The 55604-nt window shown below is 66.8% G+C and carries 55 protein-coding genes (2 of these 55 cut by a window edge); 23 read left to right on the top strand and 32 right to left on the bottom strand.

Features of this window, described 5'->3' with window-relative positions; genetic code table 11:
- Together AC1RT8_RS18395 and AC1RT8_RS18390 are read left to right on the top strand one after the other, a co-directional pair.
- On the top strand, window positions 1-256 hold the 3' portion of the coding sequence (locus tag AC1RT8_RS18395) for a ubiquinol-cytochrome C chaperone family protein (RefSeq protein ID WP_493077246.1). 251 nt of this gene lie to the left of the window's left edge; the window shows 256 of its 507 coding nt (coding positions 252-507); its start codon lies beyond the left edge, outside the window; the stop codon is at window positions 254-256.
- On the top strand, window positions 253-786 hold the full coding sequence (locus AC1RT8_RS18390; protein WP_493077244.1) for a YceD family protein: 534 nt from the start codon (window positions 253-255) through the stop codon (window positions 784-786). The genes AC1RT8_RS18395 and AC1RT8_RS18390 overlap by 4 nt, the downstream gene beginning before the upstream one ends.
- 133 nt (window positions 787-919) lie before the next feature.
- On the opposite strand, the gene AC1RT8_RS18385 is transcribed toward AC1RT8_RS18390, so the two are convergent.
- From AC1RT8_RS18385 to AC1RT8_RS18365, 5 genes are all read right to left on the bottom strand, one after another.
- Window positions 920-1462 carry a SixA phosphatase family protein gene (locus tag AC1RT8_RS18385; protein WP_493077243.1) on the bottom strand — a complete coding sequence of 181 codons (543 nt, stop codon included), beginning with the start codon at window positions 1460-1462 and terminating at the stop codon, window positions 920-922.
- Window positions 1463-1479: 17 nt separating this feature from the next.
- Entirely contained in the window at window positions 1480-4182 is a 2703-nt protein-coding gene (locus AC1RT8_RS18380; RefSeq protein ID WP_493077241.1) for an ATP-dependent DNA helicase, read from the bottom strand.
- Between the two features lie 47 nt (window positions 4183-4229).
- Complete coding sequence (locus tag AC1RT8_RS18375) at window positions 4230-4700, bottom strand: GNAT family N-acetyltransferase (protein WP_493077240.1); 471 nt, start codon at window positions 4698-4700, stop codon at window positions 4230-4232.
- Window positions 4697-4984, bottom strand: a complete 288-nt coding sequence (locus AC1RT8_RS18370; protein WP_493077239.1) for a type II toxin-antitoxin system TacA family antitoxin — start codon at window positions 4982-4984, stop codon at window positions 4697-4699. Before AC1RT8_RS18370 ends, AC1RT8_RS18375 begins: the two co-directional genes overlap by 4 nt.
- Window positions 4985-5052: 68 nt before the next feature.
- Complete coding sequence (locus tag AC1RT8_RS18365; protein ID WP_493077238.1) at window positions 5053-5598, bottom strand: Uma2 family endonuclease; 546 nt, start codon at window positions 5596-5598, stop codon at window positions 5053-5055.
- Window positions 5599-5607: 9 nt separating this feature from the next.
- On the opposite strand from AC1RT8_RS18365, the gene AC1RT8_RS18360 reads away from it, so the two are divergent.
- From AC1RT8_RS18360 to AC1RT8_RS18345, 4 genes are all read left to right on the top strand, one after another.
- On the top strand, window positions 5608-7191 hold the full coding sequence (locus AC1RT8_RS18360; protein ID WP_493077237.1) for a lysine--tRNA ligase: 1584 nt from the start codon (window positions 5608-5610) through the stop codon (window positions 7189-7191).
- 10 nt (window positions 7192-7201) lie between these two features.
- On the top strand, window positions 7202-7684 hold the full coding sequence (locus AC1RT8_RS18355; protein WP_493077236.1) for a GNAT family N-acetyltransferase: 483 nt from the start codon (window positions 7202-7204) through the stop codon (window positions 7682-7684).
- Window positions 7685-7787: 103 nt separating this feature from the next.
- Window positions 7788-8993, top strand: coding sequence for a Na+/H+ antiporter NhaA (nhaA, locus tag AC1RT8_RS18350; RefSeq protein ID WP_493077235.1), 1206 nt, complete (start codon window positions 7788-7790; stop codon window positions 8991-8993).
- A 318-nt stretch (window positions 8994-9311) separates the two neighbouring features.
- Window positions 9312-10319, top strand: a complete 1008-nt coding sequence (locus tag AC1RT8_RS18345) for a histone deacetylase family protein (protein ID WP_493077233.1) — start codon at window positions 9312-9314, stop codon at window positions 10317-10319.
- A gap of 2 nt (window positions 10320-10321) precedes the next feature.
- Here AC1RT8_RS18345 and AC1RT8_RS18340 read toward each other — a convergent pair whose 3' ends face one another.
- From AC1RT8_RS18340 to AC1RT8_RS18315, 6 genes are all read right to left on the bottom strand, one after another.
- Complete coding sequence (locus AC1RT8_RS18340; protein ID WP_493077231.1) at window positions 10322-10771, bottom strand: response regulator; 450 nt, start codon at window positions 10769-10771, stop codon at window positions 10322-10324.
- Entirely contained in the window at window positions 10772-12295 is a 1524-nt protein-coding gene (locus AC1RT8_RS18335) for a sensor histidine kinase (protein WP_493077230.1), read from the bottom strand.
- 83 nt (window positions 12296-12378) lie between these two features.
- Entirely contained in the window at window positions 12379-13137 is a 759-nt protein-coding gene (locus tag AC1RT8_RS18330) for a 3'-5' exonuclease (protein WP_493077228.1), read from the bottom strand.
- A gap of 79 nt (window positions 13138-13216) precedes the next feature.
- Complete coding sequence (gene pgmG, locus AC1RT8_RS18325) at window positions 13217-14599, bottom strand: phosphoglucomutase/phosphomannomutase PgmG (RefSeq protein WP_493077304.1); 1383 nt, start codon at window positions 14597-14599, stop codon at window positions 13217-13219.
- 67 nt (window positions 14600-14666) lie between these two features.
- A complete protein-coding gene (locus AC1RT8_RS18320; RefSeq protein ID WP_493077227.1) occupies window positions 14667-14921 on the bottom strand; it encodes a DnaJ domain-containing protein in 255 nt (84 codons plus the stop codon).
- Window positions 14921-15715, bottom strand: a complete 795-nt coding sequence (locus AC1RT8_RS18315) for a division plane positioning ATPase MipZ (RefSeq protein WP_493077225.1) — start codon at window positions 15713-15715, stop codon at window positions 14921-14923. The genes AC1RT8_RS18320 and AC1RT8_RS18315 overlap by 1 nt, the downstream gene beginning before the upstream one ends.
- 101 nt (window positions 15716-15816) lie before the next feature.
- On the opposite strand from AC1RT8_RS18315, the gene panC reads away from it, so the two are divergent.
- From panC to AC1RT8_RS18300, 3 genes are all read left to right on the top strand, one after another.
- The gene (gene panC / locus AC1RT8_RS18310; RefSeq protein WP_493077224.1) at window positions 15817-16650 is read left to right on the top strand and encodes a pantoate--beta-alanine ligase; all 834 of its coding nucleotides are present in this window, start codon (window positions 15817-15819) and stop codon (window positions 16648-16650) included.
- Between the two features lie 88 nt (window positions 16651-16738).
- Window positions 16739-17035, top strand: a complete 297-nt coding sequence (locus AC1RT8_RS18305) for a hypothetical protein (RefSeq protein ID WP_493077222.1) — start codon at window positions 16739-16741, stop codon at window positions 17033-17035.
- Window positions 17036-17105: 70 nt separating this feature from the next.
- Window positions 17106-17510: an MAPEG family protein gene (locus AC1RT8_RS18300; protein WP_493077220.1), complete on the top strand. Its 405-nt coding sequence runs from the start codon at window positions 17106-17108 to the stop codon at window positions 17508-17510.
- Window positions 17511-17551: 41 nt separating this feature from the next.
- Here the strand turns inward: AC1RT8_RS18300 and topA are convergent, their stop codons facing one another.
- From topA to plsY, 3 genes are all read right to left on the bottom strand, one after another.
- The gene (gene topA / locus AC1RT8_RS18295) at window positions 17552-20119 is read right to left on the bottom strand and encodes a type I DNA topoisomerase (protein ID WP_493077218.1); all 2568 of its coding nucleotides are present in this window, start codon (window positions 20117-20119) and stop codon (window positions 17552-17554) included.
- A 140-nt stretch (window positions 20120-20259) separates the two neighbouring features.
- Window positions 20260-21360, bottom strand: coding sequence for a DNA-processing protein DprA (gene dprA, locus AC1RT8_RS18290; protein WP_493077217.1), 1101 nt, complete (start codon window positions 21358-21360; stop codon window positions 20260-20262).
- Window positions 21353-21937 (bottom strand): glycerol-3-phosphate 1-O-acyltransferase PlsY, encoded by a 585-nt coding sequence (plsY, locus tag AC1RT8_RS18285; protein ID WP_493077302.1) that lies wholly within the window; start codon window positions 21935-21937, stop codon window positions 21353-21355. Before plsY ends, dprA begins: the two co-directional genes overlap by 8 nt.
- Window positions 21938-22095: 158 nt before the next feature.
- Between plsY and murI the strand changes: the two genes are divergently transcribed.
- Complete coding sequence (gene murI / locus AC1RT8_RS18280) at window positions 22096-22890, top strand: glutamate racemase (protein ID WP_493077215.1); 795 nt, start codon at window positions 22096-22098, stop codon at window positions 22888-22890.
- A 389-nt stretch (window positions 22891-23279) separates the two neighbouring features.
- Entirely contained in the window at window positions 23280-24524 is a 1245-nt protein-coding gene (hemA, locus tag AC1RT8_RS18275; protein ID WP_493077213.1) for a 5-aminolevulinate synthase, read from the top strand.
- 298 nt (window positions 24525-24822) lie between these two features.
- Here the strand turns inward: hemA and AC1RT8_RS18270 are convergent, their stop codons facing one another.
- Window positions 24823-26835 (bottom strand): peptide MFS transporter, encoded by a 2013-nt coding sequence (locus AC1RT8_RS18270; RefSeq protein WP_493077212.1) that lies wholly within the window; start codon window positions 26833-26835, stop codon window positions 24823-24825.
- A 115-nt stretch (window positions 26836-26950) separates the two neighbouring features.
- Here AC1RT8_RS18270 and AC1RT8_RS18265 point away from each other — a divergent pair, with 115 nt between their 5' ends.
- Both AC1RT8_RS18265 and AC1RT8_RS18260 read left to right on the top strand, forming a co-directional pair.
- A complete protein-coding gene (locus AC1RT8_RS18265) occupies window positions 26951-27526 on the top strand; it encodes a nitroreductase family protein (protein WP_493077301.1) in 576 nt (191 codons plus the stop codon).
- A 37-nt stretch (window positions 27527-27563) separates the two neighbouring features.
- Entirely contained in the window at window positions 27564-27920 is a 357-nt protein-coding gene (locus AC1RT8_RS18260; protein ID WP_493077210.1) for a GntR family transcriptional regulator, read from the top strand.
- Window positions 27921-28249: 329 nt separating this feature from the next.
- Here the strand turns inward: AC1RT8_RS18260 and dinD are convergent, their stop codons facing one another.
- The 3 genes from dinD to AC1RT8_RS18245 all read right to left on the bottom strand — a co-directional run bounded on the left by dinD (window position 28250) and on the right by AC1RT8_RS18245 (window position 32312).
- A complete protein-coding gene (dinD, locus tag AC1RT8_RS18255; RefSeq protein WP_493077208.1) occupies window positions 28250-29575 on the bottom strand; it encodes a DNA damage-inducible protein D in 1326 nt (441 codons plus the stop codon).
- Entirely contained in the window at window positions 29572-30501 is a 930-nt protein-coding gene (locus tag AC1RT8_RS18250; protein ID WP_493077206.1) for an IS1595 family transposase, read from the bottom strand. Before AC1RT8_RS18250 ends, dinD begins: the two co-directional genes overlap by 4 nt.
- A gap of 74 nt (window positions 30502-30575) precedes the next feature.
- Complete coding sequence (locus AC1RT8_RS18245) at window positions 30576-32312, bottom strand: acyl-CoA dehydrogenase family protein (RefSeq protein ID WP_493077204.1); 1737 nt, start codon at window positions 32310-32312, stop codon at window positions 30576-30578.
- 43 nt (window positions 32313-32355) lie between these two features.
- Here AC1RT8_RS18245 and AC1RT8_RS18240 point away from each other — a divergent pair, with 43 nt between their 5' ends.
- Complete coding sequence (locus AC1RT8_RS18240; RefSeq protein WP_493077202.1) at window positions 32356-33411, top strand: L-threonylcarbamoyladenylate synthase; 1056 nt, start codon at window positions 32356-32358, stop codon at window positions 33409-33411.
- 65 nt (window positions 33412-33476) lie between these two features.
- Entirely contained in the window at window positions 33477-34211 is a 735-nt protein-coding gene (gene aqpZ, locus AC1RT8_RS18235) for an aquaporin Z (RefSeq protein WP_493077201.1), read from the top strand.
- A 46-nt stretch (window positions 34212-34257) separates the two neighbouring features.
- Here aqpZ and AC1RT8_RS18230 read toward each other — a convergent pair whose 3' ends face one another.
- From AC1RT8_RS18230 to AC1RT8_RS18210, 5 genes are all read right to left on the bottom strand, one after another.
- Window positions 34258-36411, bottom strand: a complete 2154-nt coding sequence (locus tag AC1RT8_RS18230; protein WP_493077199.1) for a TonB-dependent receptor — start codon at window positions 36409-36411, stop codon at window positions 34258-34260.
- A gap of 112 nt (window positions 36412-36523) precedes the next feature.
- Entirely contained in the window at window positions 36524-37240 is a 717-nt protein-coding gene (locus AC1RT8_RS18225) for a phosphatase PAP2 family protein (RefSeq protein WP_493077198.1), read from the bottom strand.
- Between the two features lie 7 nt (window positions 37241-37247).
- Complete coding sequence (locus AC1RT8_RS18220) at window positions 37248-37835, bottom strand: TetR/AcrR family transcriptional regulator (protein WP_493077196.1); 588 nt, start codon at window positions 37833-37835, stop codon at window positions 37248-37250.
- Window positions 37835-39484: a sulfatase-like hydrolase/transferase gene (locus tag AC1RT8_RS18215; protein ID WP_493077194.1), complete on the bottom strand. Its 1650-nt coding sequence runs from the start codon at window positions 39482-39484 to the stop codon at window positions 37835-37837. The genes AC1RT8_RS18220 and AC1RT8_RS18215 overlap by 1 nt, the downstream gene beginning before the upstream one ends.
- Before the next feature lie 11 nt (window positions 39485-39495).
- Window positions 39496-39876, bottom strand: a complete 381-nt coding sequence (locus AC1RT8_RS18210; protein ID WP_493077193.1) for a DUF4345 family protein — start codon at window positions 39874-39876, stop codon at window positions 39496-39498.
- A 115-nt stretch (window positions 39877-39991) separates the two neighbouring features.
- On the opposite strand from AC1RT8_RS18210, the gene AC1RT8_RS18205 reads away from it, so the two are divergent.
- Complete coding sequence (locus AC1RT8_RS18205; RefSeq protein WP_493077191.1) at window positions 39992-41086, top strand: MBL fold metallo-hydrolase; 1095 nt, start codon at window positions 39992-39994, stop codon at window positions 41084-41086.
- A complete protein-coding gene (locus AC1RT8_RS18200; protein ID WP_493077190.1) occupies window positions 41083-42843 on the top strand; it encodes an arylsulfatase in 1761 nt (586 codons plus the stop codon). The genes AC1RT8_RS18205 and AC1RT8_RS18200 overlap by 4 nt, the downstream gene beginning before the upstream one ends.
- A gap of 27 nt (window positions 42844-42870) precedes the next feature.
- Here AC1RT8_RS18200 and AC1RT8_RS18195 read toward each other — a convergent pair whose 3' ends face one another.
- The 7 genes from AC1RT8_RS18195 to AC1RT8_RS18165 form a co-directional block, all read right to left on the bottom strand.
- Window positions 42871-43521 carry a 2-hydroxychromene-2-carboxylate isomerase gene (locus AC1RT8_RS18195; RefSeq protein WP_493077188.1) on the bottom strand — a complete coding sequence of 217 codons (651 nt, stop codon included), beginning with the start codon at window positions 43519-43521 and terminating at the stop codon, window positions 42871-42873.
- A complete protein-coding gene (locus tag AC1RT8_RS18190) occupies window positions 43518-43931 on the bottom strand; it encodes a DUF1330 domain-containing protein (RefSeq protein WP_493077186.1) in 414 nt (137 codons plus the stop codon). Before AC1RT8_RS18190 ends, AC1RT8_RS18195 begins: the two co-directional genes overlap by 4 nt.
- A complete protein-coding gene (locus AC1RT8_RS18185) occupies window positions 43928-44848 on the bottom strand; it encodes a haloalkane dehalogenase (protein WP_493077185.1) in 921 nt (306 codons plus the stop codon). Before AC1RT8_RS18185 ends, AC1RT8_RS18190 begins: the two co-directional genes overlap by 4 nt.
- A 56-nt stretch (window positions 44849-44904) precedes the next feature.
- Window positions 44905-45705 (bottom strand): formylglycine-generating enzyme family protein, encoded by an 801-nt coding sequence (locus AC1RT8_RS18180; RefSeq protein ID WP_493077184.1) that lies wholly within the window; start codon window positions 45703-45705, stop codon window positions 44905-44907.
- A 233-nt stretch (window positions 45706-45938) separates the two neighbouring features.
- Window positions 45939-47189: an adenosylmethionine--8-amino-7-oxononanoate transaminase gene (locus AC1RT8_RS18175; RefSeq protein WP_493077182.1), complete on the bottom strand. Its 1251-nt coding sequence runs from the start codon at window positions 47187-47189 to the stop codon at window positions 45939-45941.
- Window positions 47186-47809 carry a dethiobiotin synthase gene (gene bioD, locus AC1RT8_RS18170; protein ID WP_493077180.1) on the bottom strand — a complete coding sequence of 208 codons (624 nt, stop codon included), beginning with the start codon at window positions 47807-47809 and terminating at the stop codon, window positions 47186-47188. Before bioD ends, AC1RT8_RS18175 begins: the two co-directional genes overlap by 4 nt.
- The gene (locus tag AC1RT8_RS18165) at window positions 47806-48930 is read right to left on the bottom strand and encodes an 8-amino-7-oxononanoate synthase (protein ID WP_493077178.1); all 1125 of its coding nucleotides are present in this window, start codon (window positions 48928-48930) and stop codon (window positions 47806-47808) included. The genes bioD and AC1RT8_RS18165 overlap by 4 nt, the downstream gene beginning before the upstream one ends.
- A gap of 85 nt (window positions 48931-49015) precedes the next feature.
- On the opposite strand from AC1RT8_RS18165, the gene AC1RT8_RS18160 reads away from it, so the two are divergent.
- On the top strand, window positions 49016-49696 hold the full coding sequence (locus AC1RT8_RS18160; protein ID WP_493077177.1) for an HAD-IA family hydrolase: 681 nt from the start codon (window positions 49016-49018) through the stop codon (window positions 49694-49696).
- Between the two features lie 707 nt (window positions 49697-50403).
- On the opposite strand, the gene AC1RT8_RS18155 is transcribed toward AC1RT8_RS18160, so the two are convergent.
- Window positions 50404-51090, bottom strand: a complete 687-nt coding sequence (locus tag AC1RT8_RS18155) for an anti-sigma factor family protein (protein ID WP_493077175.1) — start codon at window positions 51088-51090, stop codon at window positions 50404-50406.
- Complete coding sequence (locus AC1RT8_RS18150) at window positions 51087-51596, bottom strand: RNA polymerase sigma factor (protein ID WP_493077174.1); 510 nt, start codon at window positions 51594-51596, stop codon at window positions 51087-51089. Before AC1RT8_RS18150 ends, AC1RT8_RS18155 begins: the two co-directional genes overlap by 4 nt.
- Before the next feature lie 54 nt (window positions 51597-51650).
- Here AC1RT8_RS18150 and AC1RT8_RS18145 point away from each other — a divergent pair, with 54 nt between their 5' ends.
- From AC1RT8_RS18145 to AC1RT8_RS18125, 5 genes are all read left to right on the top strand, one after another.
- Window positions 51651-52859, top strand: coding sequence for a S8 family serine peptidase (locus tag AC1RT8_RS18145; RefSeq protein ID WP_493077172.1), 1209 nt, complete (start codon window positions 51651-51653; stop codon window positions 52857-52859).
- Window positions 52860-52934: 75 nt separating this feature from the next.
- Window positions 52935-53768 (top strand): PRC-barrel domain-containing protein, encoded by an 834-nt coding sequence (locus AC1RT8_RS18140; RefSeq protein ID WP_493077170.1) that lies wholly within the window; start codon window positions 52935-52937, stop codon window positions 53766-53768.
- A gap of 91 nt (window positions 53769-53859) precedes the next feature.
- Window positions 53860-54153: a plasmid stabilization protein gene (locus AC1RT8_RS18135; protein ID WP_493077169.1), complete on the top strand. Its 294-nt coding sequence runs from the start codon at window positions 53860-53862 to the stop codon at window positions 54151-54153.
- Window positions 54154-54200: 47 nt separating this feature from the next.
- Window positions 54201-54905: a hypothetical protein gene (locus AC1RT8_RS18130; protein WP_493077167.1), complete on the top strand. Its 705-nt coding sequence runs from the start codon at window positions 54201-54203 to the stop codon at window positions 54903-54905.
- Between the two features lie 100 nt (window positions 54906-55005).
- On the top strand, window positions 55006-55604 hold the 5' end (the start) of the coding sequence (locus tag AC1RT8_RS18125) for a glycoside hydrolase family 130 protein (RefSeq protein ID WP_493077166.1). 697 nt of this gene lie beyond the right edge of the window; 599 of the gene's 1296 nt are visible here — the first part of the coding sequence; it begins with the start codon at window positions 55006-55008; its stop codon lies beyond the right edge, outside the window.

Raw genomic sequence — 55604 nt, 5'->3', positions numbered from 1 at the left:
GCGCGAGATCGGCATCGGCGACATCGTCGTCGGCAAGCATATCGGCAAGATGATGAGTATGCTCGGCGGCCGGCTCGGCGCCTATCGTGACGCGGCGACTCAGGCCGATCTGGACGCGGCGCTGGTCCGCAACCTCTATCGGGGCACGGTGCCCGAGGCGGCGGCGCTCGCCCATGCGCGCGAATCGCTGCTTGCCCTGCGTGAATCGCTTGCGGCAACGCCGACCGGCGCCCTGCTCGCCGGCGATCTCCCATGACCGCACCCGAATTCTCCCGGCCGGAGCGAATCGATATGATCGGCGAGGGCGAACGCGAGATCACCGTCTCCGCCACCGCTGAGGAGCGGGCGGCCCTCGCGACGCGCTTCGGGCTGAAGTCGATCGAGCGGCTGGACGGGACCTTCCGCCTGCGCCGCGATGCCGCCGGCGTCATCGCGCGCGGGAAAGTGGTGGCAAAGCTGGTTCAGGCCTGTGTCGTCACCGACGATCCGCTTCCCGTCTCGGTCGACGAGCCTTTCGCGCTGCGCTTCGTCGCTGGCGACAAGCCGGAAGGCGACGAGGTCGAACTTAGCGAGGACGCGCTCGACACGATGAGCTTCGATGGTGCCGCGATCGATCTCGGCGAGGCGGCGGCTGAGACCATGGCGCTCGCGCTCGACCCCTTCCCGCGCGGCCCCAATGCGGCAGCGGTGCTGAAAGAGGCGGGCGTGATCAGCGAGGAAGAGGCAAAGCCGCTGGGTGTGCTCGCCGGACTGGCCGATCTGAAGGCAAGGCTGGAGAAGCGGTAGCGCCCCAATCGTTCCGTCACCCCGGACTTGTTTCGGGGTCCACGGCGCCGCAAACCAAAGTGCCGATGGATGTGCGGCACGGTGGATGCCGGAACAAGTCCGGCACGACGGAGATGGCGGCCCTGTTCTCGGCTCAATCCCGGTCCGGCCCGAGCGCCGGATCCAGGTCCCGCGGCCGCACGAACAGCGCCAGCGACGCACCGCCCGCCGCGACATCCCGCCACGATTCGACCTCGAAGCATAATTGCGCCGTGCTCGCGGTCGGGAACTTCACCTCGACATCGTCGCGCAGCGGCTGCTCGTCCGAATCGGGCACCAGCAGCAGCACCAGATCCTCGAGCCCGGGATTATGCCCGATCAGCAGCGCCGTATCGGCGCCCTCGGGCAGCTCATGGATCACATCGAGCAGGGTCGTCGCCGAGGCGAGATAGATGCGCCGGTCCCAGGCCGGCGCCAGCGCCGCGCCATATCCGGTCGCGACCTGCTCGATCGTCTCCATCACGCGCACCGCGGGCGAGGCGACGACCTGGTCGAAGCGCAGGCCCAGGGTTCGCCAGTTGCGCCCGACCAGCTGGGCGGCACGCTTGCCCTTGCCGTTGAGCGGCCGATCGAAATCGCGCAGCACCGGATCGTCCCAGCCCGATTTGGCATGGCGAAGGAGCGTCAGCGTCTTCATCCCGGCAAGCGTCTCCGTCAGGCTTCCTCGCGGGCCTCATGCCCCACATGGCTGACAGAAGGAAGACGGCCCGCGCGCACCACCGCTTCGTCCAGGGTCACGCGAGACACCGTCACGCCCGGCGGAAAGGCGGTCAGCAACCGCGACGGCATCGCCGCGGAGAGCAGGACGAAGATGCCGTGATCGTCGGCGCGCCGGATCAGCCGGCCGAACGCCTGGGCCAGCCGCGCGCGCACGATCCGGTCGTCATAGGCGCTGCCGCCGCCCGCCAGCCGCCGCGCGGCGTGCAGCACGGTCGGCTTGGGCCAGGGCACGCCCTCCATCACCACCAGCCGTAGCGACCGGCCAGGCACATCGACGCCGTCGCGCAGCGCATCGGTGCCGAGCAACGAGGCCGAGGCATCGTCGCGGAAGATATCGACCAGCGTGCCGGTGTCGATCGGGTCGACATGCTGGGCGTAGAGCGGCAGCCCGTCGCGGGCGAGCCGGTCGGCGATCCGCGCATGCACTCCGCGCAGCCGCCGGATCGCGGTAAACAGCCCCAGCATGCCGCCGCCGGATGCGACACCCAGCCGCGCATAGGCATTGGCCAGCGCCCCCATGTCGCCGCGCTTCACGTCAGTGACGATCAGCACTTCGGCCTGCGACGCATAATCGAACGGGCTGATCGCCTCGAACCGGCTCGCCCCGCGGATCAGATGCTGCGCGCCCGTCCGCGCCTCGGCCACGTCCCAGTCGCCGCCGCCGCGCAACGTCGCCGAGGTGACCAAGGCGCCATGCGCCTGTTTCAGCACCGTCTCGGCAAAGGGCTTGCTCGGGTCGAGCCAGTGGCGGTGCAGCCCGATGTCATATTCGCGCCCTTCGATCCGGTCGACCGCCAGCCAGTCGACATAATCGGGCGTCGCCGGTCCGCCGATCCGCGCGAGCAGCGACAGCCAGGCCGCGACCGTCTCGGCGCGCCAGCCGATCGACGCGATCGCGCCCTCGATCCGTGCTCGGGCCGGCCCGTCCATCCAGTCGGGCGCCTCGGCCAGCACCGCTTCGAGCCGCCGGCCCAGGGTGACGAGCGGCCGCACCAGCGCGTCCAGCGCATGCGCGGCGGGCGCTGCCGCCTCGATCAGGGCGGCGTCGGGCTCGGCAAGCTCTGTCTCCAGGCCGTAACCGGCATCGCCCTGCGCTTCGGCGCGGGCATAAGCGAGGCCACGCACCGCCGCGAGCAGGGTCTCGATCGGCCCGAACGGCGCGCCTTCGCTCAGCCGCTGCAGCCAGCCGTCCGCGGCGAGCGCACCCGCCGCCTTGATCGCCTCGGCAATGGCGATCCCGCCGCCCTCGTCATAGCTCGCCACGTCGGACAGCCGCGCCGCGAGCCCGCGCCGCCGCCCGCGCCCGCCGGATTCGGGGCCGAGGATCCAGCGCCTGAGCTCGATCGTCTCCTGTCCGGTCAGCGCGGTCGAGAACATCGAATCCGCCGCATCGAAGATATGGTGGCCTTCGTCGAACACATAACGGGTCGGTCGCGTCGCCAGCTCGCGGCCGCGCGCGGCATTGACCATCACCAGCGCATGGTTGGCGATCACGATATCGGCCTCGGCGCTCGCCCGGGCGGCGCGCTCGATGAAGCATTTCCGGTAATGCGGACAGCCGGCATAAACGCATTCGCCGCGCCGGTCGGTCAGCGCGGTCGATCCGTTGCGTCGGAACAAGGTGGGCAGCCAGCCGGGCAAATCGCCCCCGACCATATCGCCATCGGCGCTGTACGCTGCCCAGCGCGCCACGAGCTGCGCCAGGATCGCGGCACGCCCGGCGAATCCGCCCTGCAGCGCATCCTCCAGGTTGAGCAGGCAGAGATAATTTTCCCGCCCCTTGCGCGTCACCACCTTGGCCTTGCGGATCTCGGCATCGGGGAACAGGCGCGCGCTCTCATGCCCCAATTGCCGCTGAAGCGCCTTGGTGAAGGTCGACACCCACACTGCACCGCCGGCCTTTTCGGACCAGAGCGAAGCAGGGGCGAGATAACCGAGCGTCTTGCCGATGCCGGTGCCCGCCTCGGCCAGCACCATGTTCGGCGCATCGCGCACCATGCGCGGGCCGAATGCCTCCATCGCCGCCTGGGCAAAGGCACGCTGGCCCGGGCGCTGCTCGGCGCCGTTGCCGGTCAGGTGCGCCAGCCGTGCCTGGGTCTCCTCGGGGTCGAGCGAGATGGTGCGCGGCGCCGGGCGTGGCGCGACCTCGGACCATTCGGGCAGCTTCGAAAACAGCCAGCGCTCGGCGGTGGCGGGTTTGGCCAGCCGGTCGGCGACGACCGGCGCCCAGGTCCAGCGCAGCCGGAACAGAGATTGCGCCGCGGTCCAGGCACCTTCGCGCTCCGGCCAGTCGCCCTTGGGCATATCGAGCAGCTTTTCCGCGGCGCGGCGCAGGAAGGCGGCAACCTCGGCATCGGTCGCGGGCGCTTCGAGCCCGGTTTCCCGCGCGAGCCCGCGCGGCGTCGGCACCATGAAGCGCGCCGGGCAGAGGAAGGCGAACAGCTCGAGCACGTCGAGCCCCGACAGGTCGGCGTAACCCAGCCGCTGCCCGATCAGCGGCGCATTGAGCACGATCACCGGCGTATCGGCCGCGATCCGGATCGCCTCCCCCCGCCCGATCGGCCGCGTGCCCTCGGCATCGGCGATCCAGATGCCGCTATGGCTGGCATGCAGCGCGGGATGGGGGAGTGGGGACACGCTTCGACTGTGGCCGGATGAGAACGAAAGGGCAACTTAATCCGGCGCTATAGCGGCCGGATCAACATCCGCTGGTTGCTTTCCAGGCTTTCGAATCCGAGATGCCGATAGAAGCGCGTCGCAGAATCGTCCTTGGCTTCGACAACCATTGCGAACGCCATCACCTCGGCGCGCCGGGCACGCAACAGGGCATCGGCGACCAAGGCAGCGCCAAGGCGTTTGCCCTGATGCGTCAGCGCGACAGCGAGCCTGCCGAGCAGCACTGCCGGGATCGAGGGGTAGCGCGGCAAGCGTTTGGCCCTCTCGGCGGGGATGAGATCGAGCACCAGCGACGTCGCCGCGATCGTGTAGAAACCAGCGATCGTCCCGTCCTCATCGACTGCGACGAAGCAGGAGGCGACACGGCGGCGCATATCCTGCGATGCTCTCTCGCGCAGATAGCGGTCCAGTTCGTCCGAACCGCTGGCGAACGCTGAACGGTCCTGCTTGCCCAGCAGGTCGATCCGGTATTGCGTCATCCCTCCTGCCGGATCAACGCGGCATGCGCTTCCATCGCCCGATCGAGCGCTGGGGACGGCACCGCCGGAGCGGCGAGAATCGTGGCCACGCGTTCCTGATCGGCCAGCGACAGGCGAATGAGCTGCGTTTCCGCAATCGTTCGCTCGGCCGCGTTGCGCGCGGCATCGACGACGAAATCACTGATGCTCCGCCCTTCGATCTCGGCGGCGCGCTTCACGGCGGCCAAGATATCAGGCGCTATGCGCGCCTCGATGCGCGCGGTTCGATTTGCCGATTGTGACATGGCGGTATCTCTCTTTCGCAAGGAATGTACGGCGTAACGCCGGACAATTCAAGCGTCCCATCAGGAAGCTAGAGGATTCCGCTCGTCTCTATTGAAAGGTCGGGCAGCGTTACGCTCCGCAACAGTTGGCCCACCGCGACTGACCGGCTGTTCCGGAAGCCGCTTTCCGCAGGTCGCCAGAGCTGATGAATCTGCGCCACCGGCAGATCGACGACCCAATATTCCGGGATGCCATGTGCGGCATAGACCATCGCCTTGGTGCCGAGATCATAGCTGATCGTGCTGTCGGACACCTCGATCAGCAGCGCGACCGACTCGAGCGGAACATAGCCATCGCCTTGCGGGGCGCTGGTGAGCACGACGTCGGGCTCGGGCGCGCCATAGGGCGGCAGCGCCACCGTCGTCTCGCTCTGTGCCGAATAGGGCGAGCCCAGCGCCTCCAGCGCGCGGCGCAGGCGATAGGTCAGCTCGTTCTTCGCGAAGGAATGGCGCCGGTACTGCGCGTTCGTCTCGACGATCACCCCCTCGATCAACTCGGTCTTCGCAAGATGGGAAAAGGTGCCGGCGCGCAGCAGCAGCTCATAGCATTTGCGGCAGCGGCCCCAAATCGGCAAAGAGCCCGCATGACTGCACCCGAACTCCGCCCCGCCGACCTCAGGTCTGCCGCCCTCGAGTCCAAAGCCTGGCCCTATGAAGAGGCGCGCAAGCTGCTCAAGCGCTATCCGGACGGCAAACAGGGTGCGCCGATCCTGTTCGAGACCGGATACGGCCCCTCGGGCCTGCCGCATATCGGCACCTTCAACGAAGTGCTGCGCACCACCATGGTGCGCAACGCCTTCCATGCGCTCAGTGACACGCCGACCCGCCTCGTGGCCTTTTCGGACGATATGGACGGCTTGCGGAAAGTGCCGGACAATGTCCCGAACAAGGCGATGCTGACCGAATATCTCGGCAAACCGCTGACCAGGGTGCCCGATCCGTTCGAGAAGTTCGAAAGCTTCGCGCATCACAATAATGCGATGCTGCGCGATTTCCTCGACCGCTACGGCTTCGACTATGAATTCCTGTCCTCGACCGTGGAATATGCCTCGGGCCGGTTCGATCCGACCCTGAAGCTGATCCTGCAGCGCTACCAGGCGATCATGGACGTGATGATCCCGACGCTCCGCGCCGAGCGCGCCGCGACCTATTCGCCGATCCTGCCGATCAGCCCGAAATCGGGGATCGTGCTCCAGGTGCCGGTCGAGGTGGTCGATGCCGAGGCCGGCATCATCGCCTTTGTCGATGAGGGCGACCGGATCGAGCAGTCCGCGCTCGGCGGCATGGCCAAGCTGCAATGGAAGGTCGACTGGGCGATGCGCTGGACCGCGCTTCAGGTCGATTACGAGATGTCGGGCAAGGACCTGATCGACAGCGTCACCCAAGCGTCGAAGATCACGCGCGTGCTCGGCGCCCGCCCGCCCGAGGGGCTCACCTATGAGATGTTCCTCGACGAAAAGGGCGAGAAGATCTCCAAGTCCAAGGGCAACGGCCTCAGCCTCGACGACTGGCTGACCTACGGCCCCGAGGAAAGCCTCGCCTTTTACATCTACCGCGAGCCGCGCAAGGCCAAGTCGCTGCACATGGGCGTCATCCCGCGCGCGGTGGACGAATATTGGCAGTTCCGCGGCAATTATGCCGCACAGGAACTGAAGGAGAAGCTCGGCAACCCGGTCCATCATATCCATGACGGCAAGATGCCGACCGGCGAATTGCCGGTGACCTTCGGGCTGTTGCTCAACCTGGTCGGGGTGATGGGCGATGCGACCAAGGAGCAGGTCTGGAGCTATCTTTCCAACTACGTGCCCGATGCCACGCCCGAGGCCTATCCCGAGCTCGACCGGCTGATCGGCCATGCGCTTGCCTATGGCCGCGATTTCGTCGCCCCGACGCTTCAGCGCCGCGCGCCCGAGGGCGTGGAAGTGGCGGCGCTGGAGCAGCTCGACGCCGATCTCGCCGCGCTGCCGCCCGAAGCAAGTGCGGAGGAGATCCAGAATCTGGTCTATGAGATCGGCAAGACCGGCGGTTTCGAGAATCTGCGCGACTGGTTCAAGGCGCTGTACGAGACCTTGCTGGGGTCTTCGCAGGGCCCGCGCATGGGCAGCTTCATCGCGCTCTACGGCATCGAGAACAGCCGAAAACTGATCGCCGAGGCGCTGGCGCGGTAACGGAGGACTCATGCTGATCCGGCCGGCCCAAGCCGAGGACGCTGCGGCGATCTGGTCGATCATCGGCCCGGTCATCCGCGCCGGCGAAACCTATGCGCTGGACCGTGCGATGCCCGAGGCCGCCGCGCTTGCCTATTGGCTTGGTGCCGACAGGGAGACGTTCGTCGCCGAAGAGGCTGGCCGGATCCTCGGCACCTATTATCTCCGGGCCAACCAGGCCGGCGGTGGCGGGCATATCGCCAATTGCGGCTATATGACTCATGCCGACGCGCAGGGCCGCGGCCTCGCGCGACGCATGGCCGACCATTCCCTCGATCATGCGCGGCTACGCGGCTTTCGCGCGATGCAGTTCAACTTCGTGGTGAGCAGCAACGACCGGGCGGTGCGACTCTGGCAGTCGCTCGGCTTCGACATCGTCGGAACGCTGCCGCTTGCCTTCGAGCACCCGGCAAACGGGTTCGTCGATGCCTTCGTCATGTTCCGCTCGCTCTAAAACTCCCTCTCCCACCGGGGGGAGAGGGAGCTGATGCGGTCCCAACTTCGCTTGCTAGCGGCCCCGCGAAACCGCCATAACCTTCCCCGAAAGGAACGCGCAGATGGCCGGAAAAAGAGGATCCCCCGCCTCAGTCCTGCGCGATTTCCTCGCCAATGAGGCTGCGGGCGGAATCCTGCTGATCGCGGCGGCGGCATTGGCGATGATCGCCGCCAACTCGCCGCTGGCCCATGATTACTTCCACCTGCTGCATGTCGAGACCGGGCCGGTGCTCGCCCCGGCGATCGGGCCGATGACGGTCCATCTCTGGATCAACGACGCGCTGATGGCCCTGTTCTTCCTGCTCGTCGGGCTCGAGATCAAGCGCGAGCTGGTCGATGGCCAGCTCGCCAGCGCCGAGCGACGCCGACTCCCGATCATTGCCGCCGCGGCGGGGATGATCTGTCCGGCGATCCTCTATCTCGCCATCACGGGCGGCGCGGCCGATCTGCGCGCCGGCTGGGCAATCCCCGCCGCGACCGACATCGCCTTCGCCATCGGCGTACTGGCGCTGCTCGGCCCGCGCGTGCCCGCTTCGCTCAAGCTGTTCCTGACCACCGTCGCGATCGTCGACGATATGGGCGCGGTCGCGATCATCGCCGTCTTCTACAGCCATGGCCTGTCGCTGCTGGCGCTCGCCGGTGCGGCGATCGTCGCGGGCGCCATGGTCGCGATGAACCGCTTCGGCGTGGTACGGCTCTTGCCCTATCTGGTCGCTTTCGCCCTGCTCTGGCTGCTGGTGCTGATGTCGGGCGTACACGCGACCATTGCCGGCGTGGTTGCGGCGATGACGATCCCGATCCGCCGCTCCCCCGGCGCGCCCGATCATCACGATTCGCCGCTTCACCGGCTCGAACACGCGCTCAATCCCTGGATCGCCTATGCGGTGGTACCGCTGTTCGGTTTCGCCAATGCTGGCGTAGCGCTGGGCGGCATGGGCTCGGGCATCCTGGTCGAGCCGCTGGTGCTGGGCATCGCGCTCGCCCTCTTCTTCGGCAAGCAGATCGGCATTTTCGGTAGTATCTGGCTCGCCGTCCGCATGGGGCTCGCCAGGCCGCCGGGCGGGGCGAGCTGGGCGCAGGTTTACGGCGTCGCCCTGCTCGCCGGGATCGGCTTCACCATGAGCCTGTTCATCGGCGGCCTCGCCTTCCCCGGTAACGCCGCGATCATGGACGAGGTGAAGATCGGCGTGCTTGCCGGATCGATCCTGTCGGCGGTGGTTGGGTTTGTCGTGCTGTACCTTGCCGGCTCGCGCACAGACCCTGCTTGATTCAACCGGGGCAGCGATCGTGGCACCGTCGAACCGCCGGCTCTCCGGCCTGCTCCTTCTCATGGTCGATTGAAATCGAACGGTGTTTTCCGGGTGTTACAGCGGAAAAATCGCGGTGTTTCACGGCGATTATGGCCATTTTTTCCGCTGTTATGCGTAACAGGGAAAACACTGGCTAACCCGTTGTGAACAGCCGAGGAATCCGGCACGAAAATCCAACATAACAGCGGAAGAAAAAATGTGGCGGCTGAATAGCGGAAAAGCCGAGTCGCTGTTGGACCCGGTTGCGCCGATCCCGGCGTCGCGCGACAAGGCCTGATGCGTCGTTTCTTCGATTCCCGCCAGCTCGCCCATGCGCCGCTGAAGGAGCTGCACAATGGCGGCTTCACCGACTATGCGGAACGGCCGGTAAGGGCTGAGGCGATTGCCGAAACGCTCGGCGTCGAGGTGCCGACCGATCACGGTGATGCTGCGATCCGCGCCGTGCATGACGCGGGCTACCTCGATTTCCTCAAGCACGGCCCGGCGCGCTGGGCTGCGGCGGGGCGGCCGGGCGACGTGATCGGCTATATCTGGCCGATCGTCGCAAGGCGCGCGCTGAAGCTCGACCGGATCGACGCGCTCGCCGGCCGCTACAGCCTCGACGCTTCGACCCCGCTGACCGTCGAGACCTGGGACGCCGCTTATTGGAGCGCGCAATCGGTCCTTTCCGCGCTCGATGTGGTGCGCGGCGGGGATCGTGCCGCCTTCGCCCTGTGCCGTCCGCCCGGCCATCATGCGGGCGCCGATTATCTTGGCGGCTATTGCTACCTCAACACTGCTGCCATCGCCGCCCAGGCCGCGCGCGATGCCGGGGCCGATCGGGTGGCGATCCTCGATATCGACTATCATCACGGCAACGGCACGCAGGACATTTTCTGGACGCGCGGCGACGTCTTCTACGCGTCGATCCATGCCGATCCGGCGACGGACTATCCCTTTTTCTGGGGCCATGCCGACGAGACCGGGGAAGGGGCGGGGGAGGGCACCAATCTCAATCTGCCGCTGCCGCAAGGAGCGGGGATCGATGCGTTCCGGGCCGCACAAACCGCCGCGCTCGATGCGATCGCCCGATTTGCGCCGGACCTGCTGATCGTCAGCTTCGGCGCGGACACCTGGGATGGCGATCCGATCTCCTTCTTCCGGCTCGCTACCGCCGACTATGCGGTGCTCGCCCGGGATATCGCCGTACGCGGCTGGCCGACGGTAATCGCGATGGAGGGTGGATATGCCGTCGAGGCGCTCGGCGGCAATGTCGCCAGCCTGCTCTCCGGCTTTTCCGCCTGACCTCAGGCCTGCTGGGTTTCCGCGTCGGGGACCTTGATCACGGACAGGAACAGGCCGAGCTGCCGGATCGCCTGGGCGAAGCTTTCGTAATTGACCGGCTTGGTGATGTAGACGTTTGCGCCGAGATCATAGCAGCGCTCGATCTCGACCTTGTCGTCGGTGGTGGTCAGCACGACCACGGGGGTGCGCCGCAGCGCCGGCGCGCCCTTGATCTTCACCAGGATGTCGGCGCCGCTCATGTCCGGCAGGTTGAGATCGAGCAGGACGAGCGCCGGGCCGCCCAGTGCCGGGCCCTTCTCATGGTTGAACAGATAGTCGATCGCCCGCGTGCCGTCGGTGAAATGGACGATCTCGTTGAGGATGCCCGCGCGACGGATGTTCTTCTCGATCAGCCGTGCATGACCTTCGTCGTCCTCGATCATCACGATGCCGACTGAGTGGTGATCGTTCATCTAATACCCCTGTCCCTCGGAGAGCGTGGCGGGAAGCGACAGACGAAATGTCGCGCCTTTTCCGATGTCCGACCGAACGTCGATAACGCCGCCGAGCCGGTACGCCAAGGCACGCACATGCGCCAGGCCGATGCCTTCGCCCGGTTGGTCCTGATTTCCGGATCGGCGGAACAGGTCGAACACCCGGGCATGGTCGGCGGGCGCGATGCCGCGGCCATTGTCGCTGACCTCGAGCGTCACCCGCCCGCCGTGCCGCGTGCCGCGCACCTCGATCAGCCCGGGCCGGCCGGGCCGCAGATATTTCACCGCATTCTCGATCAGGTTGGAGAAGATCTGCTCGAGTGCCAGCCGGTCGCTGACGATGTCGGGCAAAATGCCTTCGATGACCAGGCGGGCGTCGTGATCGTCGATCAGATGCTGCAGGCTCGCGCCGACCGATCCGATCAGGGCGTTCATTTCGATCCGTTCGGGCACGATGATGCGGCGGCCCTCGCGTGACAGCTTGAGGATCGCGTTGATCAGCCGCTCCATCTTCTCGCTCGAGGTGCGGATGAAGCGGATCGCCTCGGGCAGCTCCTGCCGGGCGGCGGTGCGGGCTTCATCGCTGACGACGCCCGGCGCCTCGGCCTCGGCGCGCTCGATCATCGCGGTGATCGCGGCGGCGGCGGCGTCCAGCTCGGCGGTGAAGCCCATCACATTGACCAGCGGCGCGCGCAGATCATGGCTGACGATATAGGCGAAGCGCTGGATCTCCTCGTTCGCGCGGGTCAGGTCGGCGGTGCGCTCGGCGATCAGTTCCTCGAGCGATTCGGCGAAGTCCCGGAGCGCATCGCGCGAGGCGGCGAGATCGCGCGTGTAGCGCATGATGGTCAGCAGCGATGCCATGGCGACGAACAGCAGGAGCGCACCGGCAATGCCGATTGTCGTATAGAAGGTCCGCACGCTTGCCTGCTGCTCGGCATCGCGGATCGCGAGTAGCCGCTGCTCCTCGCCTTCCATCGCCTTGCCGAGATCGCGGATGCCGCGCATTCGGCGTGCCGTGGTCTCGTCGGTGAAGGCGTGGATCGCCTCATCGATCCGTCCAGCCTCGACCAGTCTATTGGTGATGTCGCGGCGCTTCTCGATCGCGGCGACCAGCCGGCGCAACCGGGCGAGATTGGCCTTTTCCCGGGGGTTGTCGGCAGTCAGCGCATCGATACGCCGCAGGGCATCGGGAATCTGCGCGGCGATCGTCTTGTAGCTGGTCAGATATTCCGCCTGGTTCGCGATGATATAGCCGCGCCGTACCGATTCCGCCTGCTCGACCAGAATGTTGGCGCGGGCGATGGCCAGTTCCACCTCGTAAGTGTGGTTGACCGCGCGAATATGTTCCTGGTTGCGGCCGGTCGACCAGATCGCGGCGATGCCCGCAGCGATCAGGCTGGCGAAGCCGATCACCATACAGCCGATCAGGAAACGGCCCATCGACTGGTCCGCCCACCCGAACCGCCGGGCGATCCCTTCGAACATCGGCTTTTCGACCATGCGTGTTTCTAGAGTCGCAAATCCGGGAACGCCAGCATCAGCGGCCCCCACATTTATCAGGTCGTTTCGATTCGGGAACGATTCTAGAACAGGGCGCCCTGCAGCGTCGTCCGGCCGACCGCGCCGCCACCGCGGCGCCGCGCCAGTTCGGTTTCGGCGGTGAAGCGCACGTCGATGTCGCGGTCGCCCAGGAAGCGCGCGAGCGATTCGTCTTCGATCTCGCGCCAATCCTTGCCGCGATCGGGCCCCTGGCGGACTCGGGGGAGCAGACCCGGCAGGTTGGACCACTCGATCAGCTGCGGCAGCCCGACCTGGTTGAGCATGTCGCGCAGATGGAAGGCGGTGACATAGGCGTCGGGGAAAGCGCGGTGCGCGGGCAGGCCGCGCTCATGCTCGATCCCCTCGGGCTTGCGCCAGTAGCGCAGCACCTGGTTGGAGAAGCTCGGGCAATCCGGCCACAGCCGCATCGCGCATTTCCAGGTGCATACCCAGTCGGCGTTGCGCGTCAGGGCGGGGGTACAGAATTCGAGCTCGGCGGTGGCGCGGTGCGCGGCCAGCGCCAGGCGGCGCGGCCACGGATCGAGCACGGCACGCGCGACATCGTGCCAATAGGGCGCGTCGGCGACCTGTTCGTCGAGGATATGGTGGATCGCCTGGGTAATCGGCGGGATCTGGCGGCCGGGATTGACCAGCCTGCTGCCGCCCTCGCCGTGCAGGTCCCAGCGCCCGTCCTCTCCCAAAGCGACATCCTGCCACCCGATCTCGCACACACCGTGCGCCGGGGGCGCCGGGCCGGTGGTTTCGAGATCGACGACGCGAATGAGCTGGGGCGGCGGGGGCATCGCCCTTAGGTGGCGGCTTGGGCGGCGAAATGCCAGCCTCTTGAAGCCCCTCCTCCGAAAGGGAGGGGCTTGAAAGGGCTCAATGCCCCGCCTGTTCCCCGCGCACGATCCCGCTCGCGGCAAGCTGCGCGTCGATCATCGCCATCAGCCGGTCGAGCCCGGCCTGGTCCTTCGCCTCGGCGCGCGCGACCAGCACGTCCTGGGTGTTCGAGGCACGGAGCAGCCACCAGCCGTCGGGCGTGCTGACCCGCGCGCCATCGGTGCGGTTGACCTCGGCGCCCTCGGCCTCGAGCCGGTCGAGCACTTCGTCGACCACCGCGAACTTGCGGCTTTCATCGACCTGGAAACGCATCTCGGGCGTGTTGACCATCGCCGGCATGGCGCCGCGGATCTCGGTCATCGACTTGCCGATCATGTGCACCGCGCGGATCAGCCGCACCGCGGCGTACTGCGCGTCGTCGAACCCATAATAGTCATGCGCGAAGAAGATGTGCCCGCTCATCTCGCCGGCGAGCGGGGAGTCGGTCTCCTTCATCTTCATCTTGATCAGGCTGTGGCCGGTCTTCCACATCAGCGGTTCCCCGCCCAGCTCGGCGATCCGGTCGTACAGCGCCTGGCTCGCCTTCACATCGGCGATGATCGTCGATCCGGGCAGTTCCTTCAGCACCGGCTCGGCCAGGATGGAGAGCAGCTGATCGCCCCAGATCACCCGGCCCTGGCCGTCGATCGCGCCGATCCGGTCGCCGTCGCCGTCGAACGCCAGACCGAAATCGAGCTGCTTCTCGGCGACGAGCCGCTTCAGGTCGGCAAGGTTCTTCTCCTCGGTCGGGTCGGGATGATGATTGGGGAAGGTGCCGTCCACCTCGGTGAACAGCAGATGATGCTCGCCCGGCAGCAATTTGGTCAGCTTTTCGATCACCGGTCCGGCAGCGCCATTGCCCGCGTCCCAGCCGATCCGATAGGCGCCGCCGGCATAGCCCGCCATCAGCCGACCGATATAATCGTCTTCGATGTGGAAGTCGGAGACGGTGCCTTCACCCTCTTCCCAGTCGCCTTCCTCTGCGAGCCGGCCCAGGTCCTGGATATCGGTGCCGAAGAACGGCAGGTGCTGCAGCACCATCTTGAAGCCGTTGTAATCGCCCGGGTTATGGCTGCCGGTGATCTGGATGCCGCCGTCTACTTCGAGGATCGCCTCGGCATAGTAGAGCATCGGCGTCGGCCCCATGCCGACGCGGACGACATCCACGCCGCTCGCGGTCAGGCCGGCGATCAGCGCCGCCTCGAGCTCGGGCGAGGAGACGCGGCCATCATAGCCGACCGCCACGCGCGTGCCGCCGGCGCGGCGCACCCGCGTCGCGAAGCCGCGGCCGATCGCAGTGGCATCGGCCGGGCCGAGCGTCTTACCGACGATGCCGCGGATGTCATATTCGCGTAGGGAAGTGGGGTCGAAGCGGTGAGTCATCGGTCCTCCGGTCATGATGTCGAGCGCCCAATCGGCGAGCGCCCGGAAAGTTCATTGCAAGGAAAGGTCAGTCGCGCTTTTTGAGCAGCACGTCGCGCGCGGCGTTGATCCGCCGCGCCAGTTCGGTCGATCCGCCGCGGTCGGGGTGGACGGCCGCGACCAGGCGGCGATGCGCGGCGCGGATCGCCTCCGGATCGGCGGTCCGGTCGACCCCCAGGATGGCGCGCGCCTCCTTTTCGTCGATCGGCGGCGCGGGCGCGGTCTTGCGCAGCAACAGCCACAGGCCGAACAGCACCAGGCCGATAAAGAGGATCTTCGCCATCAGGCGAACAATGGCATTGCGGGCTCGGGCAGTCCAAGCGCCGCCATCATCTCGCGCAGCTCCTGGCGCGCGGCGACATGGGCCAGGCCCATCTCGCCGAACTCGCGCGCGTCGAGCATGGTCAGCCCTTTGGGGAACAGCTCGCGGTAGATCACGCGTTCGCCGAGCCCCGGGATGATGCGGAAGCCGACCCGCTTGGCGAGCTGGTCGAGTGCCTCGGACACGCGGCGCATGTTGCGCGCCTCGATATGCTGGACCCGGTTGCGCAACACGACCCAGTCGATCGTCGATCCGTCCGCCTTGGCGCGGGCCTTGCGCGCGTCCCAGATCAGCTCGGCATAGAAGCTCGGGCGAGTCACCTTGTAGGTCACCGGGTCGACCTGGCCGATCAGGTCGAAATCGACGAAGCTGTCGTTCATCGGCGTGACCAGAGTGTCGGCCTTCTGTGCCGCCATCCGCGCGAAGCGGTCGTCGCGGCCCGGCGTGTCGATCACCAGGAAGTCTGCGCTTTCGGAGAGCGCGTCGAGCGCCTCGGTGAATCGCGCCAGGCTCTCGCCGTCATGAGTCGCGTGACGGGGGACGTTCAGGTCGCGGCCGGTGCGCTTGGCAGTGGCCATGCGATTGTCGAGATAGCGGCCCGTCGTCCGCTGACGGTGGTCGAGATCGAGCACGGAAACCCGCGCGCCGCGCGCCTGCAGCGCAATGGCGACATGGACGGCGGTGGTCGATTTGCCCGTCCCGCCCTTCTCGTTGGCGAACACGATCACGTGTGGCTTTAGTGCAACCGTCGACAAGTCGCTCGTGTCCCTGATGATTGGCCGTATTGATCGGTCGCGCTGCCCCCCATAGAAGGCCCGCCCCGTCCTCACTCGTCCTTATCGAAGGCCCTTCACGCGTGCAAACCATCCGTCACCTCGATCTGCTCCGCGCCGGGATTGCTGCCTTCCGCAGCGAGGGCGCGACCATCGCGCTGGTCCCGACCATGGGCGCGCTTCACGCCGGCCATATGGCGCTGATCGAGGCGGCGAAGCGTCCCGGCACGCGCGTGGTCGCGTCGATCTTCGTCAACCCCAAGCAGTTCGGCCCCAACGAGGATCTGTCGCGCTACCCCCGCAAGGAGACAGCCGACACACGCATGCTGAAAGAGGCGGGCTGCGACCTGCTCTGGATGCCCCCGGTAGAGGCGATGTATCCGGAAGAGTTCGCGACCAGCGTCTCGGTCGCCGGCGTCAGCGAAGGGCTCGACGGCGCCGCCCGGCCCGGCCATTTCGACGGAGTCGCGACGGTCGTGTCGAAGCTGTTCAACCAGGTCCGCCCTGACATCGCCTGGTTCGGCGAGAAGGATTATCAGCAGCTCGCGGTGATCCGCCGCATGGTCGCCGATCTCGATTTCGGGATCGAGATCATGGGTCTGCCCACTCAGCGCGAGGATGACGGCCTCGCCCTGTCGTCGCGCAACGTCTATCTCGACGACGACCAGCGCAGCCGGGCGGTGGCGCTGCCGCGCGCGCTCGGCGTGGCGGCGAAGGGCATCGGCAAGGGCGACGATGTAGAGGCGGTGCTGGCCACCGCGCGGGAGTCGCTGATCGCCGCCGGGTTCGAGGTCGACTATATCACCTTGGTCGATGCCGAGACGCTTCAGGAAGGCCCCGATCCAGATCGCCCGCGCCGCCTGCTGGCAGCCGCGAAGATGGGCACGACCCGTCTGATCGACAATATCGCGGTCTGACCGGAGATATGCCTAATCGACGTTAACCATTTGTTGAAATCTTGACCCCAAAGTCGCCCGACAGGGATGGTTAACAGGGGTTAAGATCATGGGCAGCAGCCTGAAGAGTGCGCAGTTCCTAATTGACAGCCGATTGGCCGACGCGGCCCGCGGTGACATGGACGCGTTCTACGATCTCGGCATGGTCTATTCGAGCGGCGCCGCCGGCATCGATGTCGATCTGATCGAAGCGCATAAATGGTTCAACCTGGCCGCGGTCGCGGGCAGCGATGCGGCCCAGGCCTGCCGCAGCGAGATCGCCGAGGACATGACCGCGCGCGAGATCGCCGAAGCGCAAAAGGCGGCACGTGCCTGGCTCCATCTGACGGCGCGCCGCGCGGCCTGATCGACGCCCAAATCGACGTGGCGCTGCAAAAGGGATAGAACCGCCTCCGCAACGATAATGGAGGGGGACAATGCACCTCACGATCACCGCTCTCACCGCGGCCGCGCTTGCGCTGCTGCTGGTCTTTCTGTCGATCACCACGATCCGGATGCGCATGAAGCACAGCGCCGCCTATGGTGATGCCGGCCAGCATGAGCTGAATTGCGCCATTCGCGCCCATGGCAACCTCACCGAATATGCGCCGGTCGGGATCATCCTGATCGCCCTGCTCGAAATCGGCGGGGCCAACGCAACCGCCCTCTCGATCGCCGCCGCCGCCTTTGTCGGCGCGCGCCTGCTCAACGCTATCGGCCTGTTCAACCCGCCAGGACCGCCCAAGCCCGCACGTTCGATCGGCATCGTCGTCACGCTGCTGATCTTGCTCGGTCTGGCGGTCTGGCTCGCGGTCAGGGTGTTGATGCCCGACATGGGCTGATCCGCACACTTCGTCACCCCGGAACGAGTCCGGCATGACGGTTATTTAGCGGCGGCCTTCCTGGCGGGCGCCTTCTTCGCTGCTGCCTTGGGCGCCGCCTTCTTGGCCGGGGCCTTTTTCGCCGCCGGCTTCTTCTTGCCCTTCTTCGCCGGCGCCGCGGCGGCGCGCGCATCGATCAGCTGGGCTGCTTCCTCCAACGTCAGCTGGTCCTGCTGGACTGACTTGGGCAGGGTCGCATTGGTCTCGCCGTCGGTGACATAGGGGCCGAACCGCCCCTCCATCAGCCTGATCTCTGCCTCGGTGCGCGGGTGCTTGCCCAGGATCTTGAGCGGCTCGCGGCTGCCGCGCTGCGGGCGCCCGCCACCGGCCGCGGCTTCGGCCAGCTTGACCACGGCGGCGTTCATGCCGGTCTCGAACACCTCGGCGGTCGAGGTCAGCCGGGCATATTTGCCGTCATGCGCAAGGTACGGACCATAGCGGCCGATCGACGCGGTGATCGGGTTGCCGCTTTCCGGATGTATGCCCACGGTGCGCGGCAGGCTGAGCAGCTTCAGCGCCCATTCGAGCCCGAAATCCTCACCCGGCACGTCCTTGGGGATCGACGCGCGCTTGGCCTCTTTGCCCTCGCCAAGCTGGACATAGGGGCCGAACCGCCCGCTGCGTTTGGTCACCTCGGCGCCCGTCTCCGGATCCTGACCCATCACTTCGGGACCGGTATCGCCGGCATCGCCCTCGCTGCCGGGCTGGCCGAAGCGACGGGTATATTTGCAGTCAGGATAGTTGGAGCAAGCGACGAACGCGCCGAACTTGCCGCCGCGCAGCGCGAGCTGGCCCTGGCCGCAATTGGGGCAGAGCCGCGGGTCACCGCCATCGGCCCTGGCCGGGAAGAGATAGGGCTCGAGGAACTTGTCGAGCGCCGCGGTCACCTCGGACGGCTTCTGCTCCATCACCTCGGTGGTGCGCGGCTTGAAGTCCTTCCAGAAGGATTCGAGCACTGCCTGCCACTGCGCGCGGCCGCCCGAGACCTCGTCGAGCTCATCCTCGAGCCCGGCGGTGAAATCATAGCCGACATATTTCTCGAAGAAGCGCTCGAGGAACGCGGTCACCAGACGCCCGCTCTCCTCGGCGAAGAAGCGGTTCTTCTCGACCCGCACATAGGCGCGGTCCTTCAGCGTCTTGATGATCGAGGCATAGGTCGACGGGCGACCGATGCCGAGCTCTTCCAGACGTTTGACCAGCGACGCTTCGGAGAAGCGCGGCGGCGGCTGGGTGAAATGCTGTTCGGCATTGACCGCCTTCTTGGCCGGCGCATCGCCCTCGCGCATGCGCGGCAGGCGACGCGAATCCTCATCCGCGCTGTCGTCGGTGCCTTCCTCATAGAGCGCGAGATAGCCGGGGAAGAGCACGACCTGCCCGGTCGCACGCAGGCCCGTCTGGCCCGATCCGTCGGTCAGCTCGACCGTGGTCCGCTCCATGCGCGCTGACGCCATCTGGCTGGCCAGCGCGCGCTTGAAGATCAGGTCGTAGAGCCGGGCATGGTCGCCGCCGCCAAGCTTGTCGCGGCCGAAATCGGTCGGGCGGATCGCCTCATGCGCTTCCTGGGCATTCTTGGCCTTGGTCTGGTACATCCGCGGCTTGTCCGGGACATAGCCCGCGTCATAGCGGTCGGCGATCGCTTTCCGCGCGGCCGAGATGGCCGATCCGTCCATCTGCACACCGTCGGTCCGCATATAGGTGATCGCGCCGTCCTCGTAGAGACCCTGGGCGATGCGCATCGTGTGGTCGGCCGAGAAGCCGAGTTTCCGCGCAGCCTCCTGCTGCAGGGTGGAGGTGGTGAAGGGCGGCGGCGGGTTGCGCGTGGCTGGCTTGACCTCGATCGTCTGGACGCTGAACCGCCCTTCCTCGACTGCCTGTTTCGCCTGCAGCGCGGTGCCTTGCTCGCCGATCGACAGCCGGTCGAGCTTCTTGCCCTCGAAGGTGACGAGCCGCGCGGTGAAGGGCGTGCCGTCCTGCTCCATGTCGGCCGTCACCGACCAATATTCCTGCGCCCGGAACGCCTCGATCTCGCGCTCGCGGTCGACGATGATGCGCAGCGCGACCGACTGGACGCGCCCGGCCGATTTCGCGCCCGGCAGCTTGCGCCATAGCACCGGCGACAAGGTGAAGCCGACCAGATAGTCGAGCGCGCGGCGCGCCCGATAGGCGTCGATCAGATCCGTATCCAGCTCGCGCGGATGCTTCATCGCCTCGGTCACCGTCGCCTTGGTGATGGCGTTGAAGGTGACGCGCTCGACTTCCTTCGGCAACGCCTTGCGCCCGCGCAGCACTTCCTGGACATGCCAGCTGATCGCCTCGCCCTCGCGGTCAGGGTCGGTCGCGAGGATCAGGCGATCGGCCTTCTTCGCCTCGTCGGTGATCGCCTTGAGCTGCTTCGACTTGTCGGCGTAATTTTCCCACTCCATCGAAAAGCCGTCGTCCGGGTCGACCGAACCGTCCTTGGCGGGCAGGTCGCGGACATGGCCGTAGCTCGCGAGAACGCGATAGTCGGAGCCCAGATATTTCTCGATGGTCTTCGCCTTGGCGGGCGATTCGACGATGACAAGCTGCATGGGTTTTGAGGCGTCCTTACGTGTACGCGCGAGGATGGAGAGGTGTTCGGGGCGGCGTCAAGCGGGCGGAAGGCGATGGTGGGATAGCGGAACTCCCGGCCTTTTGAATCGATCCGATCGAATCTGGTTGGGCGTCAGGCTCACATCAAGCTCACCCTCCCGCCGGCATGGCGTTCCAGCCGCCCGGCCAGTTCCAGCTCGAGCAGCACGGTCTGGACGATCATCGATGAAAGCCCGGATTGCCGGATCAGCTCGTCGATCGCGACCGGCACCGGGCCGAGTAGCCCGGTCACCGCGCCCCGGTCGGCATCGCTCGCATCCTCGGGCGGCTGCCCGCCGAAGCACGATCCGGGCGCGCGCACCATGCGCGGGTCGATCGGGCGGATCAGCTCCAGGATATCGGCGGCCGACTGGATCAGCGTCGCGCCGTCGCGGATCAGGCCGTTGCAGCCTTGCGCCCTGGGGTCGAGCGGGGATCCGGGCACCGCCATCACCTCGCGTCCCATTTCGCCGGCCAGGCGCGCGGTGATCAGCGATCCCGATTTCGGGGCCGCCTCGACCACCACCGTGCCCTGCGCCAGCCCGGCGATGATCCTGTTGCGATAGGGGAAATGGCGTGCCCGGGGTTCGGTGCCGGGCGGCTGTTCGGCGATCAGCAGGCCGCGCGTGGCAATGGCTTCCTGCAGCGCGGCATTTTCGGGCGGATACGCGATGTCGATGCCGCCCGCGATCACCGCGATCGTCCCGCCGTCAATCGATCCGACATGAGCGGCGGTGTCGACGCCCCGTGCTAGCCCGGACACGATCGTGACGTCCTCGCGCCCAAGCTCGACCGCCAATTGCCGCGCGAACCGGCATGCCGCTGCGGACGCATTGCGTGCGCCGACCATCGCGATCGTCGGGCGCTGTGCCAGGCCGATATCGCCGCGCACCATCATGGCGGGCGGTGCGTCGTCCAGCTCGGCCAGCAGCGCTGGGTAATCGGCGTCGTCGATGAAGACATGACGGGCGCCGAGTTTCGCCGCGGTCGCCAGCTCGCGTTCGGCGATCGCGGGTGGCGCGACGACGGGCGCCTTGCCGCCGCCGCGCGCCGCGAGTTCGGGAAGCGCGTCGATCGCGGTCGCGGCGTCGCCGAAGCGCTCGATCAGTTGGCGATAGGTGACGGGGCCGATCTGCGAGGTGCGGATCAGCCTGAGGCGCGCGACCGCAGCCGCGGCATTGCGCGGCGGATCGTCACGCACTCCTGGCGCCGACCTTGGGTTCGGTGCCGTTGAGCAGCCGCTCGATATTCTCGCGGTGCTTCCACAGCACCAGCAGCGCCAGTGCGAGCAACGGCAGCACGATATCGAAGGCGGAAAAGAAAGCGGCGCTCAACGGTGCGCTGAACGCGGCGGTCATGCCCGCCAGCGAGGAGAAGCGCAGCAGGGCGAGCAGCCCGAGCCAGACCAGCGCATACACGACGGCACAGGGCCAGTGCAGCGCGAGCACGATGCCCATCATCGTCGCCACGCCCTTGCCGCCGCGGAATTTGAGCCAGACCGGATAGACATGGCCGAGGAACGCCGCCGCCGCGGCGAGTACGCCGTTGCCCGGCCACAGCGCCTCGACGATCGCCACCGCCGCGAACCCCTTGGCCGCGTCGAGCAACAGAGTCGCCGCCGCCAGTCCCTTGCGCCCGGTGCGCAGCACATTGGTCGCGCCGATATTGCCCGACCCGATCTGGCGCAGGTCGCCGGCACCGAAGGCGCGGGTGAGAATCAGCCCGAACGGAATCGAGCCAAGCAGATACCCCAGCAGCAGCGCGCCCGCCGGCGCCATCCAGACAGTTTCGGTCGGCAAATGGATCAGCCCCCAAGTGACAGCCAGCATAGCCCGATCCGGGTGGGGCGCCAACAACCTCTATCAGGTCGGATGGGCGATGCCCGGGTTCAAGTACCGGGCATTGTCAAACCCCGCGCCCGCGTTACATCGCGCTTGTGACGGATACACGACCCATCCTGTTCTTCGATTCCGGGGTGGGCGGGCTTTCCGTGCTCGGGCCGACCCGCGCGCTGCTGCCCGGGGCGCCCTTCGTCTATGTCGCCGATTCGGCCGGTTTCCCTTATGGCACCAAGAGCGAGGTCGAGATCGCGGCGCGCGTACCGGCCCTGCTCGGCCGGCTGGCGGAGCGCTATCATCCGCGACTGATCGTCATCGCCTGCAACACCGCCTCGACCATCGCGCTGGCCGCGGTGCGGGCCGCGCTCGACCTGCCGATCGTCGGCACCGTCCCCGCGATCAAGCCGGCTGCGGCATTGAGCAAGGCCCGCGCGATCGGCGTGCTCGGCACCGATGCGACGGTGCGCCAGCCCTATGTCGACGATCTCGCCGCGCGCTTCGCCAGCGATTGCCTGGTGGTGCGTCACGGATCGGCCGAGCTGGTCCAGCTCGCCGAGGCGAAGCTGCGCGGAGAGGACACCCCGTCCGACCGCTACCGCGCGATCCTCGCCGGCCTGTTCGATCAGCCGGGCGGCGATCGCATCGACGTGATCGTCAATGCCTGCACCCATTTCCCGCTGGTGGTCGAGGAACTGGCGGCCGCCGCGCCGCATGCGGTGCGCTTCGTCGACGGGTCGGAGGGCATTGCCCGGCGAGTCGCGTATCTCACCCAGGGCCAGTCATGGCCTGACAGCCCGGGCGACGGAGTCGCGGTGTTCACCGGCCATGCCGATCACGGTGCGCTCGCCCCGGCGCTCGCGCGCCACGGCCTTATGCGGGTTGAGACGCTCTAGGGGACTCCGTCGGTACCTCGACCGATTCGGCCGCCAGCACGGCATAACGACTCGCCAGCTCGTGATGGACGAGGCGGGCCGAACGGTCGGCGCTCCGCCCGGCAAGCTCGCGCTCCTGCGCTGCCCGGCGTGCGAAATAGTCCTGTTTTCCGTCACTTGGAATATGGTCGGCCATGATCAAAGCTCCTTGCATCAAGCGGGAGCGCGTCGCGTCTCTCGGTCGCGGGCATGCTCGTGGCAATCGGCCCGGCGATGGCGCACCATAGCATGAATCGGCGCGGCGTGCTTGAGCGAAGCTAAGCGGGCCACCTCTTTTTCCACCGGTTCGGGCACATCTTGGGTACGTAAAACGCTGGAAATCCCTGGCGCCGCGCGCTAGTGCGGCGGGCATGGAAGCGGACGGAACGGCGCTGCGGGGAGTGGATTACTCGCGCATCTTCACCCAGGCGATTGACCGCCTGCATGTTGAGGGCCGTTATCGCGTCTTCATCGACATCCTGCGCAACAAGGGTGCGTTTCCGAACGCGCGCTGCTTTGCCGGGCATAACGGGCCGAAGCCGATCACGGTGTGGTGCTCGAACGACTATCTCGCCATGGGCCAGCATCCAGCGGTGATCGCCGCGATGGAAGAGGCGCTGCACGATGTCGGCGCGGGTTCCGGCGGCACGCGCAATATCGGCGGCAACACACATTACCATGTCGATCTGGAGGGCGAACTCGCCGATCTCCACGGCAAGGAAGGCGCGTTGCTGTTCACCTCGGGCTATGTCTCGAACGAGGCGACGCTTGCGACGCTTGCCAAGATCCTGCCGGGCTGCATCATCTTCTCGGACGAGATGAACCATGCCTCGATGATCGCGGGCATCCGCAATTCGGGCTGCGAGAAGCATGTCTTCCGCCATAACGATCTCGATCACCTGGAGGAGCTGCTCGCCGCGGTCGATCCGGCCGCGCCGAAACTGATCGCGTTCGAGAGCGTCTATTCGATGGAGGGCGATGTCGCCCCGATCGCGGCGATCTGCGATCTCGCCGACAAATACAGCGCGTTGACCTATCTCGACGAAGTCCATGCCGTCGGCATGTACGGTGCGCGCGGCGGCGGCATCTCGGAGCGCGACGGCGTGGCCGACCGGCTGACCATCATCGAGGGCACGCTGGGCAAGGCGTTCGGGGTGATGGGGGGGTACATCACCGCCGACCAGACGATCATCGACGTGATCCGCTCCTATGCGCCGGGCTTCATCTTCACCACCTCGCTGTCGCCGGTGCTGGTCGCCGGCGCGCTGGCGAGCGTGCGCCACCTCAAGGCCTCTGGTGTCGAGCGCGAGGGCCAGCAGGCCGCAGCGACCTTGCTCAAGGGCATGATGGCCGAGGCGGGCCTTCCGGTGATGAACTCGACCACGCATATCGTGCCGCTGATGGTCGGCGATCCGGTCAAGGCCAAGAAGATCAGCGACATATTGCTCGCCGAGTACGGCGTGTACGTCCAGCCGATCAATTACCCGACGGTGCCGCGCGGCACCGAGCGGCTGCGCTTCACCCCCGGCCCCGCCCATGACGAAGCGATGATGCGCGAGCTGACCGGGGCGCTGGTCGAGATCTGGAGCCGGCTGGACCTGCGCAAGGCCGCCTGAGCGTCCAACATTTCCGACGATTCGCGGTTTCAATTTTTTTACCGCTGTTATGTTGGATTTCTGGCCCGGAATCCGGGCCTGTTTCCAAAGACTTGAACGGTGCTTTCCCTGTTACCGCATAACAGGGGAAAATCGCCGGCTTTCGCGCGAAAACCCCGCTGTTTTTACCGCTGTTCCGGCGGAAAAACCGTCCAACATTTTCATGATGTCAAAGAGCCGGACAGGGCGCGTGTGTTTCCTGTCCGGCTCAAGCGTGCGGCAATCGCACGATGGGTTGAATCGAGGAGCGAGACGGCCGTCAGGTGACCCCGTGCATCCACTTCTTCAGCGGCCAGGAGAGCAGCAGGAGGAGCAGGCCAAGCCCGATCGCGATGTAGGAGATCGTCGTGAACACGCCGGTATAGGTCTCCAGGCTGACCTTGAGATTGGTCACCTGCCCGCCGACCGTCTCGACGCTCGCCACCTGCGCCACCGCGCCGGCGACATATTGCGCGACCGAGATCGACAGGAACCACACGCCCATCATCATGCCGACGATCCGCGCGATCGACAATTTGGTGATCATCGACAGCCCGACCGGCGAGATGCAGAGTTCGGCGATCGAATGGATCAGGTACAGCCCGGCGAGCCAGGCCATGCCGACCTTGAAATCGCTCCCGACGAACTGGGTGCCCCAGACGAGAAACAGGAAACCCGCGCCGACGCCCATCAGCGCGATGGCGAACTTGATCGGGATCGACGGTTCCAGCCCCCGCCTCGCCAGCGCGTTCCACAATACGCTGAAGATCGGCGCGAAGATGACGATGAACAGAGCGTTGAAGATCTGGGTCTGCCCGGCCGGCATGACATAGACCGCTTCGCTGCCGAACCCGTGCGTGCGGGCGACGTGCATGCCGATCAGGCCGGCCACGGCGACCACGGCGAAGCCGATGGCCAGGATGCGCCGCGTCTCCGCCTGCTCGCCCGAGGCGAAGAACCAGAAGCCGAGCCAGGCGACGCCGCCGATCACCACCGCGAAGAACAGATAATAGGTGAACGGCATGGCCTGGAACATCGCGAACAGCGGCGCGGTCCAGCCGATCTCCAGCACGGTGTTGCGCGCGGCGAACAGGGTCAGCGAGGATCCGGCCTGCTCGAACAGGGTCCAGAACACCACGTTGAAGATGATCAGCACCATCGCCGCCATCATCATCTGGAATTCGGCCTTGCTCCCCTTGATGAAGGACCAGATCAGGATGGCGGGCACACCGAGCAGGAAGGTGCCGAACAGCGCCTTGCCCATGATCGGCAGGTTGAGGACATAACCGATGACGCCCGATCCTTCCGGCGGCGCGACATAGTTCATCAGGTTCCAGAACAGGAAGATGACCAAAGGCACGGTGACGAGCGCGCCGCCATAGATCCACCAGTCGCGGTCGGTCGGCGCGTCGTCCGGGCGCTCGCCATAGCCGGTAAGCCGGCCGCCATCGAACTGGAACAGCAGCCAGGAACAGGTCATGCCGACCGCGGCAAGGCCGAAGCCGGCCCACCAGCCCACGCCTTCGGCGAGGATCGGGCAGAAGAATTGTGAGATCAGCGAGCCGAGATTGATGCCCATATAGAACATCGTGAATCCGGCATCGCGCCGGCGGTCGCCGCTTGCATAGAGTTCGCCGACCATGGTCGAGATGTTCGGTTTGAAGAAGCCGTTGCCCACCGTGACGAGCGACAGACCGAGCAGCATGATGAACACGAAGAAGGATGAGCGCTCGCCGTCCGACTTGAAGCCGTTCGGCGCAATCTTGCGTACCTCGTGCCCGTCCGTCGCCAGCAGCGAGACGCTCTTGTCGTCATTGCCGCGGATCTGAAGCTTCTGCCCATGATCGATCAGGAACTGCTTGCCGGCATCGCCCTTGCCTTCGACGACGACCTCATAACGCTGGCCGTCGATCGTCGCGAAGGGCGTCGCGCCGCTGCCGCCGAAGCAGAGCGTGAAATAACCGACCGCCATCATGATCGCGCCGAATTTCACGGTGCGTTTGGAGCCGAGATACTGGTCGGCGATCAGGCCGCCGATCAGCGGCGTCAGATAAACGAGCGCGGTGAACCCGCCATAGATGCCGGTCGAGGTCTCGTCGTTGAACAGGAAATGATTGGCGAGATACAGGGTGAGGATCGCCCGCATGCCGTAATAGCCGAAGCGTTCCCACATCTCGGTGGTGAACAATCGCTTGAGTTGCGGGGGGTGCCCGAACCAGACGGCGTCGCTTGCCGGGTTGACATGGGTGATATCCGGCTCTCGCGGGCTGTCCGCGGTCGGGGTGTCCACCATTTTTTGTTCGCTCCCTCAATAACTTCCCGCCGTCGAGTGCGGCGGTGCTGATGGAACGAACCTAGCGGCATCCGCCGGGGTGTAAATACGCCGCCCGAGCCCCTAGATGGCGGCCATGTTCAACGACACCAGCAGCCCGCTCGCGCTCCTTTCCACCCGCCGCTCGGGCAAGCCTCGCGACCTCGTCGCGCCCGGTCCGGATCAGGCCCAGCTCGACCGGATCGTGGAGATCGCGGCGCGCACGCCCGATCATGGCAAGCTCGCGCCCTGGCGCTTCGTGGTGGTGCCGACCGATCGCCGCGATGCGCTGAGCGAGCTGATCGTCACTGCCTATCGCGCCGAACGCCCCCAGGCCTCGCGGCTCGAGATCGAGGCGATGGACCAGTTCGCCCGCCAGGCACCGGCCCTGGTGGTCGTGCTGTCAGCGCCCAGGCCCGAAAGCCATATCCCGCTCTGGGAGCAGGAGCTGTCGGCCGGGGCTGCCTGCATGAACCTGCTCCATGCCGTGCACGCCAGCGGATTCGCCGGCGGATGGCTCACCGGATGGCCCGCCTATAATGATTCGGTGCGCGACGCCTTTGGTGCCGCGCCGGAAAAAATCGCGGGATTCGTGTTCATTGGCACGCCGTCAAAGCCGCTTGATGAGCGTCCGCGTCCGGAATCGGACAAAATCGTCCGATATTGGACATAGCATTGGACTCAGGGGGTAATTGGTGTATTATTGCACCATGACAGCCCTGAACAGCGAAGACAGCCCCGTTTACATCAAGCTGCGCGGCACGATTTCCGCCGCGATTCTGCGCGGCGACTTTCGCGCGGGCGACCAGCTTCCTTCGGTTCGCGCGCTCGCGGCCGAGCACGGCGCCAACCCGCTGACGGTGGCCAAGGCCTATCAGAGCTTCCAGGACGACGGCTATGTCGAGGTCCGTCGCGGCGTCGGCATGTTCGTGCTGCCGGGCGCGGCCGAAAAGCTCCGCCTCGCCGAGCGCGATCATTTCATCCGCGAAAGCTGGCCGCGCATCCGGGCGCACATCACCCTGCTCGGCCTCGATGCCGGGGAATTGCTGGAACGCGAAGAGGCGTAACATCTTCCACCCCCCCCTTCAGGGAAGGGGCCTATATACGTGTGTGACCCGACGCGTTCGCATATCCCCGCATTTCGTTGAGCAAGTTGCGACACGCGGCGTCCTCCGTCGGGAAGGTTTGCAGCCCGGTTTCTAGCCCGCGCTCGGCATAGAAGGTTTCCCAGACTCTGCCGTTCTGGCGAACGACGAAGCACTCGGAGGGGATGTCGGATGGGTCACAGAGCATATCCGCTCGGAGACCTTCGAGCTTCATTTGCTCGACAAGTTGCTCTCTCGTCATGCGCGCCCGACTACCACGAAAAAGCCCGGCGGGTTAGGCCGGGCTTCTCTTAGTTCCGGAAATACTCTCGCACGAAATCGAGGCCCTTGCGGGTGATCTTGAAGCCGCCCGGCACATCCTGCGCGTAGCCATGATAGATGAAGTTCGTTTTCGCGGTCTTGTGCGACTTGAGGTTGCGGACGATCTGCGAAAATTTGGAGTCCTTTCGGCTCGCGTTCGCCGCCGTGTGATCATCGGACAAGTGAATGTAGGAGGGCATCTCGGCGATCAGTTCCGCGGTGCTGATTTCGCCGTTTGGACGTATGGACATGATCAGCAGAGCGTATTTCCAAAGGTCCGCCCTCAGATCGATTTCGACCGGGTCAGACGCCTTAGGCTGAGGTGGCAATTGCGCCGCTCGCTCCTGTGGAGTGGCATGGCGAAGGCGCTGCTGCTTGCGCTCTAGCGCGGCGATCTTTTTCACATTCTCGGCGACGGGAAGGTCTTCGGGCATGATGCCGCTGAGTTCCCTCATCGTCTCCCTGACTTTAAGCCCCACCTCATAGTGAGCCGTGCAGGCCGCTTCACTTCCGCGAATGCCCTTGCTGCGCAACCTTTCCTCTGTCTGCGTGATGCGAAACAGGTTCGCTGCGAGTTCCGTACTGCCCATATGGTCAAGAATCTGCGCCTTCTCAGGCAGCTGCTTGTAGGAGCGGACTTCGTCCATATTCCGCCCGCCATAAAGGCCTTGATACCCACGGTTATAGAATTTGCCGAACCCCGTATTTTGAACGCCGGCACCCTTCGCGGCCTTGGCTAACAGCTTGTTCTGCTCAACGACCTGATTGCGAAGGTAAAGCCGCTTCTGATTCTCCGTCAGAGCGCCAAAATCGACGTCATTTTCGTCGGCCAGTTCCTGCCGCCGCGTTTGTATAGCGAAGTAGTTTTGCGCGAAGCTGATCGGACGCTTTCGCGGATCGCCATTCTGGGCGATCAGGTAGCACGCGTAGCGATCCAGGTGGATGTTATCGACCTCGCGCTTTCCGCCTTTTCCGATCTCGATCATGTCGGTGACGTCAACAAAATGATCATTCGGATCGAGGCGCATCTGGCGGCAAGCCGTTTTCGCTTTCTCCACGATGGCGACGAAATTTCGATAATCCGCATAGCCAAGCAGGGGCGCGAGTTCGCGCGCAATCCAAAACTGGTTGCCTGTTTCCGTTTCACGAGCGGCAGCCTCGAAAGCATTCAACAAGGTATCGATTGTCTCTTCCGGCACGTCTGCAGTGACGAGCGCTGTAACCTCGTTGGGGTCGGTTTGCGCCACTCGCGCCATGGCCTCCTCAAAGTCGAAATTTGCGAAAACGCTATCCTCATCGTCTTTGGGGCCGCTCATGCGATCAGATCCTTATAGGTCAGGCGACCCGAGGTCTGATCAAGCAGGGTGTTGACCCGATCCCCCTCTCCAATGTCGCGGAGGTTGAAGCGCCAAGTCACCTCGGCAACGTATCGGTTGAGGTGCTTCGGGGTCACGAAATGGTGGATGCCGATGATCTGACGCTTGAGCAGCGACCAAAAGCCTTCGATGCTGTTCGTATGGACGTCGCCAAGGCGATACTCGCCCGCGCTGTGGCGCACTACGCCATGCTTGAAAGTGCGGCCAAGGTGACGATAGCCCGCATGTTCGTCGGTCGAGACGAGCGTTGCGGAAGGCGCAACGAACTCATGTACGAAGCGGTCGAGGGTCCGCGTGTCAGTCCGCGCGACTACCGTTGCAACGGCCTTCCCGCCGCGTTGGATTGCACCAACCACAGCCGTCTTGCCAGAGGTGCCCGGACCGTTCTTCGGATCGCCCTTGTGACGATTAGCAGCCTTGCCACCAACGTAGGTTTCATCAACCTCAACCTCGCCTTCCAGCGGGCGGTTGAACGACTGCGTACGAGCGGCGTAGCGCAACCGGTGCAGCATAAGCCAAGCCGTCTTTTGCGTAACGCCAAGGTCTTTCGCGAGCGTCGTGCTGGCGATGCCTTTCTTGTGTGAAGTGATCAGCCAAATCGCCAGCATCCAAGTGCGGAGCGGAATCTTGCTGTCCTCGAAAATCGAGCCGACCTTGATGCTGAAACGCTTACGGCAATCACCGCATTTGTGGGTGCGCTGGTCCGAAAAGTGATAGACCTTGAGGGAGCCGCAATGGGGGCAGAACGCGCCATTGCGCCACCGGATCGACGTGAAGTGATCTATGGCAGCCTGCTCATCGGGAAGCGCCTGCATCAACTGGAGCAGGGTTTCGAATTGCTGCTTCTTGGGGGCGTTCGTGCTCATGCGCCCTTCTGACATTCAAATCAGATTGGGTCAAGTAGGTATATAGGCCCCTCCCCTGAAGGGGAGGGGCTTTATCAGGCCGCGAACACGTCTGCCGGCACCGAATACAGCACCTCAGCCTTCGCCATGGCCGCCGCCTTGAGGCCCATCGCCTCGGGCAGGATCTGCTCGACATAGAAGCGCGCGCTGGCGGCCTTCATCGCCAGGAACGCCGGATCGCCGCTCGCGTCCGCCGCTGCGCGGCCCTGCCGCTCCATCAGCCAGCCGCAGACCGCGGTCGAGAGCATGGTCAGGAACGGATAGCTCGCCGCCAGCCGGTCGTCGGCATCGCGGCGCATCAGATCCCGGCCGATAGTGTCGCACGCGTCGACCAGCGTTATCAGGCCTTCATCCTTCGCCTCGGCCCGCATGTCGGCGATCAGCCGCGCGAACACGCCGCCCCCCTTACCATCGGCGCCGAGCCCCAGCTTGCGCCCGACCAGATCGGCCGCCTGGATGCCGTTGGTGCCCTCATAGATCGGCGTGATCCGCGCATCGCGGAAGAACTGGGCGGCGCCCGTCTCCTCAATATAGCCCATGCCGCCATGCACCTGGATACCGATCGAGCTGACCTCACAGCCGATATCGGTGCCATGCGCCTTGGCCAGCGGCGTGAGCAGTTCGAGCCGGTCCTGCGCGCCCGCCTCGCCGATCGCGGCACGGTCGACATGGCCGGCGGCGAAATAGACCAGCGCCCTCGCCGCCTGGGTCTGCGCCTTCATCCGCATCAGCATGCGGCGGACATCGGGGTGCTCGATGATCGCGACGCTCTCGCGGCTGGGCGATCCCGCGCGCGGCGACTGGATGCGTTCCCGGGCATAGGCCACCGCCGCCTGGGTCGCCGCTTCGGCGACCTGAGCGCCCTGCAGCCCGACATTCAGCCGCGCATTGTTCATCATCGTGAACATCGCGCGGATGCCGCCATATTCGCCGCCGATCAGCTCGCCCACGCAATCGTCATGGTCGCCGAAGCTCAGCACGCAGGTCGGTGAGGCATGCAGCCCCATCTTGTGCTCGATCGACACGACACGGACGTCGTTGAACGCACCTGGATTGCCCTCCGCGTCGAGCCGGTATTTGGGCACGAGGAACAAGGAGATGCCCTTGGTCCCCGGCGGCGCGTCGGGCGTGCGGGCGAGCACGAGATGGACGATGTTGGGCGCCATGTCATGGTCGCCGAACGAGATGAAGATCTTGGTGCCCTTGATGCTCCAGGTCCCATCGCCGCGCGGCTTCGCCTGGGTGCGCAGCGCGCCGACATCCGATCCCGCCTGGGGCTCCGTCAGGTTCATCGTGCCGGTCCAGGCGCCGGTCGCGAGGTGCGGGAGGTAGAGCGCCTGTTGCTCGGGGCTGCCATGATGGATCAGCGCCTCGATCGCGCCGACCGTCAGGGTCGGGGCGAGCGCGAGACCCATATTCGCAGCACCCAGCGTGTCGAGCACCGCCGTCTGGATCGCGAAGGGCAGGCCCTGGCCGCCATAAGCCTCGGGCACGCCGATCGTGCCCCAGCCGCCCTCGACATAGTCGCGATACGCCTTGCCGAAGCCCTCGGGCATGACGACGCCATCGGGCGTCCATTTCGCGCCGACGGTATCGCCCTCGCGCAGCAGCGGCGCCCATTCGCCCGCCGCGAAATCGCCGATCCCCTCCAGCACCGCCTCGACGACATCCTCGGTCGCGGCGCCGAAGCGCTCGGAATCGGCCAGCGTGCCGATGCCGACGACATGGTCGAGCACGAAGCGCTGGTCGGCGGTGGGGGCGGTGAAACTCATGATATTTCTCTTCCTGCGGTCGCTCGGGCTATAGCCCCGCGCGATGACCGTGCAAAACCCGCCAGTCCAGACCCGGACCTTACCCTACGGCGAGGCCGCGATCGCCGAAGCCGCCGCCATGATCGCCGCGGGTGGGCCGGTCGCGATTCCGACCGAGACGGTCTACGGCCTCGCCGCCGACGCGACCGATTCGCGCGCGGTCGCCGGTATCTATGCCGCCAAGGGCCGGCCGAGCTTCAACCCGCTGATCGTCCATGTGCTCGACCGCGCGGCGGCGGAGAAGATCGCGACGTTCGATGCGGCGGCGAATGCGCTGGCTGACGCCTTCTGGCCAGGGCCGCTGACCCTGGTGCTGCCGCTTCGGCCTGACGCGGGGATCGCCCCGCTGGTGACGGCGGGGCTCGATACCATCGCGATCCGCGTACCGGCGCACCGCGCGATGCGCTCGTTGCTGGAAGCGACGGGCAGGCCGCTCGCCGCCCCGTCCGCCAATGCCAGCGGATCGATCAGCCCCACGCGGGCGGAGCATGTGCTGGCGAGCCTGGGCGGGCGGATACCGTTGATCGTCGATGACGGGGCGACCGAGGCGGGGCTGGAGTCGACCATCGTGATGACGAGTGGCGGCGTGCAGGTGCTGCGCCCTGGCCCGATCACGGCTGAAGCGATCCACAATACCTTCACCGGCGAAGGCCGGGGCCCAGTTACGATGACCTCCGATACTGGGCCAGCGTCGGGTCGGATCGTCCCCCGGACGATCCTTGAGCATGCGGGGCATGCTCAACCCGACGCTCCTTCGCCGGGGAAGGGGCAAGTAATTTCGCCAGGCCAGCTCGACAGCCACTACGCCCCGTCCAAACCCCTGCGCATCAACGTGTCGTCTCCCGCCTCCGACGAATGGTCGATCGGATTCGGTTCCATCTCCGGCGACGACAGCCTGTCCGAAACAGGCGATCTGACCGAAGCCGCCGCCGCCCTGTTTTCCGCCCTGCACCGGGCCGACGCCTCGGCGAAACCGCGCATCGCCGTCGCGCCGGTCCCGCAAACCGGGCTCGGTGTCGCCATCAACGATCGCCTGCGCCGCGCCGCGCACCGGGACTGATCTCTTTACGCCGTCGCAACGGCCGCTAACCTCCTTCGGTACGACTCGTACAGGAGAGGAAGACCATGGTGACGAACACGCAGCGGGGGCTCGCGGAGTTTCTCGGTACCTTCTGGCTCGTCTTTGGCGGCTGCGGCAGCGCAGTGCTGGCGGCGGGCTTTCCGGAAGTCGGCATCGGCTTTGTCGGCGTTTCGCTCGCCTTCGGCCTGACCGTGCTGACCATGGCCTATTCGATCGGCCATATCTCGGGCTGCCATCTCAACCCGGCGGTCACGCTCGGCCTGTGGGCCGGCGGGCGCTTCTCGGGCAAGGACATTCCGCTCTACGTCATTACCCAGGTGCTGGGCGCGACGGTCGCGGCCTATCTGCTCTATTTCATCGCCAGCGGGGCGCCGGGCTTCACCCTGCCGGCCAACGGGCTCGCGGTGAACGGCCTCGAATCGCTGTCGCCCGGCCATTATTCGCTGGTCGCCGGGCTCACCATCGAGGTCGTGCTGACCTTCTTCTTCCTGCTGGTGATCATGGGGTCGACCGACAGCCGAGCACCCGCCGGCTTCGCGCCGATCGCGATCGGCCTCGCGCTGACCCTGATCCACCTGATCAGCATCCCGGTCACCAACACCTCGGTGAACCCGGCGCGCAGCACCGGCCCGGCGCTGGTGGTCGGCGGGCTGGCGCTGCAGCAACTCTGGTGGTTCTGGCTCGCGCCGATCGTCGGCGGTGTGCTGGGCGGGCTGGCGTACAAGACGCTCGGCGCGGACGCGTCGAAGAAGCCGCCGATCGAAGGCGAAGCGCTCTGATCCGTCCCCTCCCTGGTCAGGGAGGGGAGTCAGGCGGTCTCCACCGCTACAGGCTGAACTTCAGCGTCGCACGGATATCGCGGCCGGCGAGCGGCGCGAAATCCTTGAGGAAGCTTGCCGAGCGGCGCGCATCGACATCGAAGATGTTGTTGGCGCTGATCGTCACCATGGTCTTGTTGCCGGGGCCGAACGGCTTGATGCCGACCGTGGCGTTGACCATCGTATAGCCGTCGGTCGGCGTCTCGAACGCAGCGATCCGGTTCTGATCGAACACATGCTCGACCTCGACGCGGCCGTTGAGCGTATCGCCCTGCGCCTCGATCCCGCCCAGCACGCGTGCCGGCGGGATACGCGGCAGCGGACCCTGGTCGACGATCGAGGCATGGACATAATCGCCCAGCACATCGGCGTTGATCTTGTAGCCGCCGATCAGACCCAGCAGCACCGACGCCTCGGCCTCGACGCCATAATAGGTCGCGTCGGTCTGTTGCGACTGGAAACAGGGGAATTCCACGGTGCGACCGCTCGGCGCGGCGGCCGCCTCGCACACGGATTGTCCGACCTGGACCTCGGCAATGTAGTTGGTGAAGCGGTTATAATAGGCCGAAGCGTCGAAGCTGTAGCCATTGCCATGCGCGTGCAGCGTGCCTTCCAGGCCCCAGCCCTTCTCCAGCTTGAAGTCGGGATTGCCGAGTTCATAGGCCTGGGTGCCGGCATGCGCGCCATTGGCGAACAGTTCCTCGGCGGAAGGCGCGCGCTCGGTGCGCGACAGGTTCAGGCCGATCCGCACTGCGTCGCTGATCCCGTAGGAGGCGCCGATCGATCCCGACAGCGCCTCGAAATGCCGCTGCCCGGCGAAGAAGCGCTCATCGCCCAGCGGTGTCCGCGCCGCGACGTCGGTCAGCTCGTACCGAAGCCCGCCTTCCGCCTTGAGCGCGCCGAAATCGAGCTGCTGCAAGGTGAAGAAACCGGTCTGGTTGGTCTCGTTCTTGGGCAGGAAGGCCTCGTCGCCGACCACGTCGAACACGCGGTTGAAATATTGCACGCCCGATGCGCCGAGCCACGCGCCCTTCCTGGCCTGGACCAGTTCGAGCCGCGCCTCGGTGCCATTATTGTAGAAGGCGGTGCCGATCGCGCCGTCGGGTTCCAGCTCGAAATGGCGATAGGTCGCGTGGCCTGCGCGAAGGCGGATCTTGTCGAGGAAGCCGCCGCCGGTGTTCACCTCGCCGCGCAGGTCGAACCGGTTCTGCACGATGTCGAGCCGCGGTGCCTCCTGGCCCTGGTCGGGCAGGGTCGCATAGCGGATCGGCACGCCGTACAGGCTGTCATAATGGCTGTAGGAGATGCCGAGGCTGCCGGTGTCGGTGATGATCGAGGCGCCGACGCCCGCGGTCCAGGTCTCGGCCGCCGAATTGGGCAGGGTCCCGCGGATCGCTGCATTGGCGGCATAGTCGATCGGGTCCTCGCCGGGCACGGGTGCCGCCGGCGGAAGCTGGCTGGTGGCGATCGCTTCCTGCCGGCGCTGCGCGGTCAACGCATAGCCGCCGATATGGAGGTCGTCGCTCTTCGACCAGGACCCGTCGGCATGCAGCACGAGATGCTCGCCGATCGCCACATCGCCGGCGAGGCCGCCCGAACGCTCGTTCGCGGCCGAGCCGTAGGTGGCGATCCCGTCGAGCCGATAGCCCTTGGCCGGAATCGCGCGCGGAATGCGCGTGTCGATCACATTGACCACACCGCCGACCGCCGAGGACCCGAACAGCAGGGCGGAGGGGCCACGCAGCACCTCGATGCGCTCGGCCAGCAGTGGGTCGATGATCACCGCATGATCGACCGAGGTGTTGGAGACGTCGATCGATCCGATGCCGTCGGTCAGCACGCGCACGCGCTCGCCCTGGAAGCCGCGCAGGATCGGGCGCGACGCGCTGGGGCCGAACGAGGTGGCGGAGACGCCTGGCTGCTTCGCCAGGGTCTCGCCGATCGTCGGCTTGAGGTCGCGGGTCAGTTCCTCGCCGCTCACCACGGAAGTGCCCGACAGCACATCGGTTTCGCTCTGCCGGAATGGCGCGGTGACGATCACGTCATGCCCCTGATCGGCCTGGGCTCCGGCGCCGTCGGGTGCCGAAGGTCCGTTCTGCGCAAGGGCTGGCCCGGCGATCATCAGGGCGGTACCCGCGAACAGAGCGATCTTCAGCGTCATGGCATACTCCAACCGGGTGTTGTGCAGCGCAATATATATGATGTTATAAGGTATCAATGCGGTTCGTCGCCACGAACGCACGCTTCGCCGACGAACGGATGCTACAGCGCCGTTACGCGCCAGTCAGATGGACGGACACGCCCGCGCGCCTGAGCCGCGCCCAGGCGCCGAGCGCCCACCAGGCCAGCGCCCAGAGCGTTCCGAAACTCCATCCGGCGATCACGTCGCTCGGCCAATGCACGCCGAGATAGACCCGGCTGAAGCCGATAGCAGTGACCAGCAACGCGGCCACGATCAGGATATAGAGGCGCGCGCGCCGCTCCTCGACGATCTGGATGATCAGCGAGGCGATGGTGAGGTAGATGATCGCACTGTTCGCGGCATGGCCGCTGGGGAAGCTCGCCGAGGTGACCTGGACGAGATGGTCGGTCAGCGCCGGGCGGGCGCGGCCGATCAGGGCCTTGGCCATAGCGACGGCGATCGATCCGCTGATCGTCCCGCCCAGCACCAGCCAGAAGGTCAGCCAGTGGCGCTGCACCGCAAGGAACCCGGCGACGATCGTCACGATCACCACCAGCGCGGTCTCGCCGCCCAAGGCGGTCACGTCGATCATCGCCTGTTTCAGCCAGAACGGGCCGATCGGCGCGCCGTGCATCGTGCCGCCGCGCATCGCGAGCAGGATGCTGCTGTCGAAACCGAACTGCCAGCCGCGGTCGATCAGCGTGCCGATCAGGCCCAGGATCAGGACCGCCAGGGCCACCGCGCCGGCGCCGATCAGCAGCCAGGGGGGATGGCGGATATCGTCGGGAAGAGGGGCGCCGGACGTCACCCGTCCATCACTGGCGGGGTTCGGCCAGCCGATCAACCTGGGCGCGTACCACCGCCTCGGCTTTCCGGGCCGAAAGCTTCTGGTCCATGCGCAGCCGCTGCCATGTTTCGAAGCTCAGCAGCAGGTCGATCGCCTCGAAGGTCAGCGCGTCGCCGGCGATCTCGTCCGGCAGGATCGATTTCAGCTTGGCCCGCATGAAGGCGAGCGTGCGGGCATGCTCGGCCTGGATCGTCGCGGATTCGTGCCGGTGGGCATCGGCCGCGCGCTTGAACGGCATCAGCTTCTCATAGGTGGTCAATCGCCGGTCGGTCGTCTCGGACAGCTGCCCGCGCCACTCGCTCGATTTATACGGGACGAGCCACATCTCGTAATTGCGCGCCAGCCGCGCGGTCATCGCGGCGTAAAGGCTCTCCATGTCCTTGAAGTGGCGGAACACGCTACGCAGGCCAACGGCGGCGCGTCCGGCGACCTGTTCGGCGCTCGGGGTGATCTGCCCCTCGGCGACGAGCGCCAGCATCGCCTCCACGATCTTGTCGCGGCTCGATTCCGATCGTCTCCTGCGCCCGTCGGCGGACCGTCCCTCGTCTTCAGCCATCAATTCGCCCAGTAGATATAGGCCTCGCCCGGTTTGGGTCTGGTGCCCAGTGGTCGGTCGATAGCGATCGGCGACCGGATCAGCGATGGCCAGGCAGGCTTGATGCTCTCTTTATCATGTTTTGCGAGCAATGCCTGCAATCGTGCGACGAGCGCGGGTTGCTGCGCGGCGACGTCGTGCTGCTCGGTCGGATCGGCCTTGAGATCGAACAGCAATGCCTTGCGCGGCAAGTCGAGCATCTGCAGCTTCCAGTCGCCGTCGCGCACCACGCGGTAGGCGCCGTCGCGCCAGAACAGGGTCTGATGCGGATTGCCTGCCTGCCTGCCCTCGACGAACGGCAGCAGGTCTACCCCATCGACCGCGCGGTCGCGGGGCATGGGAATTCCGGCGGCCTTGCCGGCGGTCGCGAAGATGTCGAAATGGCTGACCGGCCCGGCGATCCGAGTCCCCGGCCTGATCTGTGCCGGCCAGCGCATGAAGAACGGCACCTTCACCCCGCCTTCGAAGAAGGTCGCTTTCCAGCCGCGATAGGGCCGGTTGATGTCGGACAGGCCGATATAATGCGCCCCGCCATTGTCGCTGGTGAAGATCACCAGCGTGTTCTCGTCCAGCCCCTGTGCCTTCAGCTCGGCGGTCACCCGGCCGACCCCGCGATCGAGCGCCCGGATCATCGCCGCATAGACGCGGGTACGATGGTCGGCGATCTGCGGCACCGCGTCGTAATCGGCCTTCAGCGCCTGCAGCGGCGTGTGCGGCGCGTTATAGGCGAGATAGAGGAAGAAGGGCCGGTTGCGATTGGCCCGGATCGTGTCGACCGCCTGATCGGTCAGGTAATCGGTCATGTAGCGGTTCGGCCGGAACGGCGCACTGCCGTTATACTGGACGCTGAACGGCAGGTTCGCCCAGATATATTTGTCGATCGGGTCGAAATCCTGCTTGGCATTGACCGCGTTCGGGTCGTTCTCCGGCAGGAACATCTGCGCGCCGATGATGAAGCCGAGGCTCTCGTCGAACCCCTGGTCTTCGGGCCGCATCCCCCTGGCGCCGCCGAGATGCCATTTGCCCAGATGCAGCGTGTGATAGCCCTTGCCGCGCATCAGTTCGGCGATGGTCAGCTCCGATCCGGGCACGCCCTTGTCGTCGGCCGGCGGATCGTTCGGTGCCGCGTTCTCGTCGAAGATCGTGCGGTGCTCCCAGCTTGTCGGGAAGCCGGCGATGGTGCGCGCGAAGCGGGTGTCGGTGGGGGTGAACTCGAACCCGAACCGGGTCGGATAGCGTCCGGTCATCAGCGCGGCGCGCGACGGTGCGCAGGTCGCATTGCCGGCATAGCCATCGGCGAAGCTGACCCCGTCCCGCCCCAGCGCATCGATATTGGGCGTCTTGAGCAGGCCGCCCGCGACACCGCCGCCGTTGAAGCTGATATCGTTATAGCCGAGATCGTCCGCGACGATCAGGATCACATTGGGTGGGCGCTTGTCCGCGGGCACCTGCGGTCTGTCCGGCCCCTTCTGCCAGGCGACCGGATGATTGGGATAGACATGCGGCGACATCCATCCGGCGAGGTGGAGCAGCACATAATCCCTGGCGAGATAACCGCCGACCAGCAGCAGCGCGACCGTCCCGAGCAGGATCTTCAGCCAGGTCTTCATGGATCGATCCCTCAGCGCGGCGTGGAGAGGATGCGGCGCCCCGCCAGCAGGATCGCGATCATTGCCGCCTCGGCGATCATCGGCTCATGCGCGGTCGATGATGCCCCGTCCACGGCAAGGCCGACGCAGCGCCCGAGCAGCGCGATGGCAAGCAGCAGCAACGGCACGGCCAGCGGCTCGGCGCGCCCGCGCCATGCACCGTACAGCGCGAAGACGCCGCCCGTCACGAAAAAGGCAGTGAAGTCGGCCCGCATCGTCGCCAGGCCCTGGATACCGGCGGGCAGCAGGAAGAATTTGGCGCCGAGGCGCGAAGGATCGGCCAGAAAGGCAAGCCCGATGGCCAGGTTGAACAACCCGACCAGCGCGATCGCGGCGCGAATCGTCGTCCGCATGACGGCCTCTCCCCTGTTTCGCCGCACCGTATCAGCCGCGTCGGCCTTTGCAACGTTTCGGCATTGATAATGCCATTATCCGGGCGCATCGTCGGGCAAAGGGAGAGAGATGTCGATGCGCCGACCTTGGAAATGGGTGCTGGCAGGCCTTGTCCTGCTGGCCGCCGCGCTCCTGGGCGTGAAGCTGTTCCAGCGGCAGATCGGCTCGGCATTGCTCGAGCGTGCGGTCGAGCAGCGCGTCGGCCGCGATTCGACCGTGGGGCTTCCCGACGGGCTCCATGTCGCCTTGTGCGGCACCGGCTCGCCCCTGCCCGATCCTAGCCGGGCCGGGCCCTGCACATTGGTGATCGCGGGCAAGCGCATCTTCCTGGTCGATGCAGGCGAAGGCGGCGGGAAGAACATCGTCCAGATGGGTATTCCGCCAGGGCGGATCGAGGCCTTGTTCCTCACCCATTACCATTCCGACCATATCGACGGCCTTGCCCAGATCCTGTTGCTGCGCTGGTCGGGCAGTTCCTGGCGGACGCCCTTGCCGGTCCATGGCCCGGCCGGCGTCGAGGGCGTGCTGGCGGGACTCCGCACGGCTTATGCGCTCGATACCGGATACCGCATCGCGCACCACGGTCCGAAGATCCTACCGCCTTCGGGCGCGGGTGGAACGGCTTTGCCTTTCGTATTGCCGGCGGTCGGACAGGGCGACAGCGTGGTGCTGGTCGATGACGGCGGGGTGAAGATCACCGCCTTTCGGGTCGATCACCGGCCGGTCGATCCGGCGGTCGGCTATCGTTTCGACTATAAGGGCCGCTCGGTCGTGCTGAGCGGCGACACTGCGCCGTCGCCGACCCTGGTGGCCGCCGCGAAGGGCGCAGACGTGCTGGTGCACGAGGCGCTCCAGCCCAGGCTCGTCGCCCTGTTGACCAAGGGGCTCGAGGCGCGGGGTCAGGCCAATATGGCGCAAGTCACCCGCGACATCATCGATTATCACTCTACACCCGAACAGGCGGCGCAGGCTGCGAAGGCGGCCGGGGTACGCTATCTGATGCTCAACCATATCGTCCCGCCCATGCCGATCCGCTTCGCCTATCCCGCCTTTCTCGGCGATGCCGGTCGCTATTATGACGGTCCGATCACCGTCGGCGAGGACGGCATGATGCTCAGCCTGCCCGCCGGCAGCCACGACGTGACCCTGACGCGGCTGATCGACCGGTGAAGCGTGCCTTCCTGCTTGCGGCGCTCGCGCTCGCCTCCGGCGCCTCGGCGGCGGAGCAGAAGCGCCCCAATATCGTCATCCTGCTCGCCGACGATTGGGGCTTCAGCGATGTCGGCAGCTTCGGCAGCGAGATCCGCACCCCCAATATCGATGCGCTGGCGGCCGCGGGGGTGCGTTTCTCTAACTTCCACGTCGCCGGCACCTGCTCGCCGACGCGGGCCATGCTCCAGACCGGGGTCAGCAACCACCGCGCCGGCCTCGGCAACATGCCCGAGACGATCCCGCCCGAGCATGTCGGCAAGCCGGGCTACGACACGGTGCTCAACAATCGCGTGGTGACCCTGGCCAGCCTGTTCCGCGATGGCGGCTACCGCACCTATCTCACCGGCAAATGGCATCTCGGCCGCACGCCGGACAAGCTGCCCACCGCGCGCGGCTACGACCACGCCTTTTCGCTGGGCGATGCCGGCGCCGACAATTTCGAGCAGCGCCCGATCGAGGGCCTCTACGACACCGCCGACTGGACCGAGGACGGCAAGCCGGCAACCCTGCCCAGGGACTATTATTCCTCGCGCTTCGTCGTCGACAAGATGATCGACTATATCGATCGCGGGCGACCCGGCGGGAAACCCTTTTTCGCCTCGATCAACTTTCTTGCCAACCATATCCCGGTCCAGGCGCCCGACGCGTATATCGCGCGCTACCGCACCGCCTATCAGGGCGGCTGGACTGCAATCCGTGCCGCGCGGCGAGACAAGGCGGCGGCGCTCGGTATCATCCCCGCCGGCACGCCGATGGTCACCATGGCCAGCACGCGCGACTGGAACGCGCTCCCGCCCGAGGAACGCGCGGCGCAGGCCCGCGCCATGGCCGCCTATGGCGGCATGGCCGAGGCGGCGGATGCCGAAATCGGCCGGCTGGTCGCGCATCTCAAGGCGACCGGCGACTATACCAACACCGTCTTCGTCTTCCTGTCGGACAATGGCGCCGAACCGACCGATCCGATGGCGACCTGGCTAAGCGCGCTGAACAGCCGCGTGCATTATGATCTCGCGCCGGAATCCCAAGGCCGGCGCGGCTCCCTCACCGCGATCGGTCCAGGCTGGGCGAGCGCCGCGGTGGCACCCTTGCGCGGCTATAAATTCTCCGCGACCGAAGGGGGGCTGCGCGTGCCGCTGATCATGGCCTGGCCGGGCAATCCGGCGATGAAGGCTGGCACGATCGCCGGCCGCTTCGCTTATGTGACGGATATCGCGCCGACGCTGCTCGCGCTCGCCCGGGTCCCCGGTCATGGCGGCAGCTATCGCGGCAGGCCGGTCGAGCCGATGACCGGCGCGAACCTCTGGCCCGTGCTGAGCGGTGCGACCGACAGCGTCCATCCGGCCGATCAGGCGATCGGCTATGAACTGTCGGGCAATGCCGCGGTGTTCCGTGGCGACTACAAGCTGGTCAAGAATCTGCCGCCGACCGGCACCGGCGAATGGCATCTCTACGATATCGCCCGCGATCCCGGCGAGACGCGCGACCTGGCGGGGGCGATGCCGACGCTCTTCAAGGCGCTCCAGGCCGATTACGCGATCTTTGCGAAACGCGATCAGGTGTTGCCGATGCCCGCCGGCTATACCGCCGAGGCGCAGATCAACCGCAACGGTTTCAACAAGAATGTGCGGCCGAAACTGCTTCAGTTGCTGGCGGCGATGCTGGCGCTCGGCGCGCTGGCAACGGGTGCGGTGTGGTGGTGGCGGAGGCAAGCGTGACCCTCCCCGTGCGAGGATCGGGAGGATTCAGCGCTTCTCCAAGCCCCGTTGCTCCATCCGCCATTTGAGCTGATCGAACCGGTCCTGCCCGAAAAAGGGTTCGCCCGCGAACACCATCAGCGGCACGCCGTAATGCCCGCCCGCCCGCTGCGCGTCCTGATTGGCCTCGACCACCGCGACATGATGGTCCGGGTCTGCCGCTACCGCCGCGTCCATCTCCGCCAGGTCGAGCCCGGCGCGTTCCGCCGCCCGAGCGAGATGCTCGCCGAGGTGCCAGTCGGTCACCGCTCCGCCCCAGATCAGCCGGCTGACCTCGTCGAGAAAGGCCAGCCCGCGCCCGCGCTCCGCCGCTGCCACGCCGAGATGCGTCAGCCGGTGGATATAGGGCTGCTCCTTCGGATAGGTCCGCGTCGCCATGTCCATCCTGACCGGATCGGGCGAGGCCCAGCGGAACGGCAGCCCCAGGAATTCGGCGCTGCGACCGATGTCGCGCAGGAAATAGGTCACCCAGAGCGGATCGTTATTGGCGAAGAAATCCGGCTGCCGCACCGCGATCGGATAAACCGGGCGGACCACCGCCATGACGTCATGGTCCCGTTCGAGCGCGACCAGCCGGGTCGTCACCAGATAGGAATAGGGCGACCGGAACGACCAATAGAGGTCGTAGGACAGCGTCATCCGCCGATCGCCTTGGTGCGGATGTTCAGCTGTCCGGCAAGGCCGGCGACCCGATGCTTCTCGATCGCCTGATAGTCGGGCGACGCCACCATCGCCGCCATCGCCGCGCGCGACGGATATTGGGCAAGCGCGACCATGTCCCACAGCTCGTCCATCTCGCCGAGCATCAGTTCGGTGACGTCGCCCGCATAGACCGATCGCGCGCCGACCGACGCCAGGCACGCCTGCACCGCGGCGCCGTAACGCCGATAGGCATCGCGCCCGCTCAGTTCGGGTTCGGCGCCGTCGGGATATTCGGCGCGCTCCCTGAACTTCAGCAGGTTGATCATCACGAACGGTCCGTCCTCGACCCCGCCGAAAAAGGCGGCCGCCTGTTCGGCGCCGGGGAACACGGCGTTGGTCACGTTCATGCGGCGATCTCGGCCGGCCGGTGCCGCACGAAGGAATCGATCAGCGCGCACAGCGCCTCGGGCTTGTCCTCCTGCAGGAAATGCCCGGCATCCTTGACGATCACGTGCAGCTGGTCGCGCGCGCCGGGAATCCGCTCGATGAAGATCTTCTCCCCGCCGCGGGTCACGGCGTCATTGTCGGCAAAGGCGGTCAGCACGGGCCGGTCGAACTTTTCGAGCACGGCCCAGGCGGCACGGTTCTCGGCGACCGAAGGATGGTCGGGCGTCACCGGCACCAGCGTCGGGAACTGCCGCGCCCCTTCCTTGTAGCGTTCGTCGGGGAAAGGCGCGTCATAGGCGGCGATCTCGGCCGGGCTCAGTTTGCGCGTGGTGCCGCCATTGACGATGGCGCCGACCGGGAAAGCCGGCACATTCTGGCTGAAGGCCAGCCAGGCATCGAACCCGGCGGAGGAGCCGGTGCCGACCGGCAGCCCGGTATTGGCGACCACCAGCCGCGCGAAACGATCGGGAAAGGCAGCGACCAGCCGCAGCCCGATCAGCCCGCCCCAATCCTGGCAGAACAATGTCACCTCGGTCAGGTCGAGCGCGGTCAGCCAGGCGCTCATCCAGGCGACATGGCGCTCATAGCTGTAATCGGTGCGATCGGCCGGCTTGTCCGACTTGCCGAAGCCGATCAGGTCGGGCGCGATCACCCTGTAGCCGCGCGCGATCAGCCCCGGCACGAACTTGCGGTAGAGATAGGACCAGCTCGGCTCGCCATGCATCAGCAGCACGACCGGCGCATCGGGATGGCCCTCGTCGAGATAGTGGACACGCAGATCGGTGCCGTCGGTGTCGGTGACGGTCAGATAATGCGGCGCGAACGGATAGTCGGCCAGCCCCGCGAACCGCTCCTCCGGAGTCCTGAGCACCCGCATGTCGACTCTCCTGCCGTATATATTGGCAGTATGAGTGTCATATCATGGCGATGGGGTCAATGACGCGGCGATACCGGCCGGTCGGCGACGAGGCGTACCCCGATATGGTCGGTGCCCAGCCCGCGTTCCTGGAACTGGCGCGCGGCGGGGCGATAGCGCGCGCAATAATTGCCGGCGCAAAGATAGGAGCCGCCCTTGATGACGTGCATGTCGCCCTGCGGCCCTCCGGGGTCGCTGGTCCATTCCCAGACATTGCCGATCATGTCGTAGAGGCCGAAAGCATTGGGCTTGAAGCACCCTACCGGCGCCCGGCCCTTGTATCCGTCGAGCGCCAGGTCGCGCTGGGGAAAGACGCCCTGATAATAATTGGCCTGGGGGCGGCCCTCGCCATCGACCGGCTCGGGCAGCGCCTTTTGCCCGGCGCGTGCGGCATATTCCCATTCGGCTTCGGTCGGCAGGCGCTTGCCCGCCCAGCGCGCATAGGCCTCGGCATCCTCGAACGCGATCTGCACCACCGGCTCCCGATCGCGCCCGGCGATCGACTCGGCCGGCCCCGAGGGGTGCCGCCACTGCGCTCCGACCGACCAGCGCCACCAGCGCGGATCGTCCTGGCTCGGCACGCTGAACACGGCGGATCCCGGCACCAGCATCTCGGGTGGCGCGCCGGGCAATTTGGGCGGATCGCGCTCGGCCATGGTCCTGTACCCCGTCGCCTTCACGAAGGCGGCGAACTCGGCATTGGTCAGCTCATGCGTATCGATCCAGAAGGGTTTGACCGAGACGGTGCGCGGCGGCCCTTCCTCGCGATAGAGCGGGTCGTCGCCCATGGTGAAGCTGCCGCCGGGAATGGCGACCATCGGGGTGCGGGAGAGATCGGCACAGACCGATGCGGGCTGTTTCGATGTGCAGGCGGTGGCCAGTAGTGCTACCGATAGTGCCGGAAGCAACAATCGTCGCCACACTTTCCCACCGTCACCCCGAACTTGTTCCGGGGTCCACGGTGCCGCACACCCATCATTTCGGCTCTTGCGGAACAGTGGACCCCGGAACAAGTCCGGGGTGACGACGTGGTTTGGGCATCGCACATCCATCACCCAACCTCACACGCCTCAGCGATCGCAGCATAGATCAGGTCCAGATCCCCGTCGTCGATGCAGTAAGGCGGCATGACATAGACAGTGTTGCCGAGCGGCCGCAGCAGCAGGTCCCTGTCCCGGAAAAACGCAAGCAGCCGCGGCCCCATCGACGACAGATAATCGCTCGTTTCGTCGACGATCTCGATCGCCGTGATCGTGCCGATCTGCCGCGCATTGAGCACCGCCGGCAAAGCGGCGATCGCCGCAAGCCGCACCCGCTGCCGCTCCACAAGATCGCCGATCCGCTCCAGCACCGGCTCCTCGCGCCAGATGGCGAGATTGGCGTTGGCCGCGGCGCAGGCGATCGGGTTCGCCGTGTAGCTCGATGAATGGAAAAACATTGTCGCCCGGTCCTGCGACCAATGCGCGTCGTAGATTGCCTCGCTCGCCATCGTCACGGCGAGCGGCACCGCGCCGCCGGTCAGTCCCTTCGAGAGGCACAGGATATCGGGCACGATCCCGGCCTGTTCGCACGCCAGCAACGTGCCGGTGCGCCCCCAGCCGGTCATCACTTCGTCGGCGATGAACAACACGCCGTGCCGCGCGCAGATCGCGCGCATTTCGGCCAGCACCCGGGCGGGATAGATCAGCATGCCGCCCGCGCCGAGGATCAGCGGCTCGACGATCAGCGCGGCTGGCTTGGCGTGGCAAGCAGCTTCCAGTTCATCGAGCGTATCCTGCTCGCGGCCCGCAGCCGGAAAGGGCAGGGTGCCGACATCGAACAGCAAGGGCGCATAGGCCCGGTTGAACACGCCGCGCGCACCGACCGACATCGCGCCGATCGTGTCGCCATGATAGCTGTGCTCCATCACCAATATGCGGTGCCGGGGTTCGCCGCGATTGGCCCAGAAACCCAGCGCCATTTTCAGCGCGACCTCGACGCTGGTCGATCCCGAATCCGAGAAGAAGACGCGGGTCAGCTCGGCGGGCATGATCTCCCGCAACCCCCGCGCGAGCGTCTCGGCCGGCTCGTGAGTCCAGCCGGCGAAGATGATCTGGTCGAGCTTGCCCGCCTGTTCGGCGATGGCGGCCATGATGCGCGGGTTGCGATGCCCGTGAGTCGTCACCCACCAGGAGGAAATGGCATCGACGATCCGCCGCCCGTCCTCGGTATAGAGCGCCGCGCCCTCGGCATGCGTGACGAGCGGGATCGGCTCGCCCAGCCCGTGCTGGGTGAAGGGATGCCAGACCGGCGACCCCTTCACCGGAAGTCCGCCGGATCGAAATGGGAGGCGAAGGCGGCGGCGAGGGTGCCCGCGTCGAGCGGTGTCAGATGCGGCAGCCGGCCGAGCCGTTTCACTCCGCCGATCCGGGCGATGGTCGCCTCGCTATGTTCCACCGCGTCGCCGGTGAACGCTACGCCCAGGATCGGCACACCCCGAGCGCGCAGCGCCTCGATCGACAACAGGCTGTGGTTGATCGTGCCGAGCGCCGTCCGCGCGACCAGCACCACCGGTAGCGCCCAGCGCGCGAACAGATCGGCAAAGACCAGGTCGCCGGCCACTGGCACCAGCACCCCACCCGCGCCCTCGATCACCAGCGGCCCGCCCGTCGGCGGCACCAGCCGCTCGAGATCGATCGTCACGCCGTCGATCTCGGCCGAGCGATCGGGCGAGCAAGGGGTGGTCAGCCGATAGGCCTCGGGCAGGATGAACTCCGGCGCCAGTCCGCTCAGCCGCGCGACGGTCGCGGCATCGCCGCCCTCGTCCAGCCCGGCCTGGACCGGCTTCCAGTAGGAAGCGCCCAGCGCGCCCGCCAGCGCTGCGGCGAACACGGTCTTGCCGGCATCGGTATCGGTCCCGGTGACGACGATCCGGGCGGTCACCCGAGCGCGTCCGCAATCGCGCCGGCCAGCGCGTCCACATCCGCCGCCGTCAGGTTGAGTGTCAGCGAGATGCGCAGTCGCGATGTGCCCTGCGGTACCGTCGGCGGCCTGATGCCGCGTACGTCGAATCCGGCCGCCTGCACCGCGGCGGCGACCCGCATCGTTCGCGCATCGTCGCCCAGCACCAGCGGAAGGATCTGCGATCCGGTCGGCGCGACGCCGCAGCGTTCCAGCGCGCGCTCGGCGGCGCCGACCAGCGCCCACAACGCCGCGCGCCGTTCCGGTTCGTCGGCCAGGATATGCAGGCTCTCGCGCACCGCGCTCGCCATCAGCGGCGAGGGCGCGGTCGAGAAGATGAAGCCGCGTCCGCGATTGACCAGGAAATCGCGCACCACGCGCGGGCCGCAGACCAATGCCCCCTCGCACCCCATCGCCTTGCCGCAGGTATGCAGGGAAATGAAATTCTCGCGCCCGTCGAGCGCCGTGGCGAGTCCCTGTCCGTGCTCGCCGAACACCCCGGTCGCGTGGGCCTCGTCGATCAGCAGCATCGCGTCGTGCCGCGCGCCCACCACCGCCAGTGCCTCGAGCGGTGCCCGGTCGCCGTCCATGCTGTAGAGACTCTCCACCGCGATCCACGGCCGCCCGGTGCCGCCGGCCCGGCGCCAGGCGGCAATGGCGGTCTCGAACGCGTCGGGATCGTTATGCGCCGCCGAGACGGCGTCCGCTCGGCTCAGCCTCATGCCCTCATGCGCGCTGGCATGGATCAGCGCATCATGGACGATCAGGTCGCCGCGCTGCGGCAGGGTCGCGAACAGGGTGGCGTTGCCGGTATAGCCGCTCGAGAAGAACAGCGCGGCCTCGCTCCCGAAGAACGCCGCCGCTTCCGCTTCCAGCGCTTCATGCTCCTCATGATTGCCGCGCAGCAGCCGCGATCCGCCCGATCCGACCGGCACGCCGCGCTCGACCGCCAGCGCCACCGCGCGTGCCAGGCGCGGCGAGGAGGCAAGCGCCAGATAATCGTTGGAGGAAACATCCACCCCGCGCCGCGGCACCAGCGTGCGCAACCGGTCCTGCGCGGCAAGCCGGGTCAGATCGTCTCCAAGGGTCTTGAGCGCCGACATCGGCCGCGCTCTAGCGCCATCGCACGACGATGACGATAGCTGCACGGCTTGCGCGCTGTGCATGCCGGGCGCAGGAGCGCTCGCGATGACCCAGCCCTTCCCCGACCGCCGCTTCGCTGCCTTCCTGTTCGACATGGACGGCACGATCCTCACCTCGATCGTCGCGGCGGAGCGCGTCTGGGCCGGCTGGGCGCGCCGCCACGGTCTCGATGTCGACGCCTTCCTGCCTACCATCCACGGCGTGCGCAGCGTCGAGACGGTGCGGCGCCTTGCCCTTCCCGGCGTCGACCCGGAGGCCGAGGCCGCCGAGATCACCCGCCTGGAGATCGAGGATGTCGCTGGTGTCGAGGCGATCGCCGGCGCCGCCGCCTTTCTCGCTGCGCTGCCGGCGGATTGCTGGGCGATCGTCACCTCCGCCCCGCGCGCGCTGGCGATGCGGCGGCTCGAAGCGGCCGGCCTGCCGGTACCGCCGGTGATGATCACTGCCGAGGACGTCGAACGCGGCAAGCCCGCGCCCGACTGCTTCCTGCTCGCCGCGACGCGCATCGGCGTTCCGGCCGATCAATGCCTGGTGTTCGAGGATACCGTGGCCGGCATCGCCGCCGCCGAGGCCGCGGGGGCGGCGGTGATGGTGATCACCGTGACGCATGCGCATCCGCTGGAGACGGGGCATCCGGAGGTGCTGGATTATGCTGCGCTGGGCGCACGTATCAGCTCGGAGGGATCGCTGGAGATCACCAGCCAACCTGAAGCGAACCTCGTTTAAGGCGCAGAGCAGGAATTCACGCGAAGGCGCGAAGGCGCAAAGCTGTTCAGGGGCTATATAGCGAACCACACATCGCGGAGACTCCAAAAATCTTCGCGCCTTTGCGCCTTCGCGTGAATCATCATCTTCATCTTTTCCCTGACCCGAAACGAAGGAGTTTCGCTCTCCTTCGGCACGACAAGCTCGGGGCAACGGAGAGGTGAATTAGTCCCTTTTTCAAAAACCCGGGCGGTCGGGGGTGGACCGCCCGGGAGGGCGCGGGAGTCAGGCCGGCGTCAGCACGGTATAGCCCTGCGCTTCGTACCGCGCCTTGAAACCTTCCCATGCCCGCGAATTGAGCCAGGCGCCGTGAATGAGCATGATGGTCTTCGACATGTCCGATCTCCCGTTTCGGTGCTGATGGCCGCAACGGCGTCGTCCCTGTTCATCGGGATGCCGTTTCGATGGGGATGTGGAAACTCTATGCCCGTGTACCCGGCTACGACCTTGGTATTAGATTGTATCAGGGCCGCCTGCCCGCCCGGGCCGGCCGCAGGGGTATCGATCCGGCAACGGCATTGTTGCGCCTGTCCATTTCACCAGGCGATGATCATGCCGCGCGGAGACAAGAGGCCACGCCAACCGGCATCGACCACATGGCAGCCTGCAACACCAAACACCCATAGCCGCCTCGGCACCACCATGAACAACCTGTTGAGGCTCCACAGCTAGCGAGGCGCGCGCCACCCTGATGCCCGTGCGTGCGCCTCGCCCGCCGCGTCGAGCGAGTCGCCGGCCATCATGTCCTGCGCCGCCGCCAGCAGCGCGGCATCGGCCGATCCGGCCTGGCGATACTCGGTGGCGGCGCCCTTCCCCGCGGCCTGGGCGCGGCGCAGCGTCCAGCCGGCCTGGTCGCGGCAGGCGATGCCGTCGATCGCGCCGCCAGTGAAGACCCGGCAATAGTCGCCCGAGGTCGCGCGGAAGCTGGCGAGGATGCGGGTGTCGCCGCTCGCTCCGGCAAGCTGGTCGTCAAGCGCCCGGGCGAGCGATCCCGAGGCCGTCAGCGTGCCGTGCCGTATCGCGACCGGGCCGTTCTGCCAGCCCTGGCCGACCGCGATGCCCAGCACCAGGGTCGCGGCGATCGCCGCCGCTTCCACCCAGCGTCGCGGCGCTGGCGCGATCGGCGGCCGGATCGGTACGACGGTCGCGGTCAGCAGCGCCGCAAGCCGGTCGGGCACCGGCTCTTCCACCGTCGCGGCGAAGGCGTCGCCGAGGCGGGCGCGCAGTGCCCGGTGGGCGGCGACCGCCTCGGCCAGCGTCGGATCCTCGGCAATCGCCCGCTCCACGCGCCGGGCCGCGATCGGATCGAGCTCGCCATCGGCATAGGCCATCAACATCTCGTCGTCGGGGGTCACGCTGCCTCTCCCAGTCGCGCCATCAGGGCCTGCCGTCCGCGCACCAGTCGCGAGGTGAGCGTGCCCATCGGCACGTCGAGGATCGCCGCCGCATCCTTGTAGGCGAGCCCCTCGACCAGCACGAGCGCGACTGCCTCGCGCTGGTCGTCGGGCAGCAGGCGCATCGCCGCGGCGACCTGAGTCAGCTCGACCCGCGCCTCGATCGCGCGGTCGCCGGCATCGCCGACCGCATGCCCGGCCTCTTCCGGCACGAATGTCTCCGCGGCGCGCGATCGGGCGCGGCCGGTGTCGATCCAGGTGTTGCGCATGATTCGGTACATCCAGCTGTCCAGTCTCGTTCCCGCTTGCCATTGGCGCCGCGCGTTCAGCGCCTTCTCGATCGTCGCCTGGCACAGGTCGTCGGCGTCCGCGGCGTGATGCGACAGCGCCCGCGCGAACCGGCGCAAGCGCGGCAGCAATTGCAGCAACTCCTCCTCGAACGCCGCCAAGTCATTTCCCTTCGTCATGGATGAAACGGGCGGCAATGGCCGTTTCATCCATATGATGGCATATTTTTCCGCATGAAGAAGGCCGGCCTCCCCATCGCTGCAGCGCTCGCCGTGCTGGCGAGCGCCGCCGCGGCGCAGCTCGTTCCGGGCGTGCCGTCGGTGGGCGGTGTGCTCGCCCCGGTCCTGCCGCTTGTCGACACGGCGACCCAGCTTCCCGATCGCGCGGCACGGACGCTGGCCACGGTCCGGCTCGATCGTATCCGCGCTCTGGTCCGTGCCAATCCCGACAGGATCGCGCTCGATCCGGACGGCTTCCCGGCCCGCGCGCGCGAAGTGGTGACGAGCGACCCCGACGATGCGTTGATCATCGCGGCGGAAGCGCGCGGCTATCGGCTGATCGAGCGCGGCGACCTGCTCGGCATCGGCTTCGCCCGCTTCGCCGTTCCCGAAGGCCGCTCGCTCAAGGCGGCGATCCGCGACCTGGGCCGGCTGGGCGCGAAGGACGTCTCGGCGGATCAGCTTCATTTCGAAAGCGGCATGGCAGGCCCGGCTGTGGCGCCCGATCCGGGTTCCGGCCCACGAATCGGCATGATCGACGGCGGCGTGGCGGGCGCGGTCGTTCAGCGCGGCTTCGCCGCCGGTGCGCCGCGCGCGAGCGATCATGGCACGGCGATCGCCTCCCTGATCGCGGGGCGCGGCCCCGTACGCGGCGCGCTTCCCGGTGCGCGGCTTCTCGTGGCGGACGTCTATGGTACTGATCCGGCGGGCGGCAACGCCATAGCCATCGCCAAGGCGCTGGGCTGGCTGGCGGGCGAAGGCGTGCCGGTCGTCTCGATCAGCCTGGTCGGCCCGGCCAACCCGCTGCTCGCCCGCGTCGTTTCGGCCGCGCAGGCGCGCGGTACGATCATCGTGGCCGCGGTCGGCAACGATGGTCCAGCGTCGCCGCCGAGCTATCCCGCTTCCTATCCCGGCGTGATCGCGGTCACCGCGGTGGATGGCCGGAACAGGATGCTGATCGAGGCCGGTCGCGCGACGCATCTCGATTATGCGGCCCCTGGCGCGGATATGCTGGCAGCGACGGCGCGCGGCGGCGCGGCGCCGGTGCGTGGAACCTCCTTCGCGACGCCGCTGGCGGCGGCGACCATCGCGGCTGCCTATCCCGCAGCCGATCCGGCGATGCGCGCTGCGGCGCTCGCGCGGGTCGATGCGGGGGCGAAGCGGCTCGGGAGTCGCTTCGGCCGCGGGCTGGTCTGCGCGGACTGCCGCACGCCGCCGCGATGATTTTTTACGCGGCACGGGATTAAACGCCGCGATTGCCCCGTTCTCCTCCTGGAAACACCAATGAGGAGGATGATCATGACCAGGTTCCTGTTCGGCGCGGCCGCACTCGCGCTCGTCGCCGCCACGCCCGCATCGGCCCAGCTACTCGGCGGCAGCGGCGGCCTGGGCGGTTCGCTCGGCGGCGGTCTGGGTGGGCTTGGCGGCATGGGTTCGGCCGGCGGCACATTGGGCGGCACGCTCGGCCGCGTTCCCGTCACCACCGATACGGTCACCAGCGGCCGCGTCCGTGCCGACAAGCAGGTCGATCGCCGCAGCGGACGGGCCAGCGCGTCCGGCTCGACCTCGGGCGGCTCTTCGCTCGACGGTGCGACCGATGTCGCCGGCCGCCAGATCGGCGCCAGCGGCTCGGGCTCGGGCTCGGCCGGTGCCGGCGCGGATGCGCAGCTCGTCGGCACCGATATGGTGCGCGGCACGGCGCGCCAGGCAGTCGGTAGCGGCCGGGGCCTTGCCGGCGAGGCGCGTTCCACCGCGGGTTCGGCGGCGTCCGGTGTTGCAGGGGCCGTCCCGACCGCTGGCAATGTCGCCGGCTCGGGTACGGCATCCGGCATGGGCAGCGTGTCCGGCGCGCTCGGTCACCTTGCGGTTGCGGGCAGCGCCGCCTCCAGCGGGGCGGGGGCGTTCGATGTCGCGCCGGGCATGGACGTCACCGATGCGAAGGGTCGTGTGATCGGCACCGTGCGCGATCTCCGCTCGACCGCTGCCGGCACCGTCCGCGAGGTGGTCGTCGCGGTCGGCGACCGGACGGCCACCCTTCCCGCCGGCAACTTCTCGGGCTCGGGTGACGTGCTCGTCTCGGCGATGGGCAAGGGTGATCTGAAGGGCGTCGCGAAGGAACAATCGCGCGACTGATGGGATGGCGGGCGCGGCGACGGGCACCGCGCAGGGATATCGATCCCGCGCAATGCGTTGTTGCGCCAGTCCATTGCACCAGGAGATGATCATGCCTCGTGGAGACAAGAGTGCTTATACGGACAAGCAGAAACGCAAGGCCCGGCACATCGAAAAAGGTTATGAGGACCGCGGCGTGCCCAGGGACGAGGCCGAAAGTCGTGCCTGGGCCACGGTGAACAAGGAATCCGGCGGCGGCAACAAATCGGGCTCCGGCCGGGGCAAGCCCGACACCCATATATCCTCGTCACGTGGCGGCCGGGCGCACAAGTCGGGCTCGGCCGAGCAGCGCTCGGCGGCGGCGCGCAAGGGTTGGGACACGCGGCGCAGGAACGCGGCAGCCTGAAGGTCGCAGCGATGGCATCCGGCGGGGTTGGCGGGCTATGAAGGCGTGTGACCCGATCCCGAACCATGCTTGCCTTCGCCGCGATGGGTCTCGCCACCCTGGCCGCGCCCGGCGCCTCACGGGAGAGGGAAGCGCGGTCGTCAACCTGGCCCGATACGCCGTTCGCCCGCGCCGGCGCGCTGGCCTTGCTGCAGACGCTCAACGCGGAGCTGCTCAGCCATGACAGCGCGACCCTTACGCTTGACGGCTGGTGCGCGCGCCGCCGGCTCGCACCTGCCGGCAGCAGGATCGTCGCTGAACGGGTTACGGGACAGGACAAGCCCGCAACGCCGGCGGTGCGCGCAACGTTGCAGGTCGGTGAGGAGGAGCCGGTCCGCTATCGCCGCGTCCGGCTGCGCTGCGGCGACCGAATCCTGTCCGAGGCCGACAATTGGTACGTCCCGTCGCGCCTCACGCCGGAAATGAACGCGGCGCTCGACACCAGTGATACCGCTTTCGGTCGCGCGGTGCAGGCGCTGCGCTTCCGCCGCCAGACAATCAGCGCGACCCTGCTCTGGTCGCCTTTGCCCCGGGACTGGGACGTCGCCCGCACCCTGCCGCGACGCACCGGCCGGAAGCTCGCCATTCCAGCCCGGGTGATCGAACACCGCGCCGTGCTGCGCCTCCCCGATGGAACGCCGTTCAGCCAGGTGGTCGAAACCTATCGCGGCGAAGCGCTCGGCGCGCCGCCGCCGGTGGTCGGGCGCCGATGATCTCCCATCCGATCCGGTTATGATGGACCCTCCGGCCGCCGCGCACGTTCACGCACCCGATACCCGCCCGGCGGTCGGCCGCGACCCATAAGGAACCCCGATGCTTCAGGCTGAGCCCGTCCTCGATCACCACGACCTGATCCTGCGGCCCGATCCGTCGCGCACCGTCGTCCGGCCGTTCGAGCTCGAATATCCGGGCCGGTTCCGGGTCGAGGGCCATCCGCGCGCCCAAGCGATCGTCGATCGCATCCTGACGCTCGACGAGACCGCGCTGGAAAGCGAGCTGAAGCTGCTCACCCAGTCGCTCGACGAGCGGCACCGCGACGTGGACGACATGCTCCGCCGCCGGTTCGACGAGATCGCGAAGCTCCTGCCCGATGCGAAGACGGTCGACGATGCGCAATGCCGCCTGATCGGCGCCTATTTCAGCGAGGAATTCTCGTTCGAGGCAGCCGCCCTGTTCAACCCGAGCGCGGTGGCCGCGCCCGATCAGTCGGGCGTGCCCGACGGCGCGATCCGCTTCATCCTGTCGCTGCGCGGGATCGGCGAAGGCCATGTCTCCTCGGTGACCTTCCGCACCGGCATCTGGATGCCGGGCGGCGGCATCACGGTCGACCGCCCGAGCCCGGCCGCCGTGCCGCCGACCATCGACGACGGGCTGGACGACGCGATCGCCGCGGTGACGCTGAATTGCGGCGG

The organism is Sphingomonas sp. GW821-FHT10F11 (genome assembly GCF_058809095.1).
The sequence above is the reverse complement of the archived record's forward strand: the minus strand, read 5'-3'. Positions and strand labels throughout refer to the sequence as shown.

Bases quoted from the DNA above. Each gene is read 5' to 3' on its own strand.
- AC1RT8_RS18390 (WP_493077244.1), top strand. From the start codon at position 253: ATGACCGCACCCGAATTCTCCCGGCCGGAGCGAATCGATATGATCGGC.
- AC1RT8_RS18385 (WP_493077243.1), bottom strand. From the start codon at position 1,462: ATGAAGACGCTGACGCTCCTTCGCCATGCCAAATCGGGCTGGGACGAT.
- AC1RT8_RS18375 (WP_493077240.1), bottom strand. From the start codon at position 4,700: ATGACGCAATACCGGATCGACCTGCTGGGCAAGCAGGACCGTTCAGCG.
- AC1RT8_RS18370 (WP_493077239.1), bottom strand. From the start codon at position 4,984: ATGTCACAATCGGCAAATCGAACCGCGCGCATCGAGGCGCGCATAGCG.
- AC1RT8_RS18360 (WP_493077237.1), top strand. From the start codon at position 5,608: ATGACTGCACCCGAACTCCGCCCCGCCGACCTCAGGTCTGCCGCCCTC.
- AC1RT8_RS18355 (WP_493077236.1), top strand. From the start codon at position 7,202: ATGCTGATCCGGCCGGCCCAAGCCGAGGACGCTGCGGCGATCTGGTCG.
- nhaA (WP_493077235.1), top strand. From the start codon at position 7,788: ATGGCCGGAAAAAGAGGATCCCCCGCCTCAGTCCTGCGCGATTTCCTC.
- AC1RT8_RS18345 (WP_493077233.1), top strand. From the start codon at position 9,312: ATGCGTCGTTTCTTCGATTCCCGCCAGCTCGCCCATGCGCCGCTGAAG.
- AC1RT8_RS18340 (WP_493077231.1), bottom strand. From the start codon at position 10,771: ATGAACGATCACCACTCAGTCGGCATCGTGATGATCGAGGACGACGAA.
- AC1RT8_RS18335 (WP_493077230.1), bottom strand. From the start codon at position 12,295: ATGGTCGAAAAGCCGATGTTCGAAGGGATCGCCCGGCGGTTCGGGTGG.
- AC1RT8_RS18330 (WP_493077228.1), bottom strand. From the start codon at position 13,137: ATGCCCCCGCCGCCCCAGCTCATTCGCGTCGTCGATCTCGAAACCACC.
- pgmG (WP_493077304.1), bottom strand. From the start codon at position 14,599: ATGACTCACCGCTTCGACCCCACTTCCCTACGCGAATATGACATCCGC.
- AC1RT8_RS18320 (WP_493077227.1), bottom strand. From the start codon at position 14,921: ATGGCGAAGATCCTCTTTATCGGCCTGGTGCTGTTCGGCCTGTGGCTG.
- AC1RT8_RS18305 (WP_493077222.1), top strand. From the start codon at position 16,739: ATGGGCAGCAGCCTGAAGAGTGCGCAGTTCCTAATTGACAGCCGATTG.
- AC1RT8_RS18300 (WP_493077220.1), top strand. From the start codon at position 17,106: ATGCACCTCACGATCACCGCTCTCACCGCGGCCGCGCTTGCGCTGCTG.
- topA (WP_493077218.1), bottom strand. From the start codon at position 20,119: ATGCAGCTTGTCATCGTCGAATCGCCCGCCAAGGCGAAGACCATCGAG.
- plsY (WP_493077302.1), bottom strand. From the start codon at position 21,937: ATGGCGCCGGCGGGCGCGCTGCTGCTGGGGTATCTGCTTGGCTCGATT.
- hemA (WP_493077213.1), top strand. From the start codon at position 23,280: ATGGAAGCGGACGGAACGGCGCTGCGGGGAGTGGATTACTCGCGCATC.
- AC1RT8_RS18270 (WP_493077212.1), bottom strand. From the start codon at position 26,835: ATGGTGGACACCCCGACCGCGGACAGCCCGCGAGAGCCGGATATCACC.
- AC1RT8_RS18265 (WP_493077301.1), top strand. From the start codon at position 26,951: ATGTTCAACGACACCAGCAGCCCGCTCGCGCTCCTTTCCACCCGCCGC.
- AC1RT8_RS18260 (WP_493077210.1), top strand. From the start codon at position 27,564: ATGACAGCCCTGAACAGCGAAGACAGCCCCGTTTACATCAAGCTGCGC.
- dinD (WP_493077208.1), bottom strand. From the start codon at position 29,575: ATGAGCGGCCCCAAAGACGATGAGGATAGCGTTTTCGCAAATTTCGAC.
- AC1RT8_RS18250 (WP_493077206.1), bottom strand. From the start codon at position 30,501: ATGAGCACGAACGCCCCCAAGAAGCAGCAATTCGAAACCCTGCTCCAG.
- AC1RT8_RS18245 (WP_493077204.1), bottom strand. From the start codon at position 32,312: ATGAGTTTCACCGCCCCCACCGCCGACCAGCGCTTCGTGCTCGACCAT.
- AC1RT8_RS18240 (WP_493077202.1), top strand. From the start codon at position 32,356: ATGACCGTGCAAAACCCGCCAGTCCAGACCCGGACCTTACCCTACGGC.
- aqpZ (WP_493077201.1), top strand. From the start codon at position 33,477: ATGGTGACGAACACGCAGCGGGGGCTCGCGGAGTTTCTCGGTACCTTC.
- AC1RT8_RS18230 (WP_493077199.1), bottom strand. From the start codon at position 36,411: ATGACGCTGAAGATCGCTCTGTTCGCGGGTACCGCCCTGATGATCGCC.
- AC1RT8_RS18220 (WP_493077196.1), bottom strand. From the start codon at position 37,835: ATGGCTGAAGACGAGGGACGGTCCGCCGACGGGCGCAGGAGACGATCG.
- AC1RT8_RS18215 (WP_493077194.1), bottom strand. From the start codon at position 39,484: ATGAAGACCTGGCTGAAGATCCTGCTCGGGACGGTCGCGCTGCTGCTG.
- AC1RT8_RS18210 (WP_493077193.1), bottom strand. From the start codon at position 39,876: ATGCGGACGACGATTCGCGCCGCGATCGCGCTGGTCGGGTTGTTCAAC.
- AC1RT8_RS18205 (WP_493077191.1), top strand. From the start codon at position 39,992: ATGCGCCGACCTTGGAAATGGGTGCTGGCAGGCCTTGTCCTGCTGGCC.
- AC1RT8_RS18195 (WP_493077188.1), bottom strand. From the start codon at position 43,521: ATGACGCTGTCCTACGACCTCTATTGGTCGTTCCGGTCGCCCTATTCC.
- AC1RT8_RS18190 (WP_493077186.1), bottom strand. From the start codon at position 43,931: ATGAACGTGACCAACGCCGTGTTCCCCGGCGCCGAACAGGCGGCCGCC.
- AC1RT8_RS18185 (WP_493077185.1), bottom strand. From the start codon at position 44,848: ATGCGGGTGCTCAGGACTCCGGAGGAGCGGTTCGCGGGGCTGGCCGAC.
- AC1RT8_RS18180 (WP_493077184.1), bottom strand. From the start codon at position 45,705: ATGGTCGCCATTCCCGGCGGCAGCTTCACCATGGGCGACGACCCGCTC.
- AC1RT8_RS18165 (WP_493077178.1), bottom strand. From the start codon at position 48,930: ATGTCGGCGCTCAAGACCCTTGGAGACGATCTGACCCGGCTTGCCGCG.
- AC1RT8_RS18160 (WP_493077177.1), top strand. From the start codon at position 49,016: ATGACCCAGCCCTTCCCCGACCGCCGCTTCGCTGCCTTCCTGTTCGAC.
- AC1RT8_RS18150 (WP_493077174.1), bottom strand. From the start codon at position 51,596: ATGACGAAGGGAAATGACTTGGCGGCGTTCGAGGAGGAGTTGCTGCAA.
- AC1RT8_RS18145 (WP_493077172.1), top strand. From the start codon at position 51,651: ATGAAGAAGGCCGGCCTCCCCATCGCTGCAGCGCTCGCCGTGCTGGCG.
- AC1RT8_RS18140 (WP_493077170.1), top strand. From the start codon at position 52,935: ATGACCAGGTTCCTGTTCGGCGCGGCCGCACTCGCGCTCGTCGCCGCC.
- AC1RT8_RS18135 (WP_493077169.1), top strand. From the start codon at position 53,860: ATGCCTCGTGGAGACAAGAGTGCTTATACGGACAAGCAGAAACGCAAG.